This is a genomic window from Pseudomonas sp. GD04058 (assembly GCF_029836855.1).
Taxonomy (GTDB): Bacteria; Pseudomonadota; Gammaproteobacteria; order Pseudomonadales; family Pseudomonadaceae; genus Aquipseudomonas; species Aquipseudomonas bharatica.
Genome location: NZ_JAOECN010000004.1, coordinates 229,823 through 278,371, shown reverse-complemented (window position 1 = coordinate 278,371; position 48,549 = coordinate 229,823). Strand labels below are relative to the sequence as shown.

43 protein-coding genes (1 of these 43 running past the window's edge) are annotated in these 48,549 nt (G+C 65.6%); 21 read left to right on the top strand and 22 right to left on the bottom strand.

Going from position 1 to position 48,549, the window contains the following annotated elements; genetic code table 11:
• Window positions 1-25 precede the first annotated feature (25 nt).
• Complete coding sequence (locus N7650_RS06030) at window positions 26-1,864, bottom strand: amidohydrolase (RefSeq protein WP_064304305.1); 1,839 nt, start codon at window positions 1,862-1,864, stop codon at window positions 26-28.
• 389 nt (window positions 1,865-2,253) lie between these two features.
• Between N7650_RS06030 and N7650_RS06025 the strand changes: the two genes are divergently transcribed.
• Window positions 2,254-5,052 (top strand): winged helix-turn-helix domain-containing protein, encoded by a 2,799-nt coding sequence (locus N7650_RS06025; RefSeq protein ID WP_279897388.1) that lies wholly within the window; start codon window positions 2,254-2,256, stop codon window positions 5,050-5,052.
• Here the strand turns inward: N7650_RS06025 and N7650_RS06020 are convergent.
• Window positions 5,034-6,425: a winged helix-turn-helix domain-containing protein gene (locus N7650_RS06020; protein ID WP_279897399.1), complete on the bottom strand. Its 1,392-nt coding sequence runs from the start codon at window positions 6,423-6,425 to the stop codon at window positions 5,034-5,036. The genes N7650_RS06025 and N7650_RS06020 overlap by 19 nt on opposite strands.
• Window positions 6,426-6,760: 335 nt before the next feature.
• On the opposite strand from N7650_RS06020, the gene N7650_RS06015 reads away from it, so the two are divergent.
• Complete coding sequence (locus N7650_RS06015; protein ID WP_279897386.1) at window positions 6,761-7,906, top strand: GGDEF domain-containing protein; 1,146 nt, start codon at window positions 6,761-6,763, stop codon at window positions 7,904-7,906.
• A gap of 49 nt (window positions 7,907-7,955) precedes the next feature.
• On the opposite strand, the gene N7650_RS06010 is transcribed toward N7650_RS06015, so the two are convergent.
• The 6 genes from N7650_RS06010 to N7650_RS05985 all read right to left on the bottom strand — a co-directional run bounded on the left by N7650_RS06010 (window position 7,956) and on the right by N7650_RS05985 (window position 13,969).
• The gene (locus N7650_RS06010) at window positions 7,956-10,367 is read right to left on the bottom strand and encodes a TonB-dependent siderophore receptor (protein ID WP_279897385.1); all 2,412 of its coding nucleotides are present in this window, start codon (window positions 10,365-10,367) and stop codon (window positions 7,956-7,958) included.
• A gap of 113 nt (window positions 10,368-10,480) precedes the next feature.
• Window positions 10,481-11,308, bottom strand: a complete 828-nt coding sequence (locus tag N7650_RS06005; RefSeq protein WP_279897384.1) for a FecR domain-containing protein — start codon at window positions 11,306-11,308, stop codon at window positions 10,481-10,483.
• Window positions 11,305-11,838: an RNA polymerase sigma factor gene (locus N7650_RS06000; RefSeq protein WP_279897383.1), complete on the bottom strand. Its 534-nt coding sequence runs from the start codon at window positions 11,836-11,838 to the stop codon at window positions 11,305-11,307. Before N7650_RS06000 ends, N7650_RS06005 begins: the two co-directional genes overlap by 4 nt.
• Window positions 11,839-12,022: 184 nt before the next feature.
• Entirely contained in the window at window positions 12,023-12,661 is a 639-nt protein-coding gene (locus N7650_RS05995) for a LysE family translocator (RefSeq protein WP_279897382.1), read from the bottom strand.
• Window positions 12,654-13,061 carry a DUF2000 family protein gene (locus tag N7650_RS05990; protein WP_279897380.1) on the bottom strand — a complete coding sequence of 136 codons (408 nt, stop codon included), beginning with the start codon at window positions 13,059-13,061 and terminating at the stop codon, window positions 12,654-12,656. Before N7650_RS05990 ends, N7650_RS05995 begins: the two co-directional genes overlap by 8 nt.
• A gap of 53 nt (window positions 13,062-13,114) precedes the next feature.
• Complete coding sequence (locus N7650_RS05985) at window positions 13,115-13,969, bottom strand: AraC family transcriptional regulator (protein WP_279897379.1); 855 nt, start codon at window positions 13,967-13,969, stop codon at window positions 13,115-13,117.
• 57 nt (window positions 13,970-14,026) lie between these two features.
• Here N7650_RS05985 and N7650_RS05980 point away from each other — a divergent pair, with 57 nt between their 5' ends.
• Window positions 14,027-14,503 (top strand): MaoC family dehydratase, encoded by a 477-nt coding sequence (locus tag N7650_RS05980; protein WP_009407905.1) that lies wholly within the window; start codon window positions 14,027-14,029, stop codon window positions 14,501-14,503.
• A 76-nt stretch (window positions 14,504-14,579) separates the two neighbouring features.
• On the opposite strand, the gene N7650_RS05975 is transcribed toward N7650_RS05980, so the two are convergent.
• Window positions 14,580-15,023, bottom strand: coding sequence for a multidrug/biocide efflux PACE transporter (locus tag N7650_RS05975; protein WP_009407906.1), 444 nt, complete (start codon window positions 15,021-15,023; stop codon window positions 14,580-14,582).
• A 91-nt stretch (window positions 15,024-15,114) separates the two neighbouring features.
• On the opposite strand from N7650_RS05975, the gene N7650_RS05970 reads away from it, so the two are divergent.
• From N7650_RS05970 to N7650_RS05955, 4 genes are all read left to right on the top strand, one after another.
• Complete coding sequence (locus N7650_RS05970) at window positions 15,115-15,981, top strand: LysR family transcriptional regulator (RefSeq protein ID WP_279897377.1); 867 nt, start codon at window positions 15,115-15,117, stop codon at window positions 15,979-15,981.
• 193 nt (window positions 15,982-16,174) lie between these two features.
• Window positions 16,175-16,669 carry a sigma-70 family RNA polymerase sigma factor gene (locus tag N7650_RS05965; protein WP_009407908.1) on the top strand — a complete coding sequence of 165 codons (495 nt, stop codon included), beginning with the start codon at window positions 16,175-16,177 and terminating at the stop codon, window positions 16,667-16,669.
• A gap of 3 nt (window positions 16,670-16,672) precedes the next feature.
• Complete coding sequence (locus N7650_RS05960) at window positions 16,673-17,611, top strand: FecR domain-containing protein (protein WP_009407909.1); 939 nt, start codon at window positions 16,673-16,675, stop codon at window positions 17,609-17,611.
• 104 nt (window positions 17,612-17,715) lie between these two features.
• Window positions 17,716-20,151: a TonB-dependent siderophore receptor gene (locus N7650_RS05955; protein ID WP_279897373.1), complete on the top strand. Its 2,436-nt coding sequence runs from the start codon at window positions 17,716-17,718 to the stop codon at window positions 20,149-20,151.
• Window positions 20,152-20,179: 28 nt separating this feature from the next.
• Here the strand turns inward: N7650_RS05955 and N7650_RS05950 are convergent, their stop codons facing one another.
• Window positions 20,180-20,503 (bottom strand): hypothetical protein, encoded by a 324-nt coding sequence (locus tag N7650_RS05950; protein ID WP_279897371.1) that lies wholly within the window; start codon window positions 20,501-20,503, stop codon window positions 20,180-20,182.
• A 113-nt stretch (window positions 20,504-20,616) separates the two neighbouring features.
• Between N7650_RS05950 and N7650_RS05945 the strand changes: the two genes are divergently transcribed.
• Both N7650_RS05945 and N7650_RS05940 read left to right on the top strand, forming a co-directional pair.
• Window positions 20,617-21,840 carry an MFS transporter gene (locus N7650_RS05945; protein WP_037062396.1) on the top strand — a complete coding sequence of 408 codons (1,224 nt, stop codon included), beginning with the start codon at window positions 20,617-20,619 and terminating at the stop codon, window positions 21,838-21,840.
• 382 nt (window positions 21,841-22,222) lie between these two features.
• Window positions 22,223-23,635: a cytosine permease gene (locus N7650_RS05940; protein WP_009407227.1), complete on the top strand. Its 1,413-nt coding sequence runs from the start codon at window positions 22,223-22,225 to the stop codon at window positions 23,633-23,635.
• Between the two features lie 122 nt (window positions 23,636-23,757).
• On the opposite strand, the gene N7650_RS05935 is transcribed toward N7650_RS05940, so the two are convergent.
• The 3 genes from N7650_RS05935 to N7650_RS05925 form a co-directional block, all read right to left on the bottom strand.
• Complete coding sequence (locus N7650_RS05935) at window positions 23,758-23,931, bottom strand: hypothetical protein (protein ID WP_279897370.1); 174 nt, start codon at window positions 23,929-23,931, stop codon at window positions 23,758-23,760.
• 354 nt (window positions 23,932-24,285) lie between these two features.
• Complete coding sequence (gene argE, locus N7650_RS05930) at window positions 24,286-25,443, bottom strand: acetylornithine deacetylase (protein WP_279897368.1); 1,158 nt, start codon at window positions 25,441-25,443, stop codon at window positions 24,286-24,288.
• Window positions 25,436-26,113, bottom strand: a complete 678-nt coding sequence (locus N7650_RS05925; RefSeq protein ID WP_009407233.1) for a DUF1028 domain-containing protein — start codon at window positions 26,111-26,113, stop codon at window positions 25,436-25,438. The genes argE and N7650_RS05925 overlap by 8 nt, the downstream gene beginning before the upstream one ends.
• Window positions 26,114-26,367: 254 nt before the next feature.
• On the opposite strand from N7650_RS05925, the gene N7650_RS05920 reads away from it, so the two are divergent.
• Window positions 26,368-27,684 carry an NAD(P)/FAD-dependent oxidoreductase gene (locus tag N7650_RS05920; protein WP_037062268.1) on the top strand — a complete coding sequence of 439 codons (1,317 nt, stop codon included), beginning with the start codon at window positions 26,368-26,370 and terminating at the stop codon, window positions 27,682-27,684.
• Window positions 27,684-28,094 (top strand): RidA family protein, encoded by a 411-nt coding sequence (locus tag N7650_RS05915; protein ID WP_009407237.1) that lies wholly within the window; start codon window positions 27,684-27,686, stop codon window positions 28,092-28,094. Before N7650_RS05920 ends, N7650_RS05915 begins: the two co-directional genes overlap by 1 nt.
• Window positions 28,095-28,227: 133 nt before the next feature.
• On the opposite strand, the gene N7650_RS05910 is transcribed toward N7650_RS05915, so the two are convergent.
• Both N7650_RS05910 and N7650_RS05905 read right to left on the bottom strand, forming a co-directional pair.
• Window positions 28,228-29,136 carry a LysR family transcriptional regulator gene (locus N7650_RS05910; protein ID WP_279897364.1) on the bottom strand — a complete coding sequence of 303 codons (909 nt, stop codon included), beginning with the start codon at window positions 29,134-29,136 and terminating at the stop codon, window positions 28,228-28,230.
• A 98-nt stretch (window positions 29,137-29,234) separates the two neighbouring features.
• A complete protein-coding gene (locus N7650_RS05905; RefSeq protein ID WP_279897363.1) occupies window positions 29,235-30,134 on the bottom strand; it encodes a LysR family transcriptional regulator in 900 nt (299 codons plus the stop codon).
• 198 nt (window positions 30,135-30,332) lie between these two features.
• On the opposite strand from N7650_RS05905, the gene N7650_RS05900 reads away from it, so the two are divergent.
• The 4 genes from N7650_RS05900 to N7650_RS05885 all read left to right on the top strand — a co-directional run bounded on the left by N7650_RS05900 (window position 30,333) and on the right by N7650_RS05885 (window position 34,164).
• Window positions 30,333-31,673, top strand: a complete 1,341-nt coding sequence (locus N7650_RS05900) for a dicarboxylate/amino acid:cation symporter (RefSeq protein ID WP_279897362.1) — start codon at window positions 30,333-30,335, stop codon at window positions 31,671-31,673.
• Between the two features lie 47 nt (window positions 31,674-31,720).
• A complete protein-coding gene (gene ttdA, locus N7650_RS05895) occupies window positions 31,721-32,620 on the top strand; it encodes a L(+)-tartrate dehydratase subunit alpha (protein WP_009407248.1) in 900 nt (299 codons plus the stop codon).
• Window positions 32,617-33,225 carry a L(+)-tartrate dehydratase subunit beta gene (ttdB, locus tag N7650_RS05890; protein ID WP_009407255.1) on the top strand — a complete coding sequence of 203 codons (609 nt, stop codon included), beginning with the start codon at window positions 32,617-32,619 and terminating at the stop codon, window positions 33,223-33,225. Before ttdA ends, ttdB begins: the two co-directional genes overlap by 4 nt.
• A gap of 72 nt (window positions 33,226-33,297) precedes the next feature.
• Complete coding sequence (locus tag N7650_RS05885; RefSeq protein WP_009407258.1) at window positions 33,298-34,164, top strand: isocitrate lyase/phosphoenolpyruvate mutase family protein; 867 nt, start codon at window positions 33,298-33,300, stop codon at window positions 34,162-34,164.
• 241 nt (window positions 34,165-34,405) lie between these two features.
• Here the strand turns inward: N7650_RS05885 and N7650_RS05880 are convergent, their stop codons facing one another.
• From N7650_RS05880 to N7650_RS05870, 3 genes are all read right to left on the bottom strand, one after another.
• Window positions 34,406-35,317: a hypothetical protein gene (locus tag N7650_RS05880; RefSeq protein WP_279897360.1), complete on the bottom strand. Its 912-nt coding sequence runs from the start codon at window positions 35,315-35,317 to the stop codon at window positions 34,406-34,408.
• Between the two features lie 126 nt (window positions 35,318-35,443).
• On the bottom strand, window positions 35,444-36,445 hold the full coding sequence (locus N7650_RS05875; protein WP_009407262.1) for an AraC family transcriptional regulator: 1,002 nt from the start codon (window positions 36,443-36,445) through the stop codon (window positions 35,444-35,446).
• Between the two features lie 222 nt (window positions 36,446-36,667).
• Entirely contained in the window at window positions 36,668-39,463 is a 2,796-nt protein-coding gene (locus tag N7650_RS05870; RefSeq protein ID WP_009407264.1) for an RHS repeat-associated core domain-containing protein, read from the bottom strand.
• Window positions 39,464-39,687: 224 nt separating this feature from the next.
• On the opposite strand from N7650_RS05870, the gene N7650_RS05865 reads away from it, so the two are divergent.
• From N7650_RS05865 to N7650_RS05840, 6 genes are all read left to right on the top strand, one after another.
• Window positions 39,688-40,665 (top strand): helix-turn-helix transcriptional regulator, encoded by a 978-nt coding sequence (locus tag N7650_RS05865; RefSeq protein WP_279897358.1) that lies wholly within the window; start codon window positions 39,688-39,690, stop codon window positions 40,663-40,665.
• Window positions 40,666-40,768: 103 nt separating this feature from the next.
• On the top strand, window positions 40,769-41,638 hold the full coding sequence (locus tag N7650_RS05860; RefSeq protein ID WP_279897357.1) for a transporter: 870 nt from the start codon (window positions 40,769-40,771) through the stop codon (window positions 41,636-41,638).
• Window positions 41,639-41,651: 13 nt separating this feature from the next.
• Window positions 41,652-42,809 carry an MFS transporter gene (locus tag N7650_RS05855; RefSeq protein WP_279897356.1) on the top strand — a complete coding sequence of 386 codons (1,158 nt, stop codon included), beginning with the start codon at window positions 41,652-41,654 and terminating at the stop codon, window positions 42,807-42,809.
• Window positions 42,810-42,842: 33 nt separating this feature from the next.
• Window positions 42,843-43,955 (top strand): class II histone deacetylase, encoded by a 1,113-nt coding sequence (locus N7650_RS05850; protein WP_009407268.1) that lies wholly within the window; start codon window positions 42,843-42,845, stop codon window positions 43,953-43,955.
• A gap of 123 nt (window positions 43,956-44,078) precedes the next feature.
• Window positions 44,079-45,722, top strand: coding sequence for a hypothetical protein (locus N7650_RS05845; protein ID WP_279897355.1), 1,644 nt, complete (start codon window positions 44,079-44,081; stop codon window positions 45,720-45,722).
• A complete protein-coding gene (locus N7650_RS05840) occupies window positions 45,722-46,708 on the top strand; it encodes a hypothetical protein (RefSeq protein WP_009407272.1) in 987 nt (328 codons plus the stop codon). The genes N7650_RS05845 and N7650_RS05840 overlap by 1 nt, the downstream gene beginning before the upstream one ends.
• A 1-nt stretch (window position 46,709) precedes the next feature.
• On the opposite strand, the gene N7650_RS05835 is transcribed toward N7650_RS05840, so the two are convergent.
• The 4 genes in view from N7650_RS05835 to N7650_RS05820 are tightly spaced (each overlapping or abutting the next) and all read right to left on the bottom strand, a layout consistent with a single transcriptional unit that may run on beyond the window.
• On the bottom strand, window positions 46,710-47,189 hold the full coding sequence (locus N7650_RS05835; RefSeq protein ID WP_009407274.1) for a hypothetical protein: 480 nt from the start codon (window positions 47,187-47,189) through the stop codon (window positions 46,710-46,712).
• Window positions 47,186-47,551 (bottom strand): hypothetical protein, encoded by a 366-nt coding sequence (locus N7650_RS05830; RefSeq protein ID WP_009407276.1) that lies wholly within the window; start codon window positions 47,549-47,551, stop codon window positions 47,186-47,188. Before N7650_RS05830 ends, N7650_RS05835 begins: the two co-directional genes overlap by 4 nt.
• Window positions 47,535-48,086 (bottom strand): DUF4123 domain-containing protein, encoded by a 552-nt coding sequence (locus tag N7650_RS05825; RefSeq protein WP_009407278.1) that lies wholly within the window; start codon window positions 48,084-48,086, stop codon window positions 47,535-47,537. The genes N7650_RS05830 and N7650_RS05825 overlap by 17 nt, the downstream gene beginning before the upstream one ends.
• On the bottom strand, window positions 48,083-48,549 hold the 3' portion of the coding sequence (locus N7650_RS05820; RefSeq protein WP_009407280.1) for a hypothetical protein. The gene runs 319 nt beyond the window's last position; only the last 467 of its 786 coding nucleotides appear in the window; its start codon lies off the right edge, out of view; it ends in the stop codon at window positions 48,083-48,085. The genes N7650_RS05825 and N7650_RS05820 overlap by 4 nt, the downstream gene beginning before the upstream one ends.

Genomic DNA, 48,549 nt, shown 5'->3' with positions numbered 1-48,549 from the left:
GCCCCTGCCTGCGCCGGGGTGGAACTCAGAAAGCGAAGCAGGAACAGCCGAACGCGCCCCAGAAGCCCTGGAAATCGCTGACCGGCACATTGGACAGGCGCGCCCGTTCATGGGTATGCGCATGCACCGCGCACGGCCCGCTGCACTGGTGCACCTGGGCCTGCAACGGCGAGGCCGGGCGCCAGTGCCCCGGGACCTTGACCACCGGCGACCAGTCCGGCAGCACCGGGATGTCCTTCGGCCCCTGCCCGTCGAACTCGCCCGCGCCATAGACCACCTTGCCGCCGACCACGGTCAGCAGCGACTCGATCCACTTGATCGCCTCTTCCTCGACGCTGAAGAAGTCGGCGCTGAGCACTGCCACGTCGGCCAGTTGGCCGACCTTGATCTGGCCCTTCTTGCCCTGCTCGGAAGAGAACCAGGCGCTGCCATGGGTAAACAGCTCCAGCGCGGTGGAACGCGGCAGGCCTTCCTGGTGCAGGGCCAGGCCGCCGACGGTACGGCCGCTGACCATCCAGTACAGCGAGGTCCACGGGTTGTAGCTGGACACCCGGGTCGCGTCGGTCCCGGCCCCCACCGGCACGCCTTCGGCCAGCATGCGCTTGATCGGCGGCGTGGCTTCGGCGGCCTTGGCACCGTAGCGATCGACGAAGTATTCGCCCTGGAAAGCCATGCGGTCCTGGATCGCGATACCGCCGCCCAGCGCCCGCACCCGCTCGATATTGCGCGGGGTGATGGTCTCGGCATGATCGAAGAACCAGGGCAGGCCGTTGAACGGAATGTCGCGGTTCACTTTCTCGAACACGTCGAGCATGCGGCTGATGGACTCGTCATAGGTGGCGTGCAGGCGGAACGGCCAGCGCTGCTCGACCAGATGGCGCACCACCGGCTCCAGGTCCTGCTCCATGGACGGCGCCAGGTCCGGGCGTGGTTCGAGGAAGTCCTCGAAGTCGGCAGCGGAGAACACCAGCATCTCGCCGGCACCGTTGTGCCGCAGCATGTCGTCGCCCTGGTGCAGCTTGACGCTGCCGGTCCAGTTCTTGAAGTCGGCCAGCTCCTCCTTGGGCTTCTGGGTGAACAGGTTGTAGGCGATACGCACCGTCAACTGGTCTTCCTTGGCCAGGTGCTCGATCACCTCGTAGTCGTCCGGGTAGTTCTGGAAACCGCCGCCGGCGTCGATGGCGCTGGTCAGGCCGAGGCGGTTGAGCTCGCGCATGAACTGGCGGGTCGAGTTGATCTGGTACTCCAGGGGCAGCTTCGGCCCCTTGGCCAGGGTCGAGTAGAGGATCATCGCGTTCGGTCGGGCCACCAGCATGCCGGTCGGCTCGCCACGGGAATCACGGACGATCTCGCCGCCCGGCGGGTTCGGCGTGTCCTTGGTGTAGCCCGCCACGCGCAGCGCAGCACGGTTGAGCAAGGCGCGGTCGTAGAGGTGCAGGATGAACACCGGGGTGTCCGGTGCCGCCTGGTTGATTTCCTCCAGGGTGGGCATGCGCTTTTCGGCGAACTGGAATTCGTTCCAGCCTCCGACCACCCGTACCCACTGCGGGCTCGGCGTACGCTCGGCCTGGTCCTTGAGCATGCGCAGGGCATCGGCCAGGGACGGCACGCCTTCCCAACGCAGCTCCAGGTTGTAGTTCAGGCCACCGCGGATCAGGTGCAGGTGCGAGTCATTGAGGCCGGGGATGGCGCAGCGTCCCTTGAGGTCGATGACCCGGGTGGCGCTGCCGCGGGTGGCCATGGCTTCGGCGTCGGTGCCGACGGCGACGAAGCGCCCGTCCTTGATCGCCACGGCACTGGCTTCGGGTTTTTCCCGGTCCACGGTATGGAAGCGGCCATTGAACAGAATCAGATCGGCATTCATTGCGGGTCCCTGGTCTGGAGTGAGTGAGGCGAAGGACAACCGCGGCAGCAGGGTCGCTGCGGCGGTCAGGAGGGATCCGGCGGCGAGCAGGCGGCGCCGGGTCGGGTCGTTGCGGTCATCGTGGTCAGTCATGGTGGACGTTCCGATGGGGTTTTTGCGGAATTCTTGAGGGCGGACGGGGGATACACGAGTTAATCGTTGTTAATTATTCCCCCTCGCCCCGTAGGGCTTTGACAGCGAAGCCTGACAAGCCTAGTCGCCGCGAAAGGCCTGCAAGGTTCAAGCAGGCATTGCCTTGTCGGAAAAACCTCCCCAACATGCTGGAAAACCACAGGCCAGAGCCTTGCCAAGGCTCGTGCCGATAGTCGGAACAGCGTCGGGAGCAGGATGTGAGCCGTCACCGTGAACAGGCCGTGAAGTTCGGCCCTTATCGGGTTTTTCCAGGCCAGCGCCTGATCGTCGAGAACGACCGGCCCCTGCGCCTCGGCCGGCGCGCCATGGACCTGCTCCTGGCGTTGCTGGAGCGCCCCGGCGAAGTGCTGGGCAAAAGCGAGCTGATGGCCCGGGTGTGGCCGGATACCGTGGTCGAGGAGATCAGCCTGCGGGTCCATATCGCGGCCCTGCGCAAGGCCCTGGGCGATGGCCAGGACGGCCAGCGCTACATCATTACCGTGGCCCAGCGCGGCTACAGTTTCGTCGCGCCACTGCTTGCGCAAGAGGAGGATTCCCAGGCGCCGGCGCCGGCCTCGCACAACCTGCCATTGCGCCGCACCCGCCTGATCGGGCGGCAGATGCTGGTCAACCAGGTGCTCGGGCAACTGTCGCGCCAGCGCCTGCTGACTCTCGCCGGCCCGGGCGGGATCGGCAAGACCACCGTGGCCCTGCGCGTCGCCGAGCAGTCGATAGGGCTGTACCGCGACGGTATCCGTCTGCTCGACCTGAGCACGCTCGGCACACCGTCCACCATCCTCGGCAACCTGGCCGGCGTGCTCGGCCTCGCCCTGCCCGACCAGGCGCCGCTGGACGCCCTGTGCGAGCACTTGCGCGGCCGCCACCTGCTGCTGGTGATCGACAACGCCGAACACCTGGTCGATTCGGTGGCCAGCCTCTGCGAGCACCTGCTGCGTGGCGCGCCGCAGTTGCAGGTCCTGGTGACCAGCCGCGAAAGCCTGCGCGCCGAGGGCGAGGCGGTACTGCGCCTGGATGCCCTGGAATGCCCGCCGCCCGAGGCTGCCGGGGATCCGGCGCAGGCCTTGAAGTACGGCGCCGTGCAGTTGTTCGTCGAGCGTGCCATCGCCAATCAGGAGCAGTTCGAACTGGATGCCGCCAACCTGGCCACGGTGGTCGCTATCTGCCGACATCTGGACGGCATCCCGCTCGCGCTGGAACTGGCGGCTGCGCAACTGGCGGTACTCGGCCCGGACGCCCTGCTCGCCGACCTGCGTCGCCACCTGTTGCCGGGCCAGGGCGATGAACGCCGCCAGCACCTGCTCGGCGCCACTCTCGACTGGAACTTCCAGTTGCTGGCAGACAGCGAACGCACCGTGCTGCGCCGCCTCAGCGTGTTCCGTGGCGGTTTCAGCCTGGCCTCGGCCATGACCCTGGCCGCCGACGAGCGCCTCGCCCCGGACCAGGTGCGCGATGCGGTGAGCCAACTGGTCAGCCAGTCGCTGCTGAATGTCGATGTCGGCGATGAAGAGGTGTTTTACCGGATGCTCGACACCACCCGCTGCTACGCCCTGGACAAGCTGCAGCAGGCCGGCGAACTGGCCGGGACGCTCAAGCGGCATGCCGAGCGCTGCCTGGCGATCATGCAACAGGCCGAACGGGAGTGGGCCAGGACCAGCCCCGAGCAATGGCTGGAACGTTATTCACGCAGCCTCGACGATCTGCGCGGCGCGCTGGAATGGGGCTTCGCCAATGCCGAAGCGGGCCTGCTGGCCGCACGCCTGACTGCCGCTTCGGCCCCGTTGTGGCAAGAGCTGTCGTTGCTGTCCGAGCATGGCCGGCATATCCGCAAGGCCCTGCTGCGCCTGGAAACCGATACCCAACCGGGAAGCAGCCTGGCGATCAACCTCAAGCTGGCCATGGGTACCTTCAGCTACCACGACCACGGCGGTACACCGCAGACCCTCGATGCCTTCGCCAGTGCCGCGCGCCTGGCGCAAGCCAACGGCGACCTGCCCGGCCTGCTCCGGGCGATTTCCGGGAACATGGCGGTGTACCTGAGCCGCGGCGAGTACCAGCACGCCCTGCAACTGAGCCATGACTTCGACCGGCGCGGCCTCGACCACGATCCGCAACTGGCCCTCAGCGCCCAGCGCCTGCGCGGCCTGGGCCTGCACTTCAGCGGCGCGCAGGACGGCGCCCGGCGCGAGTCCGACGCCGCCCTGCAACGCATGGCCCAAAGCGGCCGGCTCAACCGCTTTACCCATGGCTTCGGCGTGCAATACGACCAAAGCGTCGCGGCCCTGACCCTGCAAGCGCGGATTCTCTGGCTGCAGGGCCTGCCCGAGCAGGCGGCCTGCAGCGCCAGCCAGGCACTGGAACTGGCGCAGCAGATCGACCACGGCACCACCCTGTGCTACACCCTCGCCCTTAGCGGCTGCGTCATTCCCTGGTACAACGGCGAACACGCGCTGGCGCAGGAACGGGTGCGCCTGCTGCGCGAGCAGTCGCAGCGCCATTCGGTAGGGCTGTTCCGCGAGTGGTCCGAGCACTATGCCTGGGCCTTCGCAATGACTGACGCGGCGCCAGCGGGCCCGGCCGGCGGCCTGATCGGCGACCTGCTCGCCACCCTGGTCCCGGGCCGGGTGGATAGCGCCCTGTTGCAACGGGCGCAGAGCGGTGCTGCCGGTTGGGCCAGCGCCGCCCTGCTGTGCGCTTATGCAGCGCAATTGCCCGAAGGTGTTGCCCAGGCGCGCCAGCAGGCCGAGAACCTGCTGCTCAAGGCCCTGGGCCTGGCGCGCAAGCAACGGGCACTGGCCTGGGAGTTGCGCAGCGCCACCGCCCTCGCCGGCTTGTGGCTGGAAGATGGCCGGCCGCAACCGGCGCGGCAACTGCTGCCAGCAGTGCATGCACGCTTCAAGGAAGGCTTCGCCACCGCCGAACTGCTCCGCGCGCAGCAACTGATGGAACGCCTGGCGCAACGCGAACCCCAGGCCGGTAGCTACGCCGGGGCCGGGTGATAGGAGGCAGCCGCCTCTTGAAGGTACCAACGGGTACTGTTGAGCAACCGATAACGCGCGGATCCAGGGTCGTGCGCCAGCATCGAACTGGCGGCCAGTCGCTGCACCGCGCGAGCGGTCACCAGCGGACCCAGGCCGACCCTGGAGCCATGGTGCACCGCCTGCTCCAGGCTGAACCCGCGGCCCAGGGTGGCCAGGCAGCGCAGGACGTGCTGCTCTTCACTGCCCAGGCGTTGGAAACTCCAGTCCAGCGCCGCCTTCAACGACTGATGCCGGGCATCGGCGGTGCGCCGGCCACGATTGAGTACCTGCAAGCCTTCGCTCAACTGCGCGCGCAGGCCGACCAGGGCGAACACCTCGATCTGCGCTGCGGCCAGTTCCAGGGCCAGGGGCAAGCCATCAAGCTGCCGGCAGATGTCGCGAACGGTCTTGAGATCCTGCGGGCGCAGCTGGAGATCCGGCTGCCGGGCCCGGGCACAGCCAACGAACAGACGCACCGCCGCATAATTCATGAATTGCTCGATGCTGCACGCATCGTTGCCAGGGGGGACCGCCAGGGGCGTTACCGAGACCACGGTCTCGCCGCGGATGCGCAGCGCTTCGCGGCAGGTCAGCATAAGGCTCACTCCCGGCGCCAGCGCGAGCAAGGCTTCGACCAAGCGGCGGCTGAACCCGGGGTGGGCTTCGCAATGGTCCAGCACCAGCAGCAGGCGGCGCTGCTGCAAAAGGGCTGGCAGGCCGCCAAGGGCACACGCAGGGTTCGCTTGCAGGCCCATGTCCTGCAGCAACCCCGCCAACGCCTCGTCCGCGCATTGCCCACGGGCGAAATCCAGCAGCCACACGCCATCGCGCCAATGTCCGCCCTGCTCCTGCGCGGCGGCCAGGGCCAGTCGGGTCTTGCCCACGCCGACCGGTCCGGTAAGGGTCACCAGGCGGCGCCGGGCCAGCAACGGCGCCAGGTTCGCCAGCTCCTCGTCGCGACCAACGATGCCGCTCAGGCGGGTGGGCAGGTTGCCCGTCGGCACATCAGGCGCGAGCACGGCGGCATGCTCTGCCGGCAAAACCGGCGCAGCGAAGCGATAGCCCTGGCCGGGCAGGTTGATGATGAAGCCCTCGCCGAGGGCCCGGCGCAGGGCGGCAATATGCACCCGCAGGTTGATGTCCTCGACCACGCTGTCGGGCCAGACCCGGGCCAGCAGGGTGTGCTTGTCCACCACGTTGCCGGCGTGTTCCAGCAACACCAGGAGAATGTCCAGCGCCCTCCCGCCCAGGCGCAGCGGCTGGCCGTCAGCCAACAGCAGGCGTTGCCCGATATGAACGATGAAGCGGTCGAAGCGCACGGCCTCGACGGCAGTTGAATCCCGGGCCAGCATACCCAATGGCATCCTCCTCCGACGGCGAAAGTCCTTGTTGTCCATCTTGGCAAGGGATCACGAAGGGACAACCGTGGCGGGGGGCGGTATACGGACAATCGGGGGGTGGGGACGGACATGGATCGATGTAGTGGCTAATGGCCTCATCGCTGGCAAGCCCCCACAGGGTCCCAGTCGTAGCTCAGAACCCTGTGGGAGCTGGCTTGCCAGCGATGAGGCCATCAGCCACAACGACGAAACACACCTGACAAAACAGCCACAACGCTCCGAAAAAACGTTTCAACAGCTTACAATCCCGCCCCATTCGTAATTAACAAGAAAGGTCCCGTCAGTACATGGCGCTCGATCCCCCTACCATGCTGGTCCTCACCGTCGTTCTCGCCGCAACCGCCGCGCTTTACCTGGCGATCGAATGGGGCAGCGTGCGGGAAAACTCGCTGCTGTTCTGGAGCGCCGGCTTCGCCACCATCACCATCGGCTCGACCCTGGCCCTGATGCGCAGCAACGGCCTGCTGGTGCTGGGTATCTGGTTCGCCAACGGCCTGCTGGTGACCGCCCACTGGCTGTTCCTCCTGGGTGTGGCACGCTTCACCGAAACCCGCCTGTCGCGGGCCTGGTACCTGATCTTCGTGCTGTGGGGCGCGCTGCTCCTGCTCCCCGAGGACCAGTGGTGGTCCAAGGTCATGACCTTCTTCAATGCCGGCCTGGTGGGCGTCCTGGCCCTGCGCGCCAGTGCCCTGCTGCGGCCTCACGGCAGGTCCCTCAGCGTCGGCGCCGTGCAGTTGCGCTATGTGATGCTCGGTCACGGCCTGTTCTACATACTCAAGGCGTGCCTGGCGATGGTCCCGGGGACCCTGCTCGACCTGGCGTCTTTCCGCGGCGAAATCATCCAGATCTCCCTGGTGGAAGGCGCCGTGGCACTGATGCTGATCGCCCTGTCGATGACCGGCAGCGAACGCTACCGCCGGGAAAAGCGCATCGCCCGCCTCGCCGCCCGCGACCCGCTGACCACCCTGTACAACCGCCGCGCCCTGGAGGTTCGCGCGCCACGCCTGCTGGAAAACGTCTCGGTGCAGCAGCCAGGCGCACTGCTGCTGATCGATATCGACAACTTCAAGCTGGTCAACGACCTGTACGGCCATGCCGCGGGCGATCGGCTGCTGGTGAGCCTGGGCGAAATGATCCTTGACGGGTTGCCGGAAGACGCCCTGGCCGCACGCTTGGGCGGCGACGAGTTCGTGATCCTGCTGGGCAATGCCTCCAGCGAGCGCATCGTCGCCCTCGGCAGCACCCTGCGCGAGGGCTTCCGCCAGCAGGCCTCGGCCTTCGCCACGCCGGAGCCGGTGACCCTGAGCATTGGCGCCAACCTGTTCGAATACCCGCCGGCCAGCCTGGCAGCGCTGATCGAACAGAGCGATGCGGCGCTGTATGAATCCAAGCGCGGTGGCCGAGACAGTATCCGGCTGGTGGATGCACGCTGATTGCTGATGGCCCCATCGCTGCGATGGGGCCCGAAAGCACTCTTGCGCGTTAGAAGCGGTACTTGGCCGTCACCATGTAGTTACGTGGATCACCGACGAAATTGCCGCCAACGGTGGTCATGATGCTGGAGTAGTAGTCGCGGTCGAAGATGTTGTTGGCGTTCAGGCTCAGGGTCAGGTGCCGGTCGACATCGTAGCTGGCGAACAGGTCGGTCACCGCGTAACCGCCCTGCTCGATGCCCGCGCTGGTGTAGATATCGCTCTGCACATGCAGACCGCCACCGACCTTCCAGCGGTTCAAGTCACCCGGCAGGCGGTAGCTGGTGGCCAGCTTGAACAGGTTGAGCGGCAGGTTGGTACCGTAGCGCTCGCCGCTGGACTGGGTGCCGATCGGCGCATAGTCATTGGGCTTGCGGTGCTTGGCGTAGTTGTAGGTGTAGCCGGCCGACAGTTGCCAGTCCGGCAGCACTTCGCCGCTGACCTCGAACTCGACGCCCCGGCTGCGCACCTCGCCCGACGCGCCATAGCAGTCCGGCATGGCACCGCAGGTGGCGGCATCCAGCTGCACCGGCAGGTTTTCCAGGTCGATCTGGAACAGCGCGACACTGGCATTCAAGCGCCCGTCGAAGTACTCCGCCTTGAGCCCGACCTCGTAGTTGCTGCCTTCCTGCGGATCCAGCAGGCCGCCACCGGCGCTGTTGTAGTTCTGTGGATTGAAGATCCGCGTCCAGCTGGCATAGGCGGTGTAGGTGTCGTTGAGGTCGTAGGTGAAGCCCAGGTAGGGGGTGAATTCCCGGGTCGCCTTGTACTCGTCGTTGCCGGTCCAGGTGCCGGAGTGGGTGGTCAGCTCGTAGGCGTACCAGTCCAGGCGCCCGCCTGCGGCCATCTTCAGGGCGTCGGTCAGGCTGAAGCGCGCGGTGAAGTAGACACTGGACTGGTCGATCTTGCCGTCCCGCGACCAGGCATCGGTGATGCCAGGCTTGGGCACGCCCTTGCCATCGAACGCCAGCGGGTCGAACTCGTAGACGAAGCCCAGGGGCCAGCCGCCAGGGCCGTCGTCGATATCCTGCTGGCGGTAGCTGCCGCCCACCACCAGTTCATGGCTGCGCCCGAACAGTTCGAACGGACCGCTGGCATAGCCGTCGAGGCTGGCCTGGGTGTTTTCGTAGTGGTACTTGCCGAAGCCGAAACCGAGGTCGCGGGAGGTTTCGTCCGGGCGATAGAGGTAGGAACCGAACATGTCCATCTGGCTTTGCAGCGCGGTGGCGGCGAACTTCGCCGTCCAGTCGTTGGCGAAGCGGTGGGTGATGTCGGCGAAGACCGTGCTGCTTTCCTTGTCCCAGTACGACCAGCTCGGGCTCATCCGGGTCGAGCGGGAAATATCGAGGAAGCTGCCATCGGCATTGGTGCCGCGGCCGTTCCAATCGGCGCCGGGGTTGTTGTCCTGGCTCCAGCTGTAGCCCACGGCGAGCGTGGTGGCGTCGTCGAGGTCGGCTTCGAGCACGCCGTAGAACAGGCTGCGGCGGTTCTGGTAGTCGTCGATATAGGAGTTGCGGTCCTGCAGCGACAGCACGGTGCGCCCGCGCAGGGTACCGCTGGCATTGAGCGGGCCGCTCAGGTCCAGTTCACCGCGGTAGTCGTCCCAACTGCCGGCACCGGCGGTGATGCTGCCCTGGAAGGTTCCGGTGGGCCGCTTGCGCACCAGGTTGATCGAGCCGCCCGGGGAACCCGCGCCCTCCATCAGGCCCGAGGCGCCACGCACCACTTCGACCCGGTCGTACATGGACAACAGACCGGTGGACAGGCTGGCTTCGTCGTAAGCCACCGGAATGCCGTCGACCATCAGGTTGTTCAGCTGGAAGCCCCGGGAGTTGAAGCGCTCGCGCTCGCCGCCCCACTTGGTCAGGGTCAGGCCGGTGGTGTACTTCACCGCATCGCCGAGGGTGGTCATGGCCTGGTCCTCGATGCGCTGGCGGGTCACCACGCTCACCGACTGCGGGGTTTCCCGCGGGGTCAGGGCCAGCTTGGTGCCGCTGCTCATGGTCCCGGTGGTGTAGGAGCCGGTAGGCTCGCTGGTGGCGCCAAGGCCGCTGGCATTGATGCTGGTGGCGTCCAGTTGCAGCGCACCGTCGTCGGCCGAAGCCGGGCTGGACACCAGGTAGCTGCCGTCCCCGGTTCTCTGCAGTTTCAACCGGCTGCCACGCAGCAGCCGTTGCAGGGCCTGCTCCACCGTGACGTCGCCACTCAGGGCCGGCGCCTGAAGACCCTCGGCGCTGTCGGTGGCGAACAAGATGCGCGCCCCGGTCTGCCCGGCCAGGGCATTCAGGGCCTGGTCCAGCGGCTGGGCCGGCAGGCTCACGGCATGCCGGGCCTCCTGGGCTTGCAGGCTGGTTGCCAGGGTGATGCTGACGGCCAGCAATGACAGGCGGCGCAAGCGACGCGATGTGGTGTGGATGCTCATTGGACTCCCCGATAGTGCAGTCGAAAAACGCGTTCTGAATCGACGCTCACAGGGAGTGGCGAATGGGACCGGAAAAATGTTGAGGCCAGGAATGAAAAATATTCTCTTTTCCATCAACGACTGCGGATCGACACCTGGCCATCGGCAGCACGCTGCACATTGATCGGCAGGATCGACGGCAGCAGGTCGAGCAGCGGCTCCACCGCAGCACTGTCGAATTCACCGGAAAGCCGCTGGCCGGCAGCCCGGCTGTCGAGCAGGAGGATCGGCGCCTGGCGATAGCGTTGCAGGTCGACGATCACTTCACGCAACGGCGTGCCGTCGAAGCGCAGCTTGCCCTGTTGCCAGGCGATGACCCTGGCCGGGTCCACCGGGGTGACCTGGCCGATCTGCGCGTCCCTGGCCTGCACCTGCTGGCCACCGAGCAGACGCTGTGCAGCGACAGCGGTGCTGGAGACCTCCACCTCGCCGTCCACCACTGCCACGGCGACGCCGCGGCTGTCGCTGCGCACATTGAATACGGTGCCGATATCGCGCACGGCGATGCCCTGGCTGCGCACGATGAAAGGTTGCGGGCCGTGGGCCACGGTGAAGGTCGCTTCGCCCTGCAGCAGCTCGAACTGGCGGCTGCGCAGGCGGTGCTCGATGCGCAGGTGGCTGTTGCTGTCGAGGACCAGCTGGCTGCCGTCGGCCAGGGTCAGGCGCTCGCGCTGACCGATGGCGACGCGCAGCTCGTCGCTGTAGTACGACGGATCGAAGGCCCAGGCCGCTGCAGCCAGCAGCACCACCGACAGGCCGCCGCCGAGGGCGCGCTTGCGTTGGCGCTGGCGGGTGCTCTGGGCCTTGGCTTCGGCCAGCAGGGCTTCGCGGGACGGGACGCGCTCGCGAAGGGCCTGCTCGAAAGGCGTCAGGGCATCGGCGGGTTTGCGGGCGTCTGTCATGCCGTCGCCAGCGCCCGGCGGGCCGGTTCCCACTGGCGGGCGATGGTGTGCATGGCGCGGGAGAAATGCTGGGTGACCATATTCAGGGAAATGCCCAGCTCGGCGGCGATCTCCTTCTGTGGCATGCCGTGAATGCGGTGCAACAGGAACACCTGGCGGGCCCGGGCCGGCAGGCTGTCGACGATGGCCAGCAAAGCATGCAGTTGCTGCTCGAAGTCGAGGCTGGCGGCGCCGTCGAGGTCGTGCACATGCCAGTCGGGGACGTCCGGTGTGAAATCGATCAACGCCGCACGGCTGTTATCGGCGCGGCGGCGGTCGATGGCCTTGTTGAAGGACACCTTGCGCAGGAAGGCGAACGGCAGCCTCACCGGCTGCTGCGGGGGCTTCTCCAGCAACTGCACGCAGACGTCATGCACCACCTCGCGGGCGAACTGGCTGCCCTGGAAGCGCCGGCGGATATAGGCGACCAGATCATCGTAATGCAGTGCCAGGGCCCCGATCAGTTCGGGATTGGAGGTGGAATCGGGCATGAGCGTCAGGGTATGCGAATGGGAGTGGTTCGCATTATATGCATTAGGGAAGCGTTGCCAAGGCATGTTGTCTGGTGACTGTCAGGGCCTCATCGCCGGCAACGCCGGCTCCCACAGGGTCCAGCGGTGCACGCGCAACCTGTGGGAGCCGGCGTTGCCGGCGATGAGGCCATCACTATCAACATCACACCAACCCGCTCTCCGAGCACACCAGCATCACCGCCAGTGCCAGCATCGCGGCGCCCGACACTCTACCAACCAGGCGCGTCGCCACTGGCCGCGAGCGCAGCGCCACCCCGGCGCCCAGGCCGACCAACGAATACACCACCGCGCAACTGGCCGTGTAGATCAGCCCCAGCACCACGATCTGCCCGGCGATGCCCAGCCCCGCCTGGGGATTGGTCCAGGGCGGGACAAAGGCGACGAAGAACAGGAAGCCCTTCGGATTCAACCCGCTGACCAGCGCACCACGCACGAACTGTCCGAGCCGGCTCGTCGCTCCCGCCTCGGCCCCCGCCTGCGCCACCGGCGGATTGCGCAACAGCCCCACGCCGAGCCAGGCCAGATAGGCCGCGCCCACCAGGCTCAAGCCAGTGACAAAGGTGGTGTTGCCCACCACCAGCACTTCGAAGCCGCCCGCCACCACCAGCGTCAAGGCCACATAGCCGGCAAGCAACCCGGCTACTGCCGCCATCACACCCTTGCCGCGCAGCCCTTCGGCGATCGCATAGGCCCAGTCCGGGCCGGGAATCACCACGAAGACCATGGCGAAGCACCAGAAGCCCCACAGCGTCACCGTACTCATCCCACTGAACTCAGCCATGCAATGCGAGCCCCTTCAACGCCTTGTCCACGGCCTTCTTCGGCCCGCGCAGGGCCAGGCCCACCAGGTTCAGGCTGGACGGATCCTCGGCGAGGAACACTTCGCGATTGGCCGCGTCATGGCCGGTGGCGAACATCGCCTGGACGTAGGGCGACAAGGTCAGGCCGCGCTCCAGGCCGATACGATGCGCCTTCTGCAACCCGGCCAGGTCGCCTTCGAAGATCATCATCGGTTGGCCGAACAGCTTGCCGTAGCGGTTGCCGGCGGCATCCACATAGGGCTCGCCCATGACCTCGGGCGCGGCAGCGGCGATACCGGTGGAAAGGAAGGCCACCACATTCAGGCGCTGCCAGGTGGCAAGGTCGTTGCGCACGACGATGGCTACTTTGCTGTCGAACATCGGGAAAACTCCAAATCAAAGGCGAGGCGCCATGATCGGAGTCGGGAGGCGGGTCAGTCTGTAAGGTTTGTGCACTGTCGGCGATAAGCCGCCGGAGTCATGCGAAAGGCACGGCGGAACCATACGCCGAGATGGCTCTGGTCGGAGAAGCCGGTCTGCGCTGCCACTTCCGCCGGTTTCATGCCGCGCGCCAACAGGGCCCGTGCGGTGCGCAGGCGCAGGCGCACCAGGTAGGCGTGAGGAGACTGGCCGAAGGCTTTCTTGAATTGCCGGGTCAGGCGAAACCGATCGACGCCGGAGAAGGTCGACAGCTCTTCGAGGCTGACGTCATAGGCCATCTGCGCGTGCAGGAAATCCCGTGCCCGTTGCAGTTCCTGCGGCGAGTCGCGGCGCAGCGAAGCCGGCTTGAGGCAGACATGACGCGCCAGCGTGCCGAGCAGGTGGTCAATGCCCTGGTCTCGCGCCAGCCGCCCCTCGTTGTTGTGCAGGGCAAGGAACGCCTGCTGGATCGCGGCGATCAGCTGCGCATCGTCGGTCAGAGTGCTATGGAAGGCCGCCTGCAGGCTGGACGCATCGCCCATGCCGAGGCGCTCGGTGATGCTGCTGACGAAGGGCTGCGGCAGGTACAGCATGGCGTAGGTAAAGCCCTCGGCCTCCGGGGCATGACCGTCATGCACGGCACCGGGCTCGATCAGGATGGCCCGGCCCGGCGTGCTCACGTGCAGCGAACGGTGGCAACTGAATTGCTGCACGCCCTGCTGGGTCACGCCCAGCAGCATTTCGTCGTGGTCATGGGGATCGTAGGCATGGCCCTCGAAATGCGCATGGACGCTCTCGATCCCGGTTTCCGCGTCGCGGCGCATGTGCAGCCAGTCGTTGTCGCGGGTGTCGTGTGATTCAACGCTCATAAGGGCCGTCGGGGGTTGAATGGCGGGCTGTGGAGCCGGAGGATGGACCCCTGACTCGTGAAGCTCAAGGGGACCGGAAAAATGCCAGCAGGAAAGACAATCTATCTGGATGACCTGGCGGTTGGCGATGTTTTTGTCAGCGAGGAACATGCGCTGGACGCCGAGCAGATCATCCGTTTCGCTACAGAATTCGACCCACAACCCTTCCATATCGAGGCAGATGCCGCCAAGGAAACCTACTTCGAGGGGCTCGCCGCGAGTGGCTGGCACACGGCGGCGATCACCATGAAACTGCTGGTGCAAAGCCTGCCATTGTCACGCGGGGTGATCGGGGCTGGCGGGGAGATCAGCTGGCCAAGGGCAACCCGGCCGGGGGATGTGCTCAAGGTCACCAGCACGGTGCTGGAGCTGTTGCCGTCGCGGTCGAAGCCGGACCGGGGGTTTGTGGTGGTGGAGTCGTTGACCCGTAACCAGGCTGGAGAGGTTTGTCAGAAGCTGGTTTCGAAGGTGTTGTGTTTCCGCAAGGACAGTTGAGACTTCACTGGCCTCATCGCTGGCAAGCCAGCTCCCACAGGGCCCTGTGGGAGCTGGCTTGCCAGCGATGGGGCCCTCAGCCGCACACCAGCTTCCCGACCTTACCCCGCCGCCGCTCCAGCAACCGGTCGAAGCCCAGGTTGTACAGGTAGGTATACGGCAGCAGGAACACCAGCAAGCCCACCTCCATCAGGAACGCCTCCACCAGCCCGATCGACAGCCACCACGCTGCCGCCGGCACCACGGCGAGGATCAGGCCGCCTTCGAAACCCAGGGCATGGGCGATCCGTACCCATGGCGTGCGCTTGAAGCCCATGCGCAGCTGCAGCCGGTCGAAGAGGACGTTGTAGAGCATGTTCCACAAGGTGGCGGTGACCGAAATGGCCAGGGTCAGCAGCCCGGCACTCATCAGCGGCTTGCCCATCACCAGGGCGATGGTCGGTGCGCACAGCAGCACGGCGAAGAATTCGAAGCCCAGCGCATGGACGATGCGTGTGAGCAGGGTCTTTTCGGTGGTCATAGGATGACTCCTGGAAAGGTTTGAACCCGGCCAGCTTATGACCTACATTTCCGTACCTCAACAGCCAATATCCCAAGCACTGGTTGCAAATATGAAACGCCTCGAATGGGACAACCTGCACGTCCTGCTTGCCGTGGTTCGCTCCGGCAACCTCAAACGCGCGGCCCAGCGCCTGCGCCTGAGCACCGCTACGCTGTCGCGGCGCCTGGATGCGCTGGAAGAACAGCTCGGCGGGCAGTTGCTGGAGCGCAGTTCCACCGGCTGCCTGCCCACTGCGTTCGGCCAGCGTATCGCCGGCCTGGCCGAGCAAATGGAAGGCGCGGCCAACGAGATCCTGCGCGAGGCAGACTCGCCAGAGAACGTGGAAGGCACGGTGCGGGTGAATGCCGACGAGTGGCTGTCGTTCCTGGTGATCGCCCTGCTCGCACCGATCCGCCCGCGCCATCCGCTGCTGGACATGGAGGTGCTGACCACGCCACACCCGGTCAATCTGGCGCGACGCGAGGCCGACCTGTCGTTGCGCTATGCCGAGCCGGAAACCCGCGACCTGGTCGCCGAGCCCCTGGGCGAGATCGAATTCGCGCTATACGGCGCCAGCCACTACCTGGACCGTCACCGCCCGGCGCTCGCCGCGCGGGACTGGGCCAACCTCGACTTCGTCGGCCTGGAGGAGTCACGCCTGGACCAGGACCTGGAAACCTGGTGGCAAGGCCTCGACGGCGCCCCCCCGCCGTGGCTGCGCTGCAACCAGACCCTCGGAATCTACGACGGGGTAATCGCCGGGGCCGGGCTCGGCATCGTGGAAAAACGCACGGCGAAACTGACGCCGACACTGGAACTGGTGCTGGACATGCCCGGGCTGACCCGCGAGGTGTGGCTGTGTGCCCACCGTTCGTTGCGGGAAAGTGCGCGGATCAAGGCGGTGCGGGATTTCCTGGTGGAGGCGTGGCCGCATTAAGCGTGTGTCGTTCTTCAGGGCCTCATCGCTGGCAAGCCCACAGGTTCACCACTGTTCTTGAGAGCAGTGCTGTCCCTGTGGGAGCTGGCTTGCCAGCGATAGGGCCTCGGCGGCAACCTATTCCTGAAGCCTTGTTATTGCGGCCCCTTTTCGCCAACAATACAGCGAATAATTCTCAATAACCTTCCCCGCCATGTCCGACTCCTCCGCCCTGCACCACCTCTACCAGCAGCACAACGGCTGGCTGAACACCTGGCTGCGCATGCGCCTGGGCAATTCCAGCGATGCTGCGGACCTGGCCCAGGACACCTTCGTCCGTGTCCTCAGCGCGCGCAATGTCGAGGCGATCCGCGAGCCGCGCACTTACCTCAGCGCCATCGCCCGCGCCCTGATGATCGACCGTTTCCGCCGCCGCGCCGTCGAGCAGGCCTACCTCGACGTCCTGGCCCTGCGCCCGGAAGCCACGGACATTTCCCCGGAAACCCGCCTGCTGATCATCGAGACCCTGACCGCCGTCGACGCCATGCTCGACGAACTCGGCGAGCGCACCCGTAGCATCTTCCTCGCCGTGCAGCTCGAGGGCCTGAGCTACGTCGCAGTCGGCGAGCGTCTCGGGATATCGGTGACCACGGTGAAGAAGCATATGGTCCGCGCTATCACCCATTGCCTGCTGCTGGCCCAAGGCTGATCGATGCTAGATCGCGAAGTGCTGGAAGCCGCCGCCACCTGGTACGTCAACCTCAGTGCCGCGCCGGCCTGCGAGCAGGAACGCCAGGCCTGGCGCAACTGGCTGGCCGACGACCCGAGGCACGCCAAAGCCTGGGCCCAGGTGGAGCAACTGCAACAGCGCCTGGCCCTGCTCTCCCCCGAACTGGCCCTGCCCGCGCTGGCCGATGTGCGGGCGCGCCGGCGTGCAGTGAGCAAGGTCCTCGGCCTGCTGCTGATGGCCGGCGCCACGGGAGCCAGCCTGCAAGCACTGGAGCCGCTGTCCTCGCGCATGGCCCAGTACCGCACGGACAAGGGCGAGCGCCGCGAGTTGCAGTTGGCCGATGGCAGTCAGCTGATCCTCAACACCGACAGCGCAGTCGATGTTCATTACGGCAGTTCACTACGGGAGATCCGCCTGCACCGCGGCGAACTGCTGCTGCAAACCGCGAAGGACCCGGCCAACCGGCCGCTGCTGGTACACACCCCGCAAGGCAGCGTGCGCGCCCTCGGCACCCGCTTCAGCGTGTACAGCCATGACGGGCGCAGTGAGGTGAAGGTGTTCGAAAACGCAGTGGAACTGCGCCCGGCCAGCACGCCGGCGACCATGGGACGGGTCGAAGCCGGACAGCAATCGGGCTTCGACCCTCGGCATCTCCAGCCGGTCACACCGTTGGCCGACGCCAGCGACGCCTGGATCCAAGGAATGCTGATGGCCGTCGACTGGCCGCTGCAGCGCCTGCTCGGCGAACTGGGCCGCTACCGTCGCGGCTACCTGACCTGCGCCGACAGCGTGACCGGGCTCAAGGTCACCGGCGCCTTCCGCCTCGACGACACCGATACCGTACTGGAAAACCTCGCCACCGCCCTGCCCGTCCGGGTGCGCTACCTAACCCGCTACTGGGTGCGCCTCGATGCTGCGTAGAAGAACTTTCTCCATTGGGGTTGCCGATTTTCATTCTCATCCGGCCATGCACTGAAGCGGCGATAACTGCCGCATGTCTGCCATGCCAACCGAAGGAAATCCGCATGTCCCGTTTTGCCAAGCAAGCCGCAAGCCCCCTGGCCCGCGCCGTCCATCTAGCCCTGCTGGGGGCGCTCGCCAGCCCCGTGCTGGTGCTGCCCGGCGTGGCCACGGCGCAGACCCAGGTGGCGCGCTTCGATATCGCCCCCGGCCCGCTCGGCCTGGCCCTGAGCCAGTTCGCCTCCCGCGCCGGAGTGACCTTTTCCTTCCCCAGCGAACAAACCCAGGGGCTGACCTCGCCCGGCCTGCAAGGCGAGTATTCGGTGGACGATGGCCTGGCCCGCCTGCTCGAAGGCAGTGGCCTGCAGGCCCGTCGCGAAACCAATGGCGGTTACGTCTTGATGCCCCGCGCCGCGGCCAGCAACGGCGCTATGGAACTCACCGCCCTGAGCATTTCCGGCAAGGCGCCGGGCTCCACCACCGAAGGTTCCGGCTCCTACACCACCGAGTCGTCCAGCAGCTCGACGCGCCTGAACCTGTCGCTCAAGGAAACCCCGCAGTCGATCACCGTGCTGACCCGCCAGCGCCTCGAAGACCAGAAGCTCGACAACCTCACCGACGCCCTCGACGCCACCGCCGGCATCACCGTGATCCGCGAAAGCCTCGGCGCCGACAGCACCGCCTACCTGTCCCGCGGCTTCGCCATCAGCAACTTCGAGATCGACGGCGTGCCGACCTCGTCGCGCATGGACAACTACACCCAGAACACCGCCATGTACGACCGCGTCGAGGTGGTGCGCGGCGCCACCGGCCTGGTCAGCGGCCTGGGCAATCCGTCTGCGACCATCAACCTGATCCGCAAGCGGCCCACGGTCGAGCCGCAGGTATTGATCAGCGCCGAAGCCGGCAGTTGGGATCGCTATGGCCTGAGCCTCGACGTCGGCGGCGCGCTCAACGACGCCGGCAACGTGCGCGGCCGCTTCGTCGCCGAGCAGAAGGACCAGCACGCCTGGATCGACCGTTTCAGCCAGGAACTGAGCACCCTCTACGGCATCGGCGAGGTGGACCTGAACGAGAACACCCTGCTCACCGCCGGCTTCAGCTACCAGGTCACCCACAGCAACGCACCGATGCGCACCGGCTTCCCGCTGTTCACCACTGACGGTGCGCGTACCGACTTCAAGCGTTCGTTCAACACCTCGCCGGACTGGTCCTACTATGATCGCCAGCAGAGCACCGTGTTTGCCTCCCTGGAACACCACTTCGCCAACGGCTGGAGCGGCAAGCTGGAGTACAGCCACGCGCGCAACGACTACGACACGGTGGTTGCCTACATGGACGGCGAAGTCGACATGGCCGACGGCAGCGGCGCCTACATCATGCCGACCCGCTGGCAGGCCGCGCCGACCCAGGACAATATCGACGCCTACCTCACCGGTGGCTTCGAACTGTTCGGCCACGAGCATGAGCTGATCGGCGGCGTCACCCTGTCGCGCATCGAGGAGCGCGGTACCGCCAACTACGGCGGCTGGCAGCGGGCAAGTTCGGGCTACGCCGGGAGCATCGACAATATTTTCACCTGGGACGGCCACACGCCGAAGCCGGTGTTCAACAAGCTCGGCGAAAGCGACCTGACCGAAACCCAGTACGCCGCGTACCTCACCTCGCGCTGGCACCTGACCGACGCCGCCAGCCTGATCCTCGGCGCGCGGGTGGTGGACTGGAACCGCGACAGCAGGAGCCGGCTGTACAGCACCGGCGCGGTGACCAAGGCCGAACGCACCGAGACCGGCATCGTCATCCCCTATGCCGGGCTGGTCTACGACCTTAACGACACCTGGACGGCGTATGCCAGCTACACGCAGATCTTCAACCCGCAGAACGCCAACATCCGCGACGTCAACGGCACTCCGCTGGATCCGCAGGAAGGCACGGGTTACGAAGTGGGGATCAAGGCCGGCTTTCTTGAAGATCGCCTGAATGCCAGCCTGGCACTGTTCCGCGTCGAGCAGGACAACCTTGCCGTGGCCGACGGCGGCCGGCTGCAGCCCAACGGTTTCCAGGCCTACAAGGCGGAAAGCGGCACCACCAGCGAAGGGCTGGAGCTGGAGGTCAACGGCGAGATTCTCGAAGGCTGGCAGGTTACCGGGGGCTACTCGTACAGCGTCAGCTTCAACGCGGATGACGAGCGCATCGTCACCGAGATCCCGCGCAACAGCGTCAAGCTATTCACCACCTATCGGCTGCCCGGGGAACTGGACAGGCTGACCGTGGGCGGCGGGGTCAACTGGCAGAGCGAGACCGGCTACGCCCTGAGCTATGCCACCACCCAGAGCAGCTATACGATCGCCAACCTGATGGCGCGCTATCAGATCAGCCCGTCGCTGTCGGCTACATTGAATGTCAACAACCTGTTCGACAAGGAGTACCTGACGACCACGGCGGCGGGGTTGTACGGGGCTCCGCGCAACTTCATGACGACCTTGCGCTACGCCTACTGATCCGGAATTCGTGGTGGGCCTTATGGCCTCATCGCTGGCAAGCCAGCTCCCACAGGGACCGCATGCGCAGCTCAGAACCTTGTGGGAGCTGTCCGTCCAGCTCGATGCGTTCACCGTCCTTTTCCGGATAGAGCAGCACCGCCTCGTCCCCCTCCATCAGGGCCAGGTCCTTGATCCCGTCGAGGTTGAAGTCCTGGTAGACCAGCACGCTCTGCTTCCGACCTGACCTGCAACAGCGGCGGGCCGCCATCCGGGGCGTAGACGCTGATGATGCCGGGGCGGTGGCGCCGCTGACCAGGCGCCAGTGACTGCGGTCGATATCGCGAACGACTTCGTGCAGCGGTCTGATCATCTTGCCCGTTTCCCGACAGCCGTTGTCCCAATCGCGCGAGACAGGGCTTGCCCGGCGGCCTAGGATAGGCTCGCTTCGTCCTTGTGTGTCGAGTTATTTCCGGAAGGTCCCGTATGTCCACTACAACAACCAGTGCAGCTCCCCCTCTTTCAGCCACATCCACTGCCAGCCCCGGCAGCCAGCTGGTGATGCAGGTCATCGCCGGCTGCGCCCTCGCCCACCTGGTCAATGACCTGATCCAGGCGGTGCTACCGTCGATCTACCCGATCCTAAAGGCCAACTACGGCCTGAGCTTCACCCAGATCGGCCTGATCACCCTGACCTTCCAGCTCACCGCCTCGCTGCTGCAGCCTTGGGTCGGCTACCACACCGACCGCCATCCCAAGCCATGGCTGCTGCCGGTGGGCTCGATCTGCACGCTGGTCGGCATCATCATGCTGGCTTTCGTCGGCAGCTTCGGCGCCATCCTGCTGGCTTCGGCACTGGTGGGCATCGGTTCCTCCACTTTCCATCCGGAAGCCTCGCGCATCGCCCGCCTGGCCTCGGGAGGGCGCTTCGGCCTGGCCCAATCGACCTTCCAGGTCGGCGGCAACGCCGGCTCGGCCTTCGGCCCGCTGCTGGCCGCTGCCATCATCATTCCCTACGGCCAGGGCCACACCGCCTGGTTCGGCCTGGTGGCGCTGTTCTCGATGTTCGTCCTGTACAAGCTCAGCCGCTGGTACAGCCACCACCTGAGCCTGTTCAAGCTCAAGGCCGGCAGCAAGGCCACCCACGGCCTGTCCAGGCGCCGGGTGACCTTCGCCCTGGTGATCCTCGCGCTGCTGGTGTTCTCCAAGTACTTCTACATGACCAGCTTCACCAGTTATTTCACCTTCTACCTGATCGAGAAATTCGACCTGTCGGTAGCCAGCTCGCAACTGCACCTGTTCCTGTTCCTCGGTGCAGTGGCGGCGGGAACCTTCTTCGGCGGGCCGATCGGTGACCGCATCGGCCGCAAAGCGGTGATCTGGTTCTCCATCCTTGGTGCCGCGCCATTCACCCTGGCGCTGCCCTACACCGACCTGTTCTGGACCAGCGTGCTGAGCGTGATCATCGGCTTCATCATGGCCTCGGCGTTCTCCGCCATCGTGGTCTATGCGCAGGAACTGGTGCCGGGCAACGTCGGCATGATCGCCGGCATCTTCTTCGGCCTGATGTTCGGCTTCGGCGGCATCGGCGCCGCGCTGCTCGGCCACCTGGCCGACCTGCACGGGATCACCGAGGTGTACACCCTGTGCTCGTTCCTGCCGTTGCTGGGGATCCTGACGGTGCTGCTGCCGTCGACCAAAGGGGTCTGAGTTCTTCTGTGCTCTTGAGGGCCCAATCGCTGGCAAGCCAGCTCCCACAGGGCAGGTGTTGACCACAGGATTTGTGGCCGACGCGGTCACTGTGGGAGCTGGCTTGCCAGCTCCTACAGGGTAGGTGTTGACCATAGGATTTGTGGCCGACGCGGTCACTGTGGGAGCTGGCTTGCCAGCGATGAGGCCAGGTCTGACAACATCATTGCCCAACCCGGCCTCATCACTGGCCAGCTCTCACAGGCACCGAGGCGCCCCCCAGTTTTTTTAACGCATCAGAACACATATTTACTAATTTCGTCCCCGCCCCAGCCCCCTCAAGATCGGCCTCCTACAAAAACGAAGTGCGCCAAGCGTGCTCATCCTTGCCTTGGAGTCCGTCATGACCAACGCTGCGTCATCCGCACCGCTTATCGAGAAACACACGATCGGCTACGTGCCCCCCGAAGATCGCCATGGAAAGGTACGGGACCTGTTCACCCTCTGGTTCGGCGGCAATATCGCGCCGTTGCCCATCGTCACCGGGGCCCTCGGGGTCCAGTTGTTCCACCTGAACCTGGTCTGGGGCATCGTCGCGATCCTCGTCGGCCACCTGCTCGGCGGTGTGTTGATGGCCCTGCATTCGGCCCAGGGCCCGCAAATGGGCATCCCGCAGATGATCCAGAGCCGCGCCCAGTTCGGCTCCCTCGGCGCCCTGCTGGTGGTGGTGATCGCCGGCCTGATGTACATCGGCTTCTTCGCCTCCAATATCGTCCTGGCCGGCAAGTCCTTGCATGGCGTGGCCGAGAGCATCCCGGTGCCGGTGGGCATCGTGATCGGCGCCCTCGGCTCGGGAATCATCGGCATCATCGGCTACCGCTTCATCCACGTACTCAACCGCATCGGCACCTGGGTACTGGGCATCGGTATCGTGGTCGGCTTCGGCTACATCCTCAGCCACGTGCAGTCCGATGACTTCCTCACCCGCGGCAGCTTCAATCTGTCCGGCTGGCTGGCTACGGTGTCGCTCGCCGCGCTGTGGCAGATCGCCTTCGCCCCTTACGTGTCCGACTATTCGCGCTACCTGCCGGCCAACGTGCCAGTGGCGGCGACCTTCTGGACCACCTACCTGGGCTCGGCCCTGGGTTCGAGCCTGTCCTTCGCGTTCGGTGCCGTCGCGGTACTGGCGGTACCGGCCGGCATGGACAGCATGGACGCGGTCAAGCTCGCCACCGGCGCCATCGGCCCGCTGATGCTGGTGCTGTTCCTGCTCAGCGTGATCAGCCATAACGCTCTCAACCTGTATGGCGCGGTGCTGTCGCTGATCACCCTGGTGCAGACCTTCGCGTATCGCTGGATCCCTACCGCGAAAAGCCGTGCGGTGCTGTCGCTGGTGGTGCTGCTGGGTTGCTGCGTAGTGGCGGTGTTCGCCTCGGCGGACTTCATCGGCCACTTCGTCGATATGGTCCTGGTGCTGCTGGTGGTGCTGGTGCCGTGGACGGCGATCAACCTCATCGACTTCTATGCGATCCACAAGGGCGACTACGACATCGCCTCGATCTTCAAGGTCGATGGCGGCATCTATGGCCGTTACAACCCGCAGGCGCTGCTGGCCTACGCCATCGGCATCCTGGTGCAGATTCCGTTCATGAACACCCCGCTGTATGTCGGCCCGGTCTCGGCGCATATCGATGGCGCCGACCTGTCGTGGCTGGTCGGGCTGCTGGTCACCTCGCCGCTGTACTACTGGCTGGCGACCCGGGACAGTGCGTATCGCCGGCGGCAGACCAGCGCCAAGCTGGCGGCTGCGCACTGATCGCACGCAGCGCCTGAACGCAAAGGCCGCGGAGGTTTGCTCCGCGGCCTTTTTTCATACCGCTACGGTCAGCGGCGAAGCTGACACCGACAGCGTCAGCAATGCTTTGCAAATCCTCATGTTCAGCAACGCGTCACTGAGCAATTCCTGGTGGCGGTCATTGGCAGGTCGGGAAGGCAGGCGGCGTACTGGATGGCTTTGACGAGGTGTTCGGTTGCCCGCTGGATGGCGTCTTCATGAGAGAGGCCGGGGCCGACGCAGAGGATCGGGGGTGGATCGGGGACGAGCTTTTTCATGGTGTAACTCCTAGCCGGGTGATGCCGTCACCGACTCGCCGCTAAACGAGTGGGTGGCAGCTGTACGTGGGTTAGCAGACCGAGGGCTAGGAGACCCGGCGCACCCGAAGGTGCCCACACGCACAGCCGCCATTACAAGCGTCGCTGGAGTGCACTAGCCATTCGGACTGCTAATCCGTGTCGTCGATGTGCGACGACCGGCGAAGACTAGGCAGGGTTTCCCAAGGACGCAACCACCAAGCGGAGGTCGGGAGTATGCTTGGGAAACTGCCTACAAGAAAGTCGGAAATCGGTGAAGTTTCCAGACATATGCAACAGAACTTGACCCGGCCACTGAGTGCGGCATTCGGCAGCTCACCCCCGCAAGTAAACCAGCAACCTCCCCAGCATCTCGTCACACCCGCGCAATTGCTTCAGGCTGACGAACTCATCCGGCTTGTGTCCCTGGTCCATGCTACCCGGCCCGCACACCACGGTGGGAATCCCTGCCTGCTCGAAAAGCCCGCCCTCGGTACCGAAAGCCACGGTGCCGAACCCGTCGGAACCGCTGAGCATCGCCAGCAGCCTGGCCGCCTCGCTATCAGGCGCGGTGGCCAGCCCCGGATAGGCGCTCAGCGGTCGCAGGCTGACACCGGTAGCGGGCTCTACCGCCTGCATCTTCGGTACCAGTTCCGCCTCGGCAAAACGCTCCAGTTCATCCGCTACCACCTGCGCATCGAAGCCCGGCAAGGCCCGTACCTCGAAATCGAACTCGCATTCCGCCGGGACGATATTCAGCGCCCGGCCACCCTTGATCACGCCGGTCTGCACCGTGGAGAACGGCGGATCGAAGCGTTCGTCGTGCAGTTCGGGAGCGGCCAGGCGTTCGCCGATCTCGCCGAGCTTGCCGATCAGGCGCGCCGCATATTCGATGGCGTTCACGCCAAAGGGTGCGTAGGCCGAATGGCAGGCCGCGCCATGCACCTGGCAACGAATGGCCAGCTTGCCCTTGTGGCCGAGGACCGGCTTGAGCTCGGTGGGCTCGCCGATCAGGCACAGCACCGGCTTGTGCGGGCGCTGCTCCAGGGCGGCGAGCATCGAACGCACGCCGAGGCAGCCGACTTCTTCGTCATAGGAAAACGCCAGGTGCACCGGGGTGCGCAGCGGCGCGGCGACGAAGGCCGGGACCGCCGCCAGCACGCAGGCGATGAAGCCCTTCATGTCGGCAGCGCCGCGGCCATACAGGCGGCCGTCGCGCTCGCTCATGACAAAGGGCTCGACCGTCCACGCCTGGCCGTCCACCGGCACCACGTCGGTATGCCCGGACAGCACCACGCCGCCACGGTCCCGAGGGCCGATGGTGGCGAACAGATTGGCCTTGGTGCCCTCGTCGTTGAGAAACAGCTCGCTGTCCACGCCATGACTGGCCAGGTAGTCGCGGATAAAGGCGATCAGTTCCAGGTTGGAGTCGCGGCTGACCGTCGGGAAGGCGATCAAGCGCGCCAGCAGGCCACGGCTGTTCGCGTCATTCATCGCCCGGCACTCCGTAGCTCGGCGCGGCGGTGGGGTCGAGGGCGCGGGTCACGTAGTCCTGCATCTGCGGGCGGTAGGCCTGCCACAGGGCATCGAGCTGGCCGATGGGGTCTTCGTCGGCCCAGTCCACGCGCAGGTCCACCAGCGGCCAGGTCAGTTCCCCTGCCACCTTCAGCGCCGCCGAGTGCACCGGGCCGGCCTCGCCACCGGCGGCCATGGCGGCGTGCATCGCGGCCAGCAGGCGCTCGGGAAGCTGGCCGTCGGCCTGTTCGAAGGCGCTGACCATGGCTTCGATCACGTGGCGCCCGGAAAGCAGGTTGCCCGCCGCCGCGCACTGCTCGCCGGCCACGGCATGGTGCACGCCCAAGGCTTCGCTGCCGGTGAACAGCGCGACCCGGCCCTGGCTGTCGATCACCGTGACCTGGCGGTGCTGGCTCCAACCGTTGGCGCCGAGCGCTCGCTCCAGGGCATCGGCAGGCGCGCTCTGCTCACGCTCGAGCAGATCGAGGATCTGCGGGCCCAGGGCTGGCAGGGTGATGTTCTGCGTCGACACCGCGCCGACGCCGGCACGCACCCAGGGGCAGCGGGCGCCGACGGCGATGCTGGAGGAACTGATGGCGATGCCGACCTGGCCGGTTTCGGGGCAGCGGCCAATGATGGAGAAGGTCATGCAGGGGCTCCTTGAAGGTCTGGTTCAGAGAGCATTGTGGCTGGCCGCAGTGGAGCGGGAAATTCGCGGATTTATGGCTTGGGGGAAGGAAAAAACTGGCCTGGCCCCGCCAGGGCACCCACCCTCGGCTTTTTATCGCCAACCCCCAGTTATTAACTATTTTCGCCTTTTCCTGCGCTTCCCTAGTCTGGCCCCAGGCAACGGCGGTTCTCCGACCGTCCCCGAACACAACGCCTGGAGAAAGGGCAATGGGCATGACTTTGAACAACCTTGAAATCGATACCCTGGTGGTTGGCGCCGGACAGGCCGGGGTGGCCATGAGCGAACACCTGAGCAAGCTCGGCGTGCCGCACCTGGTGCTGGAGCGCAATCGCATCGCCGAAGCGTGGCGCACCGGCCGCTGGGATTCGCTGGTGGCCAACGGCCCGGTCTGGCACGACCGCTTCCCCGGCCTGGAATTCGACCTCGACGCCGACGCCTTCGCCGGCAAGGACCAGGTCGCCGATTACTTCGAAGCCTACGTGCGCAAGTACGACCTGCCGATCCGCACCGGCGTCCAGGTGAAAAAGGTCACCCGCAAAGCCGATCGCCCGGGCTTTACCATCGAAACCAGCGAAGGCACGCTGCATGCTGCCCGCGTGGTTGCCGCGACCGGCCCGTTCCAGCGCCCGGTGATCCCGGCCATCGCGCCGAAGGATCCGGCGCTGCACCAGATCCACTCCGCCGCCTACTTCAATCCGCAGCAGTTGCCCGAGGGCGCGGTGCTGGTGGTGGGCGCCGGCTCTTCCGGTGTGCAGATCGCCGACGAACTGATGCGTGCCGGGCGCAAGGTCTATCTCTCGGTGGGGGCCCACGACCGTCCGCCGCGCGCCTACCGCAACCGCGATTTCTGCTGGTGGCTGGGTGTGCTCGGCGAGTGGGACGCGGAAATCATGAAGCCCGGTCGCGAGCACGTGACCATCGCCGTCAGCGGCGCCCGCGGCGGCCATACCGTGGACTTCCGCGCCCTTGCCCACCAGGGCATGACCCTGGTCGGCCTGACCCAGTCGTTCCAGGATGGGGTCGTGCGCTTCCAGGACAACCTGGTGGACAACATCCGTCTCGGCGATGAGAACTACCTGGCGCTGCTGGACGCTGCCGACGCCTACATCGAACGCAACGGCCTCGACCTGCCGGAAGAACCGCAGGCCCGCATGCGCTTGCCCGACCCTGAATGCATGACCCGGCCGATCCTCGAACTGGACCTGGCCAAGGCCGGCGTCACCAGCGTGATCTGGGCCACCGGCTACGGCCTGGACTTCAGCTGGCTGGCGGTGGATGCCTTCGATGCCAACGGCAAACCCAGGCACCAGCGCGGCGTGTCCAGCGAGCCCGGCGTTTACTTCCTGGGGCTGCCATGGCTGTCGCGCCGTGGCTCCTCGTTCATCTGGGGCGTGTGGCACGACGCCAAGCACGTGGCCGGGCACATCGCCACCCAGCGCACCTACCTGGCCTACCGCGACAAGGCCCAGCGCCAGTCCGCCGCCGCTACCGAATCGTCTGAAAACGCTGCTCTCGAAGGAGTCAACTGATGCCAACCCATACCCGCATCCGCATGTTCAACACCAGAGCCACCTACCCCAACCAGACCCTCGACAACGACCTGTGCCAGGCCGTGCGTGCCGGTAATACCGTGTACGTACGGGGCCAGGTGGGGACCGATTTCGAAGGCAACCTGGTGGGCCTCGGCGACCCGCGCGCGCAGGCCGAACAAGCGATGAAGAACGTCAAGCAACTGCTGGAAGAAGCGGGTTCGGACCTGAGCCATATCGTCAAGACCACCACCTACATCACCGACCCGCGCTTCCGCGAACCGGTATACCGGGAAGTGGGCAAATGGCTGAAGGGCGTATTCCCGATTTCCACCGGCCTGGTGGTGGCCGGGCTGGCGCAGGCGGAATGGCTGATGGAAATCGACGTGATCGCGGTGATTCCGGAGTAAGCAAGACCGCAAGACCATGCACCATCCTGTGGGAGCTGGCTTGCCAGCGATGAGGCCCGACTGGACAACATCTTTGTTGTCGACGGCCAAATCGCTGGCAAGCCAGCTCCCACAGGGTTTTGGGCCAGCCGATTCAGGAAAGCCCGGAGAGTTCTTCCCGACAGAAATCCACGAACAACTGCGCCGGCCGGGTCAACTGCACCCGCTTCAGCTTGGCCGTGACCAGTCCGGACAATTCCACCGGCTCGGCGATGTCCACCGCCACCACTTTCTGCCCGTCATAGGTGCATTCCGAGCTCGGCCGGGTGACCAGCAGCGAGAAGCCGAAACCCTGCCCTACCATGCCCCGCACCATCTCGATCGATGGCGAGCTGAAGATGATGTTCGGGGTCAGCCCGAGGTCGTTGAACAGGCTGACGAAGTAGGTCCGGCTCGGCGCGACGTCCAGCAGGATCATCGGCTCCGGACACAGGTCGCGCAGTGATACCTGGGCCTGGCTGGCGAAACGATGCTTTTGCGGCAGCAGCACATAGGGCTTCTGCGGCGGCATCAGCGGTTCGGTCTCGATGGTGTTGTCCAGGTAGTGGTCGTACAGGAAGGCCAGGTCGAACGCCCCCGAGGTCAGCCCCTGCACCAGCTCCTGCTGCTCGCCGTCGCGCATGCGGATGTCCACGCCGGGATAACGCTCGCGGAACCCGGCGATCAGACGCGGCAGGTACAACGGCGCGACGGTTTCGAATACGCCGATATCGATCTGCCCGGCCACGGTGTCGTTGTCGGCCAGGGCGTTCTGCTCGAACTCCCGGGCCATCTGCAGCAGCGACTTGGTCTTGGCGTAGAAGCGCTTGCCACTGGGGGTCAGCGAGACGCCCTGGGCGTGATGGCGGATGAACAGCTGCACGCCGAAGCTCTCTTCCAGGCTCTTGATCGCCGTGGAAATCGACGGCTGGGCGATGTACAGCTGGCGCGAGGCCTCGGCAACGCTGCCAGCCTCCACCGTGGTGACGAAATACTTGAGTTGTCGCAGGGTGTAGGACGCCACGTGAACTTCTCCTGGCAGGTTTACCCATCACCTTACCCTAGCCGTGGAAAACCCCGACCGAGGTTTTTCCTCTGCCCGGACCATATTTTTCCTTGGCCTCACTTCCAGGCTTCACGCTCGAAGAAGGCACGCAGGTGTTCGATGAAGAACGACACCTTGGCCGACAGGTTCAGGCGCTCCAGGTACACCGCATAGATATCGGCAGGTGGTGTCTCGTAGTCGCCCAGCACCTCCACCAGCTCACCGGAACGCAGGTAGCGCGCCAGGTTCCACTCGGCCCGCATCAGGATCCCATGCCCCTCCAGCGCCCAGTTCAAGGCGACTTCGCCATCATTGGTGCTGAGCCCGCCGCGCACCTTGACCGATTCCGCCTGCTTGCCCCGACTCAGGCGCCAACTGCCGAAGGCGGCGTCGTTCTGGCGCAGCACGATGCAGTGGTGGTTGGCCAGGTCCCTGGGGGTTTCAGGGGTGCCGCAGCGCGCCAGGTAGGCCGGCGCGGCACACAGGCGCCGACGGTTGCTGGCGATCTTGCGCGCGATCAAGCGCGAGTCCGGCAGGTCGCCGAAGCGGATTGCCACATCGATGGCATCGTCCGGAAGGTTGATCGGACGGTCGGTAAGCTGCAATTGCACCTCCACTTCCGGATGCCGCTGGACGAAGGAAGAAATCGCCGGCCCCACGTGCGTGCGCCCGAAGCCCAGCGGCGCATTGACCCGCAACAGGCCCTTGGGCTCGGCCCGGCTGCTGGAGACCTGGCGCTCCATTTCCTCGATCTCGCCCACGATGCGCTGGGCGTTGACCAGGTACAGCTCGCCCTCGGCGGTGAGGCTGATGCTGCGCGTGGTGCGGTTGAGCAGACGCACGCCCAGGCGCTGCTCCAGCTGGGCCAGGCGCTTGGAAACCGCCGGCGGGGTCAGGTTCAGCTCCCTGGCCGTCGCCGCCAGGCTGCCAAGGCGCACCAGCTGGATAAAGAAGGCCAATTCCGAGACCGGACTCATTAGTAACCTCAGGTAAACAATGAAGTGAAATTCATTGTATTACCACGTTTCAGAAAAACCTTTAACTTTCCCTCCCGTGATTACCCACACGAAACCTGGGCTATCCCGCCGCTGCGACTTGCCTGGTCGCAGCGGCGCGACAAGCCCGGCCGACAAGAAAAAATCCGACTCACAACAATAAAGCGGAGAAAAACGGCCATGAAAGTTCTAGGCAAGTTATATGTGCAGGTCCTGATCGGCGTCAGCATCGGTATCGCCCTCGGGGTGTTCTGGCCCGAAGTCGGCGTCGATCTCAAGCCCTTGGGCGACGCCTTCATAAAACTGATCAAGATGGTCTTCGCGCCGATCATCTTCGCCACGGTGGTGCTCGGCATCGCCAAAATGGAAAACATGAAGGAACTGGGCCGGGTCGGCGCCCGCGCCCTGATCTACTTCGAAGTGCTGTCCACCTTCGCCCTGGTGCTGGGCCTTGTGGTGGTCAACCTGGCGCAGCCCGGCGTGGGCATGAACGTCGACCCGGCGACCCTGGATACCAAGAGCATCGCCAGCTACACCTCGGCGGCAGCGGCCGGCTCCGGCAGCTTCACCGACTTCCTCCTGCATATCATCCCGGCCAGCGTCACCGACGCCTTCGCCAAGAACGAGATCCTGCCGATCCTGCTGTTCTCGACCCTGCTGGGCATCGCCCTGGCCCATCTGGGCGAGCGCGGCAAACCGGTGGTGGACGTGCTGGAAAGCTTCTCCCACGGCATGTTCCACATCGTCGGCATGGTCATGCGTGTCGCCCCGCTGGCGGCCTGCGGCGCCATGGCCTTCACCGTCGGCAAGTACGGCCTGGGCTCGATCGTGTCCCTCGGCAAGCTGATGGCGACCATGTACATCACCTGCTTCCTCTTTGTCGTCATCGTTCTTGGGTTCGTGGCGCGCCTGTCCGGCTTCAGCCTGTGGAAGTTCCTGAAATACCTGAAGGAAGAACTGTTCACCGTGCTCGGCACCAGTTCCTCGGAATCGGTGGTACCGCAACTGATGGGCAAGCTGGAAAAAGCCGGGGTATCCAAGCCGGTGGTGGGCCTGGTGATTCCGTCCGGGCTGACCTTCAACCCCGATGGCCAGTGCATCTACTACACCATGGCGGCAATCTTCATCGCCCAGGCCACCAACACACCGCTGAGCCTGACCGACCAGCTCATCGTCCTCGGCGTGCTGCTGCTCACCTCCAAGGGTTCGGCCGGGGTGACCGGCTCCGGTTTTATCACCCTGGCCGCGACCCTGGCCTCGCTGGGCAGCATCCCGGTGGCCGGCATGGTCCTGCTGCTCGGGGTGGACCGCTTCATGTCCGAAGCCCGCGCCATCACCAACACCATCGGCAACGCCGTCGGCACCCTGGCCATCGCCAAATGGGTCGGCGCGCTGGACAGCGCCAAGCTCAACCGCGTCCTCGACGGCCAGCCCGAAGCCGAATCACACCGTGCAGAGGCAGCCCCCGCGCTGCACAACAACCAGACCGTGACACCGGCGACCACCGCCAGCGGTGCATGACCTGCACCCGACCCCACCCGCCTTGTGATGCTGTAAGGAGATAAACCGTGGAAAGAGAAGAAGCCGTCCAGTCGCTCACCGATACCCTGGCGAAATTCACCGCCTACATCGGCAAGCGCCTGCCCAGGGACGTCAAGGCCAAGACCGCCAAGCTGCGCGCGGCGGAAACCAACCCCCTGGCCATCGCCGTGTACGACTCCATGGCCGAGAACCAGGACTATGCCGACAAGCTCAACCGCCCGAGCTGCCAGGACACCGGGGTGATCCAGTACTTCGTCTCGGCCGGAGCGCGCTTCCCGCTGCTGGGCGAGATGGAGAGCATCCTGGAGAACGCCACGAAGGAGGCGACCATCCAGGGCCCGCTGCGCCACAACGCCGTGGAGACCTTCGTCGAGAAGAACACCGGGACCAATACCGGCTCGAAGATCCCGTGGCTGGACTGGGAAATCATCCCGGATGCCGACTACGCCATCGTCGACGTGTACATGGCCGGTGGCGGCTGCACCCTGCCCGGCTCGGCCAAGGTGCTGATGCCCGGCCAGGGCTACGAAGGGGTGACCGAGTTCGTCTTCGACGTGATCACCTCCCGCGGCGTCAATGCCTGTCCGCCGTTGCTGGTCGGCGTAGGTGTCTCGACCTCGGTCGAAACCGCCGCGCGCCTGTCGAAGAAAGCGATCCTGCGTGAAGTGGACTCCAGCCACCCGAACGAAAGCGCGGCGCTGATGGAAAAGCTGCTGGAAGAAGGCCTGAACGAAATCGGCATCGGCCCCCAGGGCCTGACCGGCAACAGCAGCGTGATGGGGGTGAACATCGAGTCCTCGGCCCGTCACCCTTCGACCATCGGTGTTGCCGTGTCCACCGGCTGCTGGGCCCACCGCCGCGGCAAGATCCGCATCAACGCCGACCTGTCCTACGACATCCTTTCCCATGAAGGTGTAGTTCTGTGAAAAAGATCCTCAGCACCCCGATCAAAGACGAAGACCTGGCCGAGCTCAACGTGGGCGACGTGGTCTACCTCACCGGCCAACTGGTGACTTGCCGCGACGTCGCGCACCGGCGCCTGATCGAACTGGGCCGCGAACTGCCGGTGGACCTGCGCGGTGGCGCGATCTTCCACGCCGGCCCCATCGTCAAGAAGAAGGACGATGGCAGTTTCGAGATGGTCTCCATCGGCCCGACCACCAGCATGCGCATGGAGAAGTTCGAGAAGGAATTCATCGAGCAGACCGGCGTCAAGCTGATCGTCGGCAAGGGCGGCATGGGCCCGGAAACCACCACCGGCTGCCTGGAGAACAAGGCAGTGCATGCGGTGTTCCCCGGTGGTTGCGCGGTGCTCGCGGCCACCAAGGTGGAAGAGATCGAACGTGCCGAATGGCAGGACCTGGGCATGCCCGAGACCCTGTGGGTCAACCGCGTGCGCGAGTTCGGCCCGCTGATCATTTCCATCGATACCAAGGGCAACAACCTGTTCGAACAGAACAAGAAGCGCTTCAACGAACGCAAGGGCTCGGTGATCGAGAAGATCAACGCGCAGGTGCGTTTCATCAAGTAAGACCACGACCGACCGGTGCCCACGCAGCACCGGTCGGCCGTTCCCTTCTTTACAGAACAACGAGATATCGCCATGTATCCAGCCAGTCATCACGCACTGCGCGAGACCTTCCGTGGCCTGCTCGCCCGCCCGGCCTGCCAGCGTACCGCTTCGGTGTTCGACCCCCTTTCCGCGCGCATCGCCGCCGACCTTGGCTTCGAGGTCGGCATCCTCGGTGGCTCGGTGGCCTCGTTGCAGGTGCTGGGCGCGCCGGACATCGCCCTGCTGACCTTGAGCGAGTTCGTCGAGCAGGCCACCCGCATCGGCCGGGTGTCGCGCCTGCCGGTGATCGCCGATGCCGACCATGGCTACGGCAATGCGCTCAATGTGATGCGCTGTGTCGCTGAGCTGGAACGGGCCGGGGTCGCCGCCCTGACCCTTGAGGACACCCTGCTGCCGGCGCGCTTCGAAGAGCCGCTGTCGGAGCTGATCAGTGTCGAGGAAGCCGTCGGCAAACTGCGCGCCGCGCAGCGGGCGCGGCAGGACCGCAGCCTGGCACTCATCGCCCGGACCCATGCCGGGGTGCAATCCTTGTCGCAGGTTATCCAGCGCACCCGGGCCTATCAGGAGGCCGGGGCAGACGGAATCTGCCTGATCGGGGTGAGGGACTTCGAGCAACTGGAAGCAATCGCCGAAGGATTGCGGGTGCCCCTGATGCTGGTGACCTATGGCAGCCAACAGGCCTGGGACGAACAACGCCTGACCGGACTCGGCGTGCGGATCGTGGTGGACGGGCATGCGGCCTGTTTCGCGGCGATCAAGGCCACTTACGACACCCTGCGAGCGCAACGCGGGCCGGATGCCGGCGCCGAGCTCAGGCCCGGCGAACTGGTGGCGCGGTACAGCAGGGCCGAGGAGTACCTGGGCTTGGCGCGGGAATATATGGGGGTGATTGCCTGATGGGGCTTGTGCTGCTCTTTCGGGCCTCATCGCTGGCAAGCCAGCTCCCACAGGTTTTCGTGCAAATCTCAAGGTTTGCAGTAACCCTGTGGGACAGGGGGTGATTGCCTGACAGGTCCTGGGCTGTTCTTTCAGGCCTCATCGCTGGCAAGCCAGCTCCCACAGTGACCACGTGCACCGCCGGACCTGTGGGAGCTGGCTTGCCAGCGATGAGGCCTGAGAGACCACCACACACTCCAGATCAGATCACTCCCGGGCCAGGGATTTGATCAGCGCGTGGTAATGCCCCATCAGGGCCTTGAACAGCAGCATCCTCGCCTCCGTCATCCTGTTGAATCTCATGCATCCACGGGCAATCCCGCAGTCGCGCGTCCAGCCGTGCGGCTTCCTGCAGCAACGCCTCGCTGGCGGCACGAGCCTGGCGCGAGCGCCAGCCCGAGGTGAACCCCAGGCGCTGGACTTCGGCCAGCGCTTCGTCGAGGTCCTGCATACCACGCTCCTGTGCTTCGCAGGCTACCGCAATGGACATGCCGCGCTCTTCGATACTGCTCGAGGCGGCGCTTATCCCGGCAAGGGCCAGGTTGGCGTCGTAGGTCTGGTCGCGCCCCTGGCGTGCCAGCAGGCGCACCTCGTTGCCCAGGTCGGTCCGGGCTGCCAGCGCCGTCCGGTCGACACTGCGCAACGCCATCAGGGTGGCACTGAGCCCCGCCTGGCCTTCCAGTGCCAACTTCATCGATTGGCGTGATTCACTGCCGACCTGACGGGCATCCTCCAGCAACTGCCGACCCTCGACCTTGATCCGGGCAAAGGCGGTCAACGCCAGATCGAACTTGCGCTGCTGTTGTTGCAGGGCCGCGTCACACTCGTTGCTCAAGGCAACGACCTGGTTCGCCAATTGGCCCAGGTGCGCCAGGTCCTTGCGCATCAGCCCCAGGCTGTCGCTGGCTTCCCCCTGCAGCACCCGCATGCCCTCGCGCAGCGCCCGCGCCTGCTCCTGACAGCGGGCCAGATGTGCGCGCTGGCGCAGGCACAGGTCCAGCAGGAGGACGCCAGCACAGGCGCCGAGAGCCGCGAACAGCCCCAGGAGCGGCTCCAGCAACAGGATGACCACAAGGATCAGGCAGTAGCGAAATGAAACGGTGGCTGGTGGCATGCGGGCAGAAGGTCCCTCAACGGCTGCGCAAACGTGTGCGTATCAAGTGTGGCGGCTTTTTTCCCGGGTTGCCGTGGTCCGCGCTGCCGGGATAAACAAAAAGCCTGCGCGGATAAACGAAAGCCTTCAGAGCTGCTCGCGATAGCGTCCCGGCCCCATGCCGAACCAGCGCTCGCACGCCTTGTTGAAAGCGCTCTGATGGCGAAAACCGACCTGGTAGGCAATCTGCTTGAAGCTCAGGGTGCTGTTGCGCAATAGCCGATGGCTGTCGCGCAGCCTCACCTCGTCGAGCAAACGCACGAAGCTGTGCCCCTCGCCTTCCAGGTTGCGACTCAGGCGCGGGCCACTCATGGCCAGCACCTCGGCGACCCGGGCCAGGGTTACCGGACGCCCCTGGCCCAGTTGCTCGCTGATGACCGCGCGGACCTTCAGGCTGAGGCGATCGCCGCCCATCTGCGCCTGCCAGCGTGCCAAATAGTCGCTATGTACTGCATGCAGCGCCGGATCGTGGCTGGCCACCGGCAGCGCGGCATCGGCATGGCTGAACAGCAGGGCATTCTGCGCCGCGCCGTGCTGGATATGCTCACCGTAGACCCGCCTTGCATCGGCGCTGACGGTGCACGGCGGATAGCTCAGCTCTGCGCGCAATGGACGGATTGTCCGCCCCGGCACCAGCCAGCACAGCAGGCCGACGGTGATCGCCGCCACCGCGTCGATGAACACCCGCGACAGTTCGCGCTGGCCGGTTCCGGTGGGCACGCCGACCAGGCGCACACCGTCGCTGCGCTCTTCGACGAACAGGCAGAAACCGGTGCCCACCAGATGGTGATGCTCGGCCAGGCTCACCAGCACGCTCTTGATAGTCCGGCTGGACATCACCGCGTAGCCAAGTGGCCCGAGGTGGGCCGGGTGAGCATGCTCGAACGCACGCAGGCCGATCCCCGGATCGCCGCCGAGCAGGCTGGCCTGGTCGAACACAGCGTCGAGGCTGGCCAAGGGTATGAAGGCAGGCGCGGACGGGTCCAGCAAGGGTTCGGCCAGGCGCTGGCACAGCTCGCGAACGGCTGGCTGGACGCCTCCCAGCGCGGAGATCAGGGCGTTGGCAAAAGTCCGCGAAACGGTTGGCATGGACGAATTCCAGAAACGAATGGGTCAGGCATGTCCGGGGTCAGTCGTATGACCACCGAAAGCGCATTTGACTCAATGAATCGCCTTCCAGGACACAACCTTTAGTGGCGTAGGGGCTTTCCCGATAAGGGTTGCCGGGTGCTAGGGGAAACCATCAAGCGACTGGCAGCGATGGAGTGGTTGTCGCATGACTCTGACCTTAGGACGCCCCCGTGAAACCTCTCACCGATGCGGAAGACGTTGCGTCATCAGCACAAACCCCGCGAGCGAGTCGGCATTCCTCATGACCACCGCCTGACGAATGCCCGCATGCGTGGTGAAGTAGTCCCTGCGCTGGTTGGCATCAAGCGGCTCGCGCAAGCCGAACCTGGCAGCCTCGCGCTTGATCAGCCGGCTATATAGCAAGCTGTTCTGCTCGTTCATGTCCGCCTCGTCAGGCCCGAGGGCGACCTCGCCCTGGGAGGTGGCATGCAGTTCATCCACCAGCGCCGGGATGCTCCGCACCTCGCTGAGCGGCGATACGCTGTACCAGTAGTCGGTCACCATATCCTCCGGACTGGTGAAGAACAGGTCGGTGGTAAGGACGTGAAATTCTTCATGCATGGAGGTCACCGCACTGTCGAAGAGATTGCCACGCAGGTGGCGGGCGGCCAGCTCCAGCCTCGCACCCCGGCCCTGCGACTGCCGTGTGGCGCCGACATGCTGCAGGTCCTGCGGCTCGCTCAGCATCAGTCGCCAGCTTTGCCCATGTTCCAATTGCAACAGGCCATCATGGGCCGCCTGGAAAACCCCTTGCAGCTGCGCGAGGAACAGGCGCTTGGCGGCGGTCAGGCGAAAATCGGTGATGCCGAAGGTTGAGTAGAGTGCCTCGTTAAGCTGCTCGTCGGGCCTGCGCCCCAAGGCGTCGACGGTGTCCTTCAGCATGCCCCTGGCGATCTGGAAGCTACGCCTCACGGCGCCCTGCATGTCCATCGGAAAGTTATCCAACCCCGAGGCGAGCAAATGGTCGCCGCCGTCAATCAGCTCGCTTTCCGCCTCGTCCAGCACATCGAACCCCCGATATCCATCGGCATCCCGCCGATTCACCGGCGCGTTCCCCACCATCCGATACAGGTTCAGACCATCCACCTCCCCCGCCGGATCCGGGTTCAACCAGCGTTGCCAGTCCGCCCGGTAATAACGCGCACCGTAGTAATACAACCCGCTGGCATCGCGCTCCTTGCCGGAATATCGCAGGGTCCGGTAACTGGCCTCGACCTCGTTGCGCGCCGCCGACCAGGCCGTTTCGCCGAAGGGGTAATAGGTCTCCTGGCTGATCAACCCGGCCTCGTCGTCCAGTTCCAGCTGGCAGGAGCCCAGATGATCGCCCAGGGCATAGCGACACTGGTCCTGCGGCACGGCGTCGGGCCGCCCGTCCAGCCAGTGCAGCAGGCGGATGGCGCAGGTGCCGGCCTGCACCACCAGCACCTCGTAGTGCTCGCCTCCGGCACTGCGCCGGTGTCGCTCCAGACCAGGCAGATAGCGCACTTCGCCGAGCAAGGTGCGGGCGCCGGCTTGCTGCAGGCGCCTTTTACGCCGCCGCTGTCCCTCGCCGTCATAGACATAGCGCTCGCAATCATCCAGCCCCTCGTCGCGCCGCACCGGGCTGACGCTGGACAGTCGATTGCGCAGATCCCACTCCACCGTTTGCCCGGCCTGCAACTGTCGAGGGTTGCCGTTGCGATCGTATGCCGCGAGGTAGTCATCCTCCGCGGGTGGCCGTTCATCCACCGCCGCCAGGCAGCGATTGCTCCCCGCCGCAGCCACCAGGACCCGACCATGCGCCTGGGCACCGACATGCACCAGGCGCAAGAGATTGCCGCCGGCGTCGTATTCGTAGGTTTGTCGGTAGTTGCTGACTGCCGCCGGATCATCCAGCGCGCCGGGGCCACGGCGGACGGCACCGGCCTCCTGCCCACGGGCTTCGATCAGTTGCCCCAGGCTGTCGTGACGGTACTCGCAGCGCGCCTCGACACGCTGGTTGGCGAAATGGCGCACGGGCTGGGCACGGTCCTCGATGGACAGCACATTGCCTGCCGGGTCGCAGAGGTAATGCAGGTCTTGCACAAGCCGGCCACTGGCATGACTGCTGTGCAGGCGGGTCAGGCGCCCGTCCTCGGGACGATGCTCGCGGCCGATCCGCACGCCATTGCCGAGCAACTCCTCGACCACATGCCCTGCAGCGTCGTAGCGCAAGGCCTGAACCAGCACGCGCGGCTGCTCCTGACCGTTCGACCATACCTGCAAGTTGCGCAGCCGCCCGAGCAGGTCAAGGCCTGTGTACTGACGGTTGCCGGAGGCATCGATCTGTTCCCGCACCTCGCCGAGAGCGGTATGACGCCAGAGGGTCGATGCCGATTCGGTTTCGAGCAAGGCATCCCTCGCTTCGGGTTCCAGTGGCCAGTCCGGCCAATGCGCCTCGCCCAGGAAGCGCCAGGTTTCGAAGGCCACCGCGCCGCACAGGGCATATGCCGGATAGCGCCGGCTACCCGCTGTATCGTCGCGGCGCAGCAGACGGCCACAAGCATTGTGCGGCGCCAGCGCAGGATCGGCACCCGCATAGTCACGGCGCTCGCTGCAGGTACGCGGATGACTCGAGGACTGTTCGTGGATCGCCAGCACACGCAACAGCCCGTCGTACTCGAACTCGCGGTGATTACCCTGACCATCCTCGCTCCACACCGGTTGCCCGGCCTCACCGAACAGGGTGCAACGAAAACCGCTGTCGACCCTGTCGCTACTCAGTTCACGGCCACTGAGGCCATGCGCGCCAAGGCGGTTCGCCGGCCCGTTGCTTGCCCAGAGCCGCGGGTCCCAGCTGGCAAGGTGATGCCCAACAGCACCGAAGCCCTGGCGCTGAACCCGGGTCTCGGCCGCTGCCTGCGCCGTATCGCGGCAATAGTCCACCTGGCGCACGACCAGCCCGCGCGGGTCGACCGCATGCAACACCGGGGTAAGGGCATGGACAGCGGCGGACATGGGCAGGCCTCGCTGAAGACGAGCCTGACTGTAACGCCGCAGCGCCCATGGCACACCTGATAAAAATGTCAGGTCAGCCACCGACAAGCCTCCACCCCTCCTGCATCTGTAGGATAGTGATCCACCACCCTTTACCGCGAAACTCGATCCAGGCCCTGCCCCCTCCGGCCACCCCAAGACCCCTGACGAAACCAATAACAACAGTCGCACAGAGGTAGTTGCCCATGTCCCGGCACGAATACAGTCCCGCCCGCCTGTTGCAGGCCTTCAGCAGCATGACCCTGGAGCTCCAGCGCCTGGCGCAGAACCAGGACCTCGCGAACTTCCACCGCCCGGCCCTGGACTGCGTCGGCCAGGTGCTGCCCTTCGCCAGCGCGTGGTGGGGCCGCGCCGCGTTGATCGACGGCTTGCCGGAAGAACACAGCTCCTACCTGCATGGGCTGCCCGCCAGCTACCTGCCGGACTGGCAGTCCATCCGCCATATCGACGTCACGGTCGGCCGGGTCCACGCCCATCCCGGGCAGTCGGTGATCATCGACATGCGCGATCCCGATAACGGCCCCGGCCTCAACTGGCTGGGGCAGGCCTACGGTATCGGCGAGCTGCTGTGCGTGGTGCATGTCGATCCGCGAACCCTGCTGAGCGATCACCTGGCCCTGTACCGCGCACCCGGCGCGCCGCGCTTCACCGAACAGGACCGGCTGATCCTCGATAACGCCATGCTGCACCTGGTCGCGGCGGTGTCGGCCAACCAGATCCGTACCCTGGTGACCAAGCGCGAGTCCCTCAGCCCGTCGCGCAACCTGGCGCTGGCGGTGTGCGACCAGCGCGGCACCTTGCAGTGTGCCGAGCGTGGATTCGTCGATCTGCTGCTGGGTGAGTGGCCGCAGTGGAGCGGCCCGCTGCTGCCGATGGCCGTGGACGGCCGCGGGCATGAGGGCAAGCACCTGCAGATCGAAGCCTCGGCGGTAGGTGACCTGTTTCTCCTCGCCGCCCGCCCCCGCGGTGCCCTGGCCCAGTTGAGCCCGCGGGAACAGGATGTCGCCCTGGGCTTCGGCGAGGGCAAGACCTACAAGGAAATCGCCCGCGACCTGGGCATGGCACCCAATACCGTGCGCCACCATATCCGCGCTATCTATCACAAGCTCGGGGTCAACGATAAGACCCGCATCGCCCAGTTGCTGCATACCCCGCCCGACTGACCCCGGCCCCTGATCGACCCTGACCGCCCGCCGACGCCTAGCGCCGGTGACGGCCCGGCTTTGCCTGCGATTTGCCAACCACAGAAGAAGAGACACCACGACCATGACCGCTCCCTTGATCCGCACGCTGGCCCTGGCCGGCGCCCTGTCGAGCCTGCATGCCCAGGCCGCCGACCTCAACGCCCGGGATTTTTTCGGCGCGCCTTCCGGCACCAGCCTCGGCGTGCTGTACCTGCCGGCCACCCGTGCCGGCGACTTCCACGGCCCGGCCGATAGCACCGGCAAGGCCGAGCTGAAGGTCAATGCCGTGGCCTACCGCCAGGTGTTCTTCAGCGACCTTTGCGGCACCCTGTGTACCCCGCAGTTCATCGTGCCCTTCGCCGACATCGATGCGCGCCTGCCCGGCGCGAGCCGGCATACCGGGGAAAGCGGCTTCGGTGACCCGCAGGTGGGCGGCACGCTGTTTTTCATCAACGACCCGGCCAGCCGTACCTACAGCGGCCTGCTGACCCTGGTCACCCTGCCGGTCGGCGAATACCACGGGCAGAATCCGGACGTCTCGCCCGGTGCCAATCGCTGGGGCACCACCTTCGTTTACAACTACACCCGGGGCATCGGCGAGAAGTGGGTGCTGGAAGCCAACCTCGAAGCCCAGCTCTACGGCAAGAACGACGACTACTTCGGCAGCGACCTCAAGCAGGACCCGCTGTATCGTCTGCAAGCCTTCGCCTCCTACGACTTCACGCCCGCCACCTACGGCGCCCTGCGCCTGATCCATGCCGACGGCGGTGAACTGAAGATCGACGGCCAGCGCATCGACGACACCCACAAGCGCTACACCCAGGTGGGCTTCGAGCTCGGCCACTGGCTGGACCGGCAAAACCAGTTGATGTTCAGCCTGTCGCAGAACGTCGCCACCGACAACGGCTACCACGGGACCGACGCCTTGCTGCGCCTGGTCCATGTGTTCTGACGCGGAGATGCCCATGAGCAGCAAGCCCCTGTCCGCTGGATCCGCAACCGCTTCGTCGCACCTGGCCCTGCTGGCGGCCATCGTCCTGTTCGCCGCGATCACCCCGACCGTCCTCATGACCGCGCCGGCGGTGGCCGCGCAACTGGCCACCCAGTGGAACCTGAGCCCGTCACGGATCGGCGATCTGTTTTCCGCCGAACTGGGGGCCATGAGCCTGGCCACCCTTCCCGCCTTCTGGTGGCTCAAGCACGCCGACTGGCGACGGGTCGCCCTGCTCGCCGGCCTCGCTTTCATTTCTGCCAACCTGCTGTCGATCTACGCCATCGATTACTCCACGCTGCTGGCCCTGCGCTTTTGCAGCGCTTTGGCCGGCGGCTCGCTGATGATCGTGTGCCTGTCGAGCGCAGCGTCCACCAGCAATCCGAGCCGGGTCTACGGCCTGTGGGTCATGGGTCAGTTGGTGGTCGGGGCGATCGGCCTGAGCCTGCTGCCGCGCCTGTTCGGGCACTACGGGCTGGCCGCCTGCTACCTGTCGCTGGCGATACTGATGGCGCTGTTCCTGCCACTGGCGCGTTGCTTCCCGCAAGGTGCGCCGGCCGCACCAACGGGCCCCGACGCAGCGCCCTCGGCGAACAAAGGCAAGATCGTCCTGGGGATCCTCGGCATCCTTACCTTCTACATCAGCCTCAGCGGCGTGTGGACCTTCATCGGCGCGATCGGCGCCGCCGCCGGGATCGGCGCCGAAATCAGCGGCGAAGTGCTGGCCATCGCCACCCTGATGGGCATCGTCGGTGCCGGTTGCGCCTCGCTGATCGGCGAGCGCCTGCCGCGTGGCCTGCTGTTGCTGGCCGGCTACGGGCTGATGGTCGGTTCGGTGCTGCTGCTCCTCGGCCAACCGGCTCTGGCGCGGCTGGCGCTGGCGGCACTGGTGTTCAAGTTCACCTGGACCTTCATCCTGCCGCTGGTGCTCGCCTGCCTGGCCGACCTCGACCGCTCCGGCCGCCTGATGAACGCGTCCAACCTGGTGATCGGCGCCGGCCTGGCAATCGGCCCGGCCATTGCCGGGCGCCTGATCGAAAGCAGCGGCAGCTACCAGCCGCTGCTGATCGGCGCCGCCGTCCTGACCTTCACCTCCCTGCTGCTGATCCTCGGTTGCCGTCGCGGCGCCTGAGCCCTCCCTTCACCTGGAAAAAACGGAATCATCATGAGCCGAAACACTGCCTTTTTCTTCGACGAACTGAGCCTCTGGCACAGCGCCGGCCTGCATGCCCTGACCTTGCCGGTAGGCGGCTGGGTGCAGCCTCCGGCTGCGGCCGGACATGCCGAGTCACCGGAAACCAAGCGCCGCCTGAAAAGCCTGCTGGATGTCTCCGGCCTGACCCGCCGGTTACAGGTGCGCGGTGCGGCGCCTGCCAGCGAAGAGGATCTGCTGCGCGTCCACACGCCGGATTACCTGCAACGCTTCAGGGCCCTCAGCGATGCCGGTGGCGGCGAGCTGGGCCCGCACGCGCCAATCGGGCCGGGCAGCTACGGGATCGCCAGGCTGTCCGCCGGCCTGGCGATGGCGGCGGTAGACGCGGTGCTGGCTGGCGAGGTGGACAACGCCTATTCCCTGTCGCGCCCGCCGGGCCATCACTGCCTGGCCGACGGCGCCATGGGATTCTGCTTCCTGGCCAATATCGCCGTCGCCATCGAAGTGGCCAAGGCCAGGCGCGGGCTGGGCAAGGTGGCAGTGATCGACTGGGACGTGCACCACGGCAACGGCACCCAGTCGATCTTCGAGGAACGTGGTGACGTGCTGAGCATTTCCCTGCACCAGGACGGCTGCTTCCCGGCCGGCTACAGCGGCGAGGACGAGCGCGGGCGCGGCGCCGGGCTGGGCGCGAATATCAACATTCCCCTGCCGCCGGGCAGCGGGCATGCGGCCTATATCCACGCGATGGAGCGCATCGTGGTGCCGGCGCTGGAGCGTTTCGAGCCGGAACTGATCATCGTCGCCTGCGGCTACGACGCCAACGCCGTGGACCCGCTGGCGCGGATGCTGCTGCACAGCGACTCGTTCCGCGAGATGACCCGGCTGGTACGCGAAGCCGCCGAGCGCCTGTGCCAGGGGCGGCTGGTGCTGGTGCATGAGGGCGGTTACTCGGAGGCCTATGTGCCGTTCTGCGGGCTGGCGACGATCGAGGAGCTGGCAGGCGTGAGGACCGGGGTGGACGATCCGATGCTGGAGTTCGTGCAGTTGCAGCAGCCGGTCGAGACCGTGGCAGCGTTCCAGCGGCAGTGGGTCGAGGGCCTGGCAGGCCGGTGCCTGCCCTGAGGGCAAGGGGGTTGTCGAGCATCCCTCTATCCACACGGCCGTGAATAGTGGCAGGATGCCGCATCACTCCCGGAGCATTGCCATGCCCTTGTCGAAACCACCCAGACTGCCTGCGAGGTTCTGATGCCAACCCTGCGTGCGATCGTCGATGACTGGTACGACAAGGCCTGGGGGGCGCACAAAAGCGGCAAGAAAGGCCTGCTCCCGGAACTGGAGCGCTCGCCACTGATGTGGCGAAGCTCCAGTCCCTGGAAGTGTGAACCGGGAGACGTCCAGTTCAGCAATACCAAGGAAAGCAGCTACACCTCCAAGCTGCCCAGGCTCGACACCAGGACGCTGGAACAGAACTGGAGAAGCGTTCGCCTGGGCCTGTCCAGCGGCAGCTTTGTCGGCGAGGAACAACTGAACCCGCTGATCCCGCGGATGAACAGCAAGAACGTGATCAAGCGCGTGAAGGCCCGGGTGAAATCCAGCGGCCTGAACGCCTCGATGGTGGTCAGGCGCGAGCTGGCCTCGGTCGCCGACAACACGCTATTCATCAAGGGTACCCTGGAGGATGGCTCCCCCCTGTCCGCTGCCGTGTGGTTCGAGCGCGCCACGGTGGCCTGGAGACTGCAATCCTGGTGCGGCATCGTCATTAAAGACATCACGAACCATCCTTCCCTGCACGGCATCTATGAACACCCGAACGCCCTGACCCTGGACAACGGCCTGAACAGCCTGAGTTTTGGCGAGCCGATATTCATCGAGTCGTCGGTGGTTGTCGCGGGCTCGGCGACCACCATTCCCGTACTGGCGGGCGCGCACTATTACGTGGGTTTCAGGTTCGGCCCCAACCTGCAACGGGCGGTGCGCAAACGCACGCCCCTGGTGCTGATCGGCAACCAGATGAACGCCAGTGCCTGGCGTTCGACGCCCTTCGACTTGAGCTTCACCGATCTGGAACTGCGCAATTGCACCCTGTTGATCAAGACCCGCCAACTCGATGACGGCGGCACCCTGGTCTGGGACAGCCGCTGCTACCTGGAGGGTCGCGGTCTCGGTGGGCAACGTTACCGCACGGAACTGGGCAGCGATAACTGCATCCTGCGCTGGAACCTGCAGCTCAGCGCCAGTCTCGATTACGATCCAGCAGACGTGCATGAAACCGACTCACCACAAAACGCCGAGCTGGCCGGGGCCGAGGAGGACTTTTTCCTCGACTCGCCGGCGACCTACCCGCCCCTGCAGAAACTGGAACGCTACGATGCCTGGCTCGGCGGTGCGGCGTGGCGCAGTGGCGACATTACGTCGGAGATCTATGGGTCGCTGGCCGAGGCGCAGTTCCTTCACCTGCAGTTCGGCATCGCCCTGACCAGCCTCAAGACCACCGACGCCGCCCTGGTCTTTCGCGGCACGCCGACGGTCAACAGGCCATCCGACGCCTTCACCTGGCACCGCTCGCTGTTCCGCGTTGCCGTAGGCCAGCCGTTCAATAGCGGGCAGCGGCGCATCAGCCATGAATCCCATATCCGGATAATGGCCGGCGACATCCCCTGCGAAGGCTTTTTCGAACCGCGGGAGGACAAACCCATCCTGAACCTGCGCCCGGCACGCGACACGGATATTCCCCGCTTTGCCGCAGGCCTCAAGATTGATATCCCGGCCGACACCCTGCCTGCCGTCGACCAGTTCACCCTGCGTTTCAACCTGATCAGCGGCCGCGGCCAGGTAATCGCCAGCAATGACGGAGACTTCCAGTTGCTCGACCCCTCGGAGGAACCCTGATGCCCGCAGTACGCATCATCAGCTGGAACATCTTCAACTTCGCCGCCGGCAAGAACGGCGTACTGAGCCGGGCCGACAGTACCGAGCGCATGCTGGAAGTGGTGCATCCGGCCACCGGAGCTGCCGCCTGCGACATCTTCGTGATCATCGAACCGGTGACCAAGAAGGCCAAGGTCGGTGCGATCGCCACGGGCGGCGGCCCCACCGGCGGCACGCAGATCCTCGGCATGCTCCAGTCGCGGGCTACCGGCGGTGCCGACTGGGCCGTCGCCGACACCCTGTGCATCTACAGCAAGACCAAGGGCGAGACGGTACTGGTGTTCTATCGCACGCCCGTGGTGACCATCAGCGCAGGCCCGGTGCTGCTGTCGAACGTGGCCGCGGTAATGCCCAACTGGCGCATCCTCAATGTCCGGGAAAGCTGCCCTTTCCACATCACCTTCAGCCTGACCGGCAGCGGCACCACGTTCGAGCTGATCGCCCAGCATGCCCCCAGCCCCAGCTACGGTCATGCCAACAACCGCAAGGCCAATGTCGGTGTGCAGCAGGTCGGCGTGCATGCCAGCGTGACCGGCAATACGCGGGTGGTGTACCTGGGCGACCTGAACCTGTGCGGCGTTCCCGACCCGACCCTGGCGCCCGCCTGCGATCTCACCGGCCATGACGATGACCGCACTACCTTGAACAACCTGGGTATGACCCTGGTGGCCGGGGAGGATCGCTCCAGCCTGAAAAAGGGCGCAGCGCAATACACCACCTACCGTGAGCACGCCTACGACAACATCCTCGCCAAAGGCCATACCGCCGTTGCCAACGCGGCCGTCATCGACCTGATCGCGCCGCTGATCACCACGTACCAGTTGACCAAGCCGGGCGCCATCGCGGCCAATGTGTTCGCCAGCAAGTCGCTGTTCTACAAGGTCCGCATCGGCAAGAACCGCGGCATCAGCGATCACCTGCCGATCAAGGTCACGGTCACCTTCTGAGTCAGTCCCAGAGCAACGCGTCGTCCGGCAATTCCAGCCATTGCGCGTCCTCGATCTCGCCCGGCTCCGCCTCTTGATCGTCTTCATCCTCAGGAGGCGCGGCGGTCAGCAGGATATCCGCACGCTCCACCAACTGGGTGGTCTCGTTGCGCTGCAGGGTGACCTCGATATGCCAATCGCCGGCGGGCAGCTCCTGCTTCGGCACCGAGGCGTAGCCCTGGTCGTCGAGGGTACCTTCGGCCAGGGTTGTCTCTTCCAGCATCAGTCGATACGGCACCTTGGCCAGCGGGGCATTGTCCTCGTCCAGCAAGCTGACTTCGATCATCGGTTCCTGACAGGGCAGGATCGGACTGCCCAGGGCAGTGGACGCCGGCAGTGCCGCCACCGCCGAATCCATGGCCGCATAGCTGGCCACGGGGTCGTCATCGACGGGCACCTCCGTCGGCGGGACCACGGCGAACGACTGTGGTTGCAGCATCATGCCCTCGCCCTCCGCTCCAGCAACCATTCGCGCACATCGCCATCGAGCAAATCGAGGCGATCGGCCGGACGCAGGCGGGTGTCGCCGAGCCGCAGATGGACCCAGTCCAAGTCCGCCCGACTCAAGTCATGGTCCAGGGCCATGGCCATATTGGCCAGACGCAGTACATCCGGCCGCTCCTTGATTCCATAGCCGAGCGCCACCTGACCAACGCTGCGCAAGCGCGTCAGCAGCGCCTGCGGGCCGAGGCGCTCGCACCGCTGCGGCCAATGCCTGCTGACACACGCAGCGACGGCCTTGAGGAATACCTCGTCGGTGGCCTGGGCCAACTGCTGCATCTGCAGGTTATTGATCAGCAGCATCACGGCTCTCCTCCCCTGGCTCGAAAACCCGCCAGCTCGTGCCCTCGTCAAGCTCAACCACCAGCCGCCGCATGGGCCCGAGCAGCGCCCGGTATTGCAAGGCATCGCAGGTGGGAAGAAATACCGACAGCACCCGGGGATCGTAGAAACGGAAATTCAGGACACGCCTGTCTTCGGTACGCACCCGCAGGAATTTCTTGCAGTGGCGGCGCAGGCGGTCCATCGACAGGTCCGCCGGCGCCACCAGCAGGATGCCCCAGGCATTGCCCCAGCCCAGGTCCAGCAGGGTCAGGCTGGCCGGAGCCCGCGCCGGCAGCCTGACCAGCCACGGCGCCGCGGCCTTGAGGCGCGGAATCAACTCGCCTGAATACAGGCAATCGCACGTCAGTCCGCTGCGCTCCAGCCACGGCAGTATCGCCGGATCCCGGGCACCATCGAGCAAGGCGTAGACCTGCTGGTCGTCGGCGTCGCCCCCAGGCCAGAGCAGGTCGGGCAGGCGCTCCAGCGCAGAAAGCCCGGACAGGTTCTCGGTCATCGCTTGCCCTCGCAGATTTCACAGAATGGCGTGCCTCGTTCGGCCGCCTGCTCCAGCACGGCCGCCTGGGCGTCTTGTACCGCTTCGATAGGTTGCTGGACAGGATCCGCCACGGCGGGCGCCTGGGCTTTGGCCTGCTCGCAGATCTCGCAAAAAGGCATGGCCTGCTGTGCCGCCTGCTCCAGCACCTGTGCCTGGGCATCCTGGACCTGCTCGGCCGCTGTCGGCTCGACGGCTGCCAGGGCGGCAGCCGGTTGTGCCTTGGCCAGCTCGCACGCCTCGCAGAACGGCGCCGCCTCCTGCGCGGCCTGCTCGAGCATTGCGGCGAGGGTGTCCTGGGCCTCGGCCTGCGCCGGCGACGTTGCAGGCACCTCCTTGGCCACCGCCACGGGCACCACCGCCTCCACCCGTTCTGGCTGCGGCGCTGGCGGCGCCGGGGCAGCGACCACGGTAACGGCTTCGG

What these genes read in the sequence shown, in the direction of transcription:
- N7650_RS06015 (WP_279897386.1), top strand. Translation starts at nt 6,761, where the DNA reads ATGGCGCTCGATCCCCCTACCATGCTGGTCCTCACCGTCGTTCTCGCC.
- N7650_RS05835 (WP_009407274.1), bottom strand. Translation starts at nt 47,189, where the DNA reads ATGATGCTGCAACCACAGTCGTTCGCCGTGGTCCCGCCGACGGAGGTG.
- N7650_RS05955 (WP_279897373.1), top strand. Translation starts at nt 17,716, where the DNA reads ATGTCCCGTTTTGCCAAGCAAGCCGCAAGCCCCCTGGCCCGCGCCGTC.
- N7650_RS06030 (WP_064304305.1), bottom strand. Translation starts at nt 1,864, where the DNA reads ATGAATGCCGATCTGATTCTGTTCAATGGCCGCTTCCATACCGTGGAC.
- N7650_RS05925 (WP_009407233.1), bottom strand. Translation starts at nt 26,113, where the DNA reads ATGACCTTCTCCATCATTGGCCGCTGCCCCGAAACCGGCCAGGTCGGC.
- N7650_RS05870 (WP_009407264.1), bottom strand. Translation starts at nt 39,463, where the DNA reads ATGTCCGCCGCTGTCCATGCCCTTACCCCGGTGTTGCATGCGGTCGAC.
- N7650_RS05845 (WP_279897355.1), top strand. Translation starts at nt 44,079, where the DNA reads ATGCCAACCCTGCGTGCGATCGTCGATGACTGGTACGACAAGGCCTGG.
- N7650_RS05915 (WP_009407237.1), top strand. Translation starts at nt 27,684, where the DNA reads ATGCCAACCCATACCCGCATCCGCATGTTCAACACCAGAGCCACCTAC.
- N7650_RS05950 (WP_279897371.1), bottom strand. Translation starts at nt 20,503, where the DNA reads ATGATCAGACCGCTGCACGAAGTCGTTCGCGATATCGACCGCAGTCAC.
- N7650_RS06010 (WP_279897385.1), bottom strand. Translation starts at nt 10,367, where the DNA reads ATGAGCATCCACACCACATCGCGTCGCTTGCGCCGCCTGTCATTGCTG.
- N7650_RS05935 (WP_279897370.1), bottom strand. Translation starts at nt 23,931, where the DNA reads ATGAAAAAGCTCGTCCCCGATCCACCCCCGATCCTCTGCGTCGGCCCC.
- N7650_RS05945 (WP_037062396.1), top strand. Translation starts at nt 20,617, where the DNA reads ATGTCCACTACAACAACCAGTGCAGCTCCCCCTCTTTCAGCCACATCC.
- N7650_RS05975 (WP_009407906.1), bottom strand. Translation starts at nt 15,023, where the DNA reads ATGACCACCGAAAAGACCCTGCTCACACGCATCGTCCATGCGCTGGGC.
- N7650_RS05940 (WP_009407227.1), top strand. Translation starts at nt 22,223, where the DNA reads ATGACCAACGCTGCGTCATCCGCACCGCTTATCGAGAAACACACGATC.
- N7650_RS05965 (WP_009407908.1), top strand. Translation starts at nt 16,175, where the DNA reads ATGTCCGACTCCTCCGCCCTGCACCACCTCTACCAGCAGCACAACGGC.
- N7650_RS05900 (WP_279897362.1), top strand. Translation starts at nt 30,333, where the DNA reads ATGAAAGTTCTAGGCAAGTTATATGTGCAGGTCCTGATCGGCGTCAGC.
- N7650_RS05850 (WP_009407268.1), top strand. Translation starts at nt 42,843, where the DNA reads ATGAGCCGAAACACTGCCTTTTTCTTCGACGAACTGAGCCTCTGGCAC.
- N7650_RS06000 (WP_279897383.1), bottom strand. Translation starts at nt 11,838, where the DNA reads ATGCCCGATTCCACCTCCAATCCCGAACTGATCGGGGCCCTGGCACTG.
- N7650_RS05855 (WP_279897356.1), top strand. Translation starts at nt 41,652, where the DNA reads ATGAGCAGCAAGCCCCTGTCCGCTGGATCCGCAACCGCTTCGTCGCAC.
- N7650_RS05865 (WP_279897358.1), top strand. Translation starts at nt 39,688, where the DNA reads ATGTCCCGGCACGAATACAGTCCCGCCCGCCTGTTGCAGGCCTTCAGC.
- N7650_RS06020 (WP_279897399.1), bottom strand. Translation starts at nt 6,425, where the DNA reads ATGCTGGCCCGGGATTCAACTGCCGTCGAGGCCGTGCGCTTCGACCGC.
- N7650_RS05990 (WP_279897380.1), bottom strand. Translation starts at nt 13,061, where the DNA reads ATGTTCGACAGCAAAGTAGCCATCGTCGTGCGCAACGACCTTGCCACC.
- N7650_RS05985 (WP_279897379.1), bottom strand. Translation starts at nt 13,969, where the DNA reads ATGAGCGTTGAATCACACGACACCCGCGACAACGACTGGCTGCACATG.
- N7650_RS05995 (WP_279897382.1), bottom strand. Translation starts at nt 12,661, where the DNA reads ATGGCTGAGTTCAGTGGGATGAGTACGGTGACGCTGTGGGGCTTCTGG.
- N7650_RS05960 (WP_009407909.1), top strand. Translation starts at nt 16,673, where the DNA reads ATGCTAGATCGCGAAGTGCTGGAAGCCGCCGCCACCTGGTACGTCAAC.
- N7650_RS05825 (WP_009407278.1), bottom strand. Translation starts at nt 48,086, where the DNA reads ATGACCGAGAACCTGTCCGGGCTTTCTGCGCTGGAGCGCCTGCCCGAC.
- argE (WP_279897368.1), bottom strand. Translation starts at nt 25,443, where the DNA reads ATGAATGACGCGAACAGCCGTGGCCTGCTGGCGCGCTTGATCGCCTTC.
- N7650_RS05880 (WP_279897360.1), bottom strand. Translation starts at nt 35,317, where the DNA reads ATGCCACCAGCCACCGTTTCATTTCGCTACTGCCTGATCCTTGTGGTC.
- N7650_RS05860 (WP_279897357.1), top strand. Translation starts at nt 40,769, where the DNA reads ATGACCGCTCCCTTGATCCGCACGCTGGCCCTGGCCGGCGCCCTGTCG.
- N7650_RS05830 (WP_009407276.1), bottom strand. Translation starts at nt 47,551, where the DNA reads ATGCTGCTGATCAATAACCTGCAGATGCAGCAGTTGGCCCAGGCCACC.
- N7650_RS05905 (WP_279897363.1), bottom strand. Translation starts at nt 30,134, where the DNA reads ATGAGTCCGGTCTCGGAATTGGCCTTCTTTATCCAGCTGGTGCGCCTT.
- N7650_RS05970 (WP_279897377.1), top strand. Translation starts at nt 15,115, where the DNA reads ATGAAACGCCTCGAATGGGACAACCTGCACGTCCTGCTTGCCGTGGTT.
- N7650_RS06005 (WP_279897384.1), bottom strand. Translation starts at nt 11,308, where the DNA reads ATGACAGACGCCCGCAAACCCGCCGATGCCCTGACGCCTTTCGAGCAG.
- N7650_RS05920 (WP_037062268.1), top strand. Translation starts at nt 26,368, where the DNA reads ATGACTTTGAACAACCTTGAAATCGATACCCTGGTGGTTGGCGCCGGA.
- N7650_RS05840 (WP_009407272.1), top strand. Translation starts at nt 45,722, where the DNA reads ATGCCCGCAGTACGCATCATCAGCTGGAACATCTTCAACTTCGCCGCC.
- N7650_RS05875 (WP_009407262.1), bottom strand. Translation starts at nt 36,445, where the DNA reads ATGCCAACCGTTTCGCGGACTTTTGCCAACGCCCTGATCTCCGCGCTG.
- N7650_RS05885 (WP_009407258.1), top strand. Translation starts at nt 33,298, where the DNA reads ATGTATCCAGCCAGTCATCACGCACTGCGCGAGACCTTCCGTGGCCTG.